Below are 55849 nucleotides of genomic sequence, written 5' to 3' on the forward strand. Positions count from 1 at the left end.
GGGCGGCAGATCACGCCAGGTGAGGTTGGTCCGGACCCGGAAGAAGACCCCGTTGATCACCATCCGGTGATCGGCCCACCGGCCGCCCTGACGAGGGTTGACCGGCAACAGCGGCGACAGCCGTTCCCACCCGGCATCGGTCAGGTCATGACGATTCAGGCGATCTTCCACCGGACTGATCTATACCAAACCACCATCAAAGATCCACGGGACACGCCCTAGAGCCTAGATGCCTGGTAGAGCACGCAACTAGCTTCTAGACAGTCCTCTAGACCTAGAGGACACCCCCTCTAGGTCTAGAGGTTCGAGAAGGCCGTCTCCTCGCTGGGTGTCTAACTGGCCTCGTCGCCAAGAGCGCGATCGACCATGCCGTGCCAGACGTGGTCATGGCCGTCCACGCACTTGGCGTAGATCTTGAGCAGGACTTCCACGCTGTGTCCTGCCCACTCGGCTACTTGGGTCGCTGGGATTCCGGCGTTGAGCCGTAGGGACACACCCGCGTGCCGCAGGTCGTATGGCCGTCGCGCCAGCTCACTTTCGACTTGGGCGGGGGTGAGCGCCAGGTGGCGCGCAGCCTTCCAAGTTCGAGCGTAGGCCCACGCTTGGAGCACACCTCCGTGCTCGGTGCGGAACAGGCGTCCGTCGGGGCCGCGCCGTACCGGGCGATGTGTCGGCGCAGGATCGTCACCAGCTCAGGCGGGGTCCTGGCCCTTCGGGGAAGACCTTTCAGCCTGCGGGCTTCCCGGGCCTGGCCGTTGTCTGTCCGCTCGGTTCCCACGACGGGGCGGGAGTCGCCGAGTATGGGCCGTCCCCATCTCTGCTTGGGGATATTCGGCACGTTGAGCTGAGCAAAGGCTGAGGATCGGTCGAAGGTGAACAGGCGCTTCGCCGAGGCAGGGCACGGCGTGGGCGGCCAGGAGGAAGAAACGGGGGAGGAGAAGGGCGCCAGGATGTCCTGGAGGGACGTGTCCAAGTAGAGGGCGCGGCCTCGCGCGGACGGTCTTTCCGACAGTCGTCACCGCGGACCTCCACCTTGAGGGAAACGCGTCCCCTGGCGTCGTCGTTCGGATATCGGCTCAGGCGTGGAACATTCCGCCCGGCCGCGTGGCCGGGCGGAATGGGTTAGGGAAGGAAGGTCATCGGGGGTTGTCGGTGGCTATTCGGTAGGACTTGCCGCCGAATGTCACGACGAAGTTCGACGGGGTCGCGATCGGCAGGTCGTATCTGAGTTGGACCTCCTTCGACTGCCCCGGGGCGATGCTCTCCCAGGTCGGAACCGTCAGCCGGATCCGATGGAAGTCACCCTTGAGGCCGCCGACGTTCGGTCCCGTGTGTCCGGTCGAGACCACAGAGAGCGTCCAACCCGTCTGCTGGGTCATGGTCGCCGGGGCCGAGGTGCCGTAGTCGAACTCGATGGTGGCACCGCCGGGGATCGTCGTCGTCGAGTTGTTGGTGAACTTGAACTTGGGGGAGATCGGGTAGTTGGCGTCGCCGACCGCGAAGCCGTACAGGTCGGCCTGGACGTTGAGGGTCTCGGTCGGCATGGTCCTGGTGCCGGCCTTCAGGTTCCCGTACGGCGCGGCCGTCTTGAAGGTGTTGTAGATCTTCGTGGTGAGGGTGTCACCGATGAAGTACTCGCCCTTGCCGCTGTCACGCTCCGGGTAGTAGGCGTAGTCGCCCGCCAGCTCCCAGATCATGATGCCGCCCATGCCCTTGTTGGCCACGTAGTCGGCCTTGGCCTGGATGGACTGGTCGTCCTCGGTGGACAGGTAGACCTTCTTGTCGTTGTTCCACAGCCAGGGGGCGACCATGGAGGAGGAGTACTTGCGCACGTAGGTGCCCGAGATGCGGTCGGTCGGGTCGGTGTCGGGCGTGAGGCCGTACTGGGTGATGTAGCTGCCCTGCTTGCCCTCCTGCAGGTTCTTGAAGTGCCAGACCGGGTTGACGCCCGCCGGGACCTCCTTGCCCGCCTTGTCCAGGTCGTGCCAGAGGTTGTCGATGCCGATCGCGCCGTCACCGCACGGCACCGTGGAGCCGATCTTGCCTCCGGTGCCCTCGGGACAGTTCTTCTGGTCGGGCAGGGCGGAGGTGCCCCAGAGGCCGTCGGTTCCTCCGGTGACGCGTTGCCATCCCCGGCTGTAGTAGCCGACGCCCAGGTTGATCCGGCCCGCCTGCATGGCGCCGCGCAGGTGGTGGAAGGCCCAGTCGCCGTTCATGTAACCGATGCCGCTGTAGGTGCCGTAGACGTTCCAGTGCTTCATCTCGGCGTCGGTGCCGTCGTCGTAGAGAGCCTGCAGCGGGCCGACGAAGTGGTTCCACGCCCCGTGCAGGTCGTAGGTCATCATGTTGGCGTAGTCGAGGTAGGGGGTGACCTGGTAGGTCTCGCTGCCGCGCAGGATCCAGCCGGAGGCGGTGGTCGCCGCGGTGAGCAGGTAGTACTTGCCGTCGGCCGCCGCGGCGGCGTCCAGCTTCTGACGCAGGGTCTTCATCAGGTTGACGTAGCCCGCCATGAGCGTCGCCCTGCGCGGGTTGGAGAAGCTGAAGTCGTCGGGGTTACCGGCGTTGGGGGCGGAGGTCGCGTACTCGTAGTCGATGTCGAGACCGTCGAAGCCGTAGTCCTTGAGGAACTTCACGGCGGAGTCGGCGAAGGTGTTGATGCTCGCCTGGGAGCTGGCCATCGTGTAGAAGCCACCGCTGGCCTGCCGTACGCCGTTGTCGTCGATGTAGCCACCGGTCTCGGCCCAGCCACCGACGGACAGGATCGTCTTGACGTTGGGGTGCTGCTTCTTGAACTTGTTGAGCAGGTTGAAGTGGCCCTTGTAGGAGTAGGCCGGGTCCATCTCGGCCCCGGCTATGCCCGGCCACTCCATGCCGATGGAGGGGTTGTTCGCGATGGGCGAGCCCACCGAGACCTTGCCCTGCCCGTCGATGTGCGCGAAGGCGTAGTTGATGTGGGTGATCTTGTCCCAGGGGATGTCCTTGGCGAGGTAGGCGGGGGAGCCGTCCTTGCCGGTACGCCAGCTGGTGAAGTAACCCACCACGCGGCGCGGGTGGTCGGCGCCCATCTTCTCGCGGCCGTTGGTGTCATAGACGGTGCAGTACGGCACGCCGGTCACGCCGGGCGACTGGTAGAGGCCGTCGGGCCTGCAGGCCGACTGGTCGGTGGGCAGCTTGTCGGTGCGGGCGGTGACCGTCGCCGAGAAGCCGGACTGGTTACCGGCCGCGTCCTTGGCGCGGACCTTGAAGGTGTACTCGGTGTCCTCGGTCAGTCCGCTGACGGTCGCGGTCGTGGCGGGCGGGGTCCCGGTGACGACGGTTGCCGAGGCGTTGCCGTTGTAGACCTCGTAGGAGACGACGCCCTTGTTGTCGGTCGAGGCGCCCCAGGTCAGGGTCACGCTGTTGTTGGTCTTGCCGGTCGCCGTCGGCGTGCCGGGGGTCGTCGGCGGCTCGGTGTCCGGCTTGTCGGTGCGGGCGGTGACCGTCGCCGAGAAGTCGGACTGGTTACCGGCGCCGTCCTTGGCGCGGACCTTGAAGGTGTACTCGGTGTCCTGGGTCAGTCCGCTGATCGTGGTGGTCGTCGCGGGCGGCGTCCCCGTCACTGTGGACGCCGACGCGTTGCCGTTGTAGACCTCGTAGGCGGTGACACCCCTGTTGTCGGTCGAGGCGCCCCACTGCAGCGTGACGCTGGTGGTCGTCCTCGCGGTCACGGTCGGCGTTCCGGGGGTGGTCGGCGCCTCGGTGTCGGGGGTCTCGTCCTTGAGGGTGCGTACGGTGGTCGAGGGGGAGGAGGGCGACTCCTGGCCCGCGGTGTCCTTGGCCTTGACGGAGAAGGTGTACTCGGTGTCGGGCGTGAGGCCGTTCACCGTCGCGGAGGTGGTCGTCACCGAGGTGACCTTGGCGGTCCCCTGGTAGACGTCGTAACCCGAGACGCCCTTGTCGTCGGTCGAGGCGGCCCAGGTCAGGGCCACGCTGTTGGTCGTCGGCGTCGCGACGGGCTTGCCCGGCGCGGTCGGCGGGGTGTCCGGCGGCGGTCCGCCCTCGCACGGGTTGCCGTTGATCTTGCAGTTGGCCGGGGGCGTGGTCGGTCCCATGCCGACGAAGCCGAAGCTGTTGCCGCCGGTGCTGCCACCCGCGGGCACGTTGGCGTTGGCGCTGCTCGGCTTCACGGTCACGTGGCTGCCGCTGACGGTCGGCGTGCCGTTCCACCAGTTGCCGATGGACTGGCCGGAGTTGAGGTCGAATTCGAGGGTCCAGGTGGTCGCCGCCGAGTCACCGGCGTTCTTCACCTCGTAGGTGCCCTGCCACCAGGTACCACGGTCGGAGGCGGCGAACTTGGCGGTCAGCGATGCCGCGGCATGCGCGGCGGGCGCACCGACCACGGCCATTCCCACCGTCGCGGCTCCATACAGGACCGCGACGGCGACTGTTCTCCATGAACGGAGACGGGACATCGTGCTTCCTCTCTGGCGAAGCAGCTAAGGAGTGTCCCCCGAGGTCGTTCTCGCGCGCGTGTGACCTTCCCGGCGGGCGGTGTATCCGCTCGTCAGGGAAGCAACAAACAAGAAACCTTCTTATTTAATTCGGGAAGCTACTCGCGCTGACATACACCGTCAACCCTCGGTTTTTCTATATGTCCGGACATATCCATCCGGTGACCGGGGGCGCGAAGCACGACGATCCCGTACGGCAGGCGGCTCAGAGAAGGCCGTGCCTGGGCGGCAGAGTGCCGTTGAGCAGGTGACGGCCGATGTGCTGCACCTTCCACCTGGCCGGGTCGTGCAGGGTGTGGGTCCTGGCGTCCCGCCAGAAACGGTGCAGGTTGAGGCCGTCCAGCGCGGAGCGGGTTCCGGCCAGCTCGAAAAGGGCGCCGCTGATCTCGACGGCGGCGCTCGCGGCGAAGGCCTTGGCCGCGGCCACCGCGATGGACGCCTCTGCGGCGCTCTCGTCAGTGAGACCGGCGGCCGCGGAGTCCACGGTCCTGGCGCCCGTCGTCAGCAGCGCCTCGGAGGCGCGAAGCTGGATGCTCAGCTCACCGAAGCGCTGGATGAGCAGCGGATCCTCGGTCGCGCTCTCGTAACCGCTCTCGAACCAGGGCCTGCTTCTGGTGCGGACGAACTCGGCGGCCTCGGCCAGGGCCGCGGCGGCGATGCCCACGTCGATGGCGGTGTGCAGGAGCTGGGCGACGGCGCCGTGTAACTGCGGCCCCTGGAAGGTCAGGTGGTGCGGCACGATCCTGTCGGCGGGCACACCGACCCGGTCGAGCTTGACGGTCCCGCTGGCCGTGGTGCGCTGGCCCATGCCGTCCCAGTCGTCGACGACGGTCAGGCCGTGCGCGTCACGCGGCACGTAGGCGACGTGGAGTGTGTCGTCCTCGGCGCGGGCGAGCACCGGGATCCAGTGCGCGAACAGCGCGCCGGTCGAGTAGTGCTTGACGCCGCTGAGCAGGAACGAGCCGTCGGGCTCGGGGACGAGCCTGGTGCGGATGTCCTGGACGTGCTTGGTGCCCGCCTCGGACTGGGCGTTGCCGAACCTGCGTCCGGCGAGCACCTCGGCGAAGAAGAACTCCCGCTGCGCGGGGGTGCCCTGACGGCGCAGGACGTTGACGTAGACGAAGTGGCTCTGCGGGATCTGCGCCAGGCTCGGATCGCCGGAGGCCAGCAGCCGGAAGACCTCGGCCAGCGTCTCGTGGCGGACATCGGCGCCACCGTGGTCAGCGGGAACGGTGACGCCGAGCAGCCCGCTCGCCGAGAGCCGCTCCACCTCGGCGTGCGGGAGCTTCCTCGCCGAGTCCCGCTCAGCGGCGCCCGCGCCGAACTCGGCGGCCAGCCTCCGCGCCGTCTCCAGCGCCTCGGCGTCGTCGGCGATCACATGAACGGTCACGGCGAGAGCTCCAGGGGTGTGGGGCCGGGGCGTGACCGGTCGTGGCCGTCCGTGTCGGCCGCGACCGGTCACGCGGTCACCGGAGGGAGGATGGTCAGGAGTACCAGGTCGGCTCGGGGATCTCGCCTGTCAGGACGAACCGCCCGACCTCCCGGCGCTTGTAGGCGACCGGGTCGTGCAGGGTGTGGGTGCGGACGTTGCGCCAGAACCGGTCGAGCCCCTCGGTGCTCGTGGTCGCCCGCGCGCCGGTGACCTCGAAGATCCGGCCGGTGATCTCAAGGGAGACCTCGGTCGCCACGGCCTTGGCGGCGGCGGTCCGCACCTCGAACTCCCCGCGCGTGGCCTCGGTCACCGCGTCCGGGTCGCCGTGTAGCCTCTCGCCCTCCTCGGCGATCCGGTCGGCCAGCGCCTCGGCCGCCCAGAGCTTGGCGGTCAGGTCGCCGTAGGCGTCGATGACGTACGGCTCGTCCACCGCGTTGTCGTATCCGCCGTGCAGCCAGGATCGGGACTTCGTCCTGGTGTAGGCCGCGGCCGTCTCCAAGGCGCCCGCCGCGATGCCGAGGTAGAGGTTGACGAAGACGAGCTGGATCGTCGGGACGTTGAGGGTGTTGTAGACGCGCGGCTGGAACACCTTGTCCACGAACCCGGCCGCCGACGACCAGGGGGTGCGGACGCCGTCGAGGGTGACGCTTCCGCTCTCGGTGAGCCGCTGGCCGATGTTGTCCCAGTCGTCGTGGAAGGTCAGCCCCGCGCTGTTGGAGGGCACGATCGCGAAGATGTGCGTCTGCGTCCCTTCGAGCACCCCTTCGAGCACGGTCACGTCGGAGACCTTGCTGCCCGTCGAGAACGACTTGCGCCCGGTGAAGACCAGCTCTTCACCGTCCTCGGTGACCACGACGTCGTTGTCGCGCGGGTTGACCGCGCCGCCGAAGAACCACCGGTTGCGCGCGGCTTCTGCCTCGACGTGCTCCCACTGCTCCCGGGTGCCGACCAGCCTGGCCGCCCAGTTCCACAGGTAGTGGTAGCCGAGCAGTTGACCGACGGAGCCGTCCGCCTTGGAGATCTCCCGGACGACGCGGTAGGCGGTCGGCCAGCTCTGGCCCCCACCCCCGTGCTCCGCGGGCCCGAGCAGGGTGACGAGCCCGGATTCCTTCAACAACCGGACCTCGGCGTACGGCGTCGCCCCCGCCTTGTCGCGGGCGGCGGCGTCGGTCGACAGCACGGCGGCGACCTCGGCGGCCCGGTCGATCCAGCCCTGCGGGCTGTCGGGGAAGGGCTCGGTCTGCCAGGCGGAAGGAGTGACGGCGGTCATTGACGGACCTCTCGTTCGGCTGACGGTCGGAATTTTTCGAAAGCGGTTCAGGAGCCGAGTACGGCGTGCTCGGGCAGGTGGGACTCCAGCTCGCGCACGAGCGGCAGCACCCGCCTGCCGAAGTACTCGACCTCCTCCTGGTAGTGCAGGAAGCCCAGCAGGAGGAGGTCGACGCCGAGCCGCCGGTAGGCGACGATCCGCTCGGCGACCTGCTCGGGGGTGCCGATCAGGCCGGTGCGGAACCCGTCGTTGTACTGGACGAGGTCCTCGAAGGTCGAGTCCTGCCACATGCCCTTGCCGTCGGCGGTCGAGCGGCCCGCCTGTCTGACGGCGTCGCCGAAGCCGTGCACGGCCTCGACGTCGGCCTTGGCGACGATCTCCCTGAGGGTCTCGCGGGCCTCGGCCTCGGTGTCGCGGGCGACGAGGAAGCCGTTGAGACCGAAGCGGGGCGGACGGCGCCCCACGCTCTCGGCGGAGGCGCGCACGTCGGCGAGCTGTTCGAGGACGCCGTCGAAGTCTCTTCCGTTGCTGAAGTACCAGTCGGAGACCCGGCCTGCCATGGCGCGGGCGGCGGTCGAGTTGCCGCCCTGGAAGATCTCCGGGTGCGGGCGCTCTGCCGAGTTCAGCGGCTTCGGCTTGAGGGAGAAGTCGCGGATCCGGTAGAAGTCCCCGGCGATCTCGGCGTGGTCCTCGGTCCAGATGGCCCGCAGGGCGCGGATGAACTCCTCCGAGCGGCGGTAGCGCTCGTCGTGTTCGAGCCACGGCTCGCCGAGGGCGGTGAACTCGCCCTTGAACCAGCCGCTGACGACGTTCACCGCGAACCGGCCACCCGACAGGTGGTCGGCGGTCGCGCCGAACTTGGCCAGCACCCCCGGGTGCCACAGGCCGGGATGGATCGCGGCGATGACCTTCAGACGTTGCGTGGCCAGCAGCAGGGCCAGGCTGAAGCCGGTCGACTCGTGCTGGTACTCGGCGCCGTAGCTGGCCATGTAGCGGACCTGGCTGAGGGCGTAGTCGAAGCCGTTCTCCTCGGCGAGGACGGCCAGGTCGCGGTTGTACTCGTAACTCCAGTCCGTGCGTTGTTCGATCCGGCTGGTGACCAGGCCGCCGCTGACGTTTGGCACCCAATAGGCGAATCGCACGGGTTCTGGGGAGGGTGGTTCGGACATCGAAAGGCTCCCGGCACGTGGAGGAGGGCACGACGGACGAAGGCGGTTTCTCGCCGGGTGTCCGCCGTTCACGGCAGAGGGGAAAAGGGAACGGAAAAGCACCGTGGCGAATTCACATGCGATGCCGTACCGCCGGAAAGAGAAATTCCCGGTGCGGTGGGGATGAGGGGGCAAAGCCGTGAACGCCAGGCGGAGAAAGAGAGAAATGCCTGGTGGGAAGGGGTGAGAGGGGGAAGAGCTCTCAGGACTGGGGACGACAGATGGCGCTGGAGACGCGGGCGAGATCGACGTGTCGGCGCCGCGTCAGAGCCTGTCGCTTCGTCATGCGAGTAAGAGTATCCGAGTCGTCACCGGCCGTCGAGAAGGTGTTTGTGTTTTCCTTCGCGGTTTTTTTGTTAATTTCGGCGAAACATATGCGGTGGTCCGTCCCCGGGACGGCTCGGCGGAAGAAGTTGGCGCGGCTGTGTTTGGTCGCCCGCGCATCGGGTACCGGGGACGGCTGTGTCTGAAGCGACCGATGTGACAGCCGAAGGAAAGTTTCGTAAACATTCAAGACATGCGCGATTTGTGGTCTAGGCTCCAACGCCTGTGTGGGCAAGGAGACGGGCTTCGAAGCGCTCCCACCGGAGGCAGGGCCGGTGCACGCCCATGTCACAGACCGCGTCGCGGGCCACGGGGCCGCGACGGATGGGAGCGATGTCGAGTTGATGGACCAGCACACGCCGCGCGGCGGCCTGGACGACGGGGAGCACCTCCCCGGTTCGAGGGGGGAACACGTGCTCCAGCTCCTGTTCGCCACCCGTGACAGGGCCAGCAGGTTCTACGAACGCCAGGTCACCGACCGTCTGACGCCGCAGATGCGGGAGTTCGTCGCCCGGCAGGAGATGGTCTTCGTGGGTACGGCTGACGCCTCGGGCAACTGCGACACGACCTTCCGCGCCGGTCCCCCCGGGTTCGTCAGGGTCCTCGACGACACCACGCTCGCCTACCCGGAGTTCCGGGGCAACGGCGTGCTCGCCAGCCTTGGCAACATCATGGAGAATCCGCACCTCAGCCTGCTGTTCGTGGACTTCTTCGAGGACCTCGTGGGGTTGCACGTCAACGGCTCGGCGACCATCGTCACCGCCTACGACGCCGCCCGCCGCCACGGCCTCGCCGACGAGGACATGACGGCCCCCGGACGCCGGGCTGAGCGCTGGGTCAGGATCGAGGTCGAGGAGGCCTACATCCACTGCTCGAAGCACATTCCGCTGCTGACCAGACAGGAGCGCGGCGGCCAGCGCGGACCACGGCGCAGACCCTCGGGGGAGGACCACTTCGGCGTCGGCCGCCTCGGGGAGCGGCCCGCCGAACGGGAGCGGGAAGAGGCGGGGAAGCCGGCCGGGTGACGACATGATGATCGACATCGGGCTGATCCGCCACAGCTGGCTGCTCGTCGCGCCCGCGGCCGAGAAGGTCGCCATGCACTTCTACGGCAGGCTCTTCTCCGAGTATCCGCAGATCCGTGAGCTCTTCCCGCCCGCGATGGACGTGCAGCGCGACCGCCTGCTCCGGGCTCTGACCCAGGTGGTGCTCGGCCTGGAGAACGGCGAGTCGCTCGACGAGTATCTCGGCCAGCTCGCCAGGGACCACCGCAAGTACGGCGTGCGCCCCGAGCACTATCCCGCGGTCGGCCACTGCCTGGTGGCCGCGATGCGGGCCAACGCCGGGGGAGGCTGGCTGCCCGCCTACGACGAGGCGTGGATGAGCGCCTACCGCTACATCTCCGAGGTGATGATCCAGGCCGCCGAGCAGGACGCCGAGCACGCGCCGCCCTCCTGGATCGGCACGGTCGTCTCCCACGAGATGCGCACCCCCGACATCGCCGTGATCCACGTCGAGCCCGACCAGCCCTACCCTTTCAGGGCCGGTCAGTACGCCACCCTGCAGACCGCGCAGTGGCACAAGGTGTGGCGGCCTTACTCGATCGCCAACGCCCCCAGACACGACAACCGCCTGTCCTTCCATGTGCGGGCCGTACCGGGCGGATGGGTCAGCACGGCGCTGGTGCGGCACACCCGGCCCGGGGACATCGTCCTGATCGGCCCGCCGAGGGGGACGTTCTCGCTGGAGAAGGCGCACACCTCGCACCTGGTGTTCCTGGCGGGCGGCACGGGCCTGGCCCCGCTCAAGGCGCTCGTCGAGGAGTCGGCGTGGGCGCCGGACCGCCCCTCCATCGACCTCTTCCACGGCGTACGGCACAGCGAGGAGGCCTACGACGTCTACGACCTGCGGCGGCTGCGGGCCCAGCACAAGCGGCTGCGGATCATCCAGGCCGTCTCCGAGGACCCCGGCCACTGGCCGAGGCACACCGCCGTCGACGCCCTCGAATATCACAGGATCGTCCCCGACGGGGACGTCTACGTGTGCGGCTCGCAGGAGATGGTGCGCAACACGGTCCTGCGCCTGCTGGCCATGGGGGTGCGCAGCGAGCGCGTGCACACCGAGTTCAGCGGGGAGCACCCCAGCTTCGTGCCCTCATGACACGCGGCCCAGGGCGACGAGGGTGGTCTCACGCGGATAGGGCGACAGCCGTACGGCGTGCTCCCGGTCAAGAGCGCCCGAGGCGACCGCGCGGCAGAGGTCGGCGACGGCGGCGATCTCCGCGCGCTGGGTGAGGACGAATCCGCGCCCGACCGGGTCGCCGTGGCCGGGCACGACCTTCGTCGCCGTGGAGGTCCCCGGCAGCGCGAGCAGCCCGTCGAGGGCGTTGGGCCACGCCAGGGGATCGGCGTCCTCGTAGTCGGGCGGCGCGCCGTTCTCCACCAGGTCACCGGCGAAGACCACGTCCGCGTCCGGCACGTGGACCACGAGGTCGTTGCCGGAGTGGCCGGGGCCGAAGTGGGCCAGCACGATCCTCCTGCCCCCGGCGGTGATCTCGGCCCCCGAGGTCACCAGGCGGTCGGGCAGCGCGATCTCGGTGCCCGCGAGGTCGTCGGCGACGTCGTCCTGCCCGCGCTCGCGGTACCACCGCGCCCAGGTCTCCCTGGCCGAGGGGCCGTTGGCCACCAGGTCGGTACGGCAGGCCTCGTGCGCCCAGACGGGACAGTCGAGGAAGGCGCCCGTCCCGAAGCTGTGGTCGAAGTGCGAGTGGGTGATCACCACAGTCCACGGGTCCCGGGTGACACGCCGTATCTCGGCGGCCAGTTCCGCGCCCTGCCGCGCGTCGCCCCGGGTGTCGACAACCAGGCAGCCGCCGTCGCCGAGGACCAGCCCCACGGACAGGTCGAGCTCACTGTGGCGCCGCACCAGCACCCGGTCGGCGACCTCGATCCAACGTCCCTCCACGGAGGGCATTCTCCCGTACGGCCCGCGCGGCCGGGCCGTACGGGAAGGCTCACTTGGCGAGCATGACCCAGATGCCGAGGACGACACCGGCGGCGACGACCAGGAAGCCGGTCACTGCGACGACCCAGCCGAGGGGACGGCCACCGCCACCCTCGGAGGTGGGCCGGGTGGCGGCCAGGCCCGCCAGGGCGACGGAGAAGACCGCGACGAGCCCCGCGCCACCGGCCAGGGCGGCGACCAGGACCCGCCACAGGGCGTCGAGGTCGAGGTAGGCGTTCATCGCACGGTCTCCTTCACCGGGGCCGGGGTCCTGCCGGTCCACTCGGCGTTGACGTTGGCGGCGTTCACCGTGCTGCGGCGGGAGGCGAGATACAGGCCGACCCCCCCGAGCAGCGCGAGCAGGAAGATCACGGTCACCCCGCCCGCGCCGCCGATGAGGTCGGCGCCCTTCCACGCGACGGCGCCCACGATGGCCGCGGCGGGCAGCGTCAGCAGCCACGCGGTGGCCATCTGACCGGCCACGTGCCAGCGCACCTCGGCCAGCCGCTTGCCGAGTCCGGAGCCGATCACCGATCCCGCGCACACGTGCGTCGTGGACAGCGGGAAGCCGAAGTGGGAGGAGGCGAAGATGACCGCGGCCGAGGAGCCCTCCGCGGCGAAGCCCTGCGGTGTCTCGATCTCGGTGAGGCCCTTGCCGAGGGTGCGGATGATCCGCCAGCCGCCGATGTAGGTGCCCAGGGCGATGGCGCTCGCGCTGCAGACGATCACCCACAGCGGCGGTCCCGCGTCCTTGCCGAGGGTGCCGTTGGCGATCAGGGCGAGGGTGATGATGCCCATGGTCTTCTGGGCGTCGTTGGTGCCGTGGGCGAGCGAGACCAGCGACGCCGATCCGATCTGGCCGATCCTGAACCCTCTGGTGCGGATCCCGTCGGGGACCTTCCTGGTGATGACGTAGACCAGGAAGGTCCCTATGGTCGCGACCAGGATGGCGGCCAGCGGCGCCAGGACGGCGGGGATCAGCACCTTGGAGACGATGCCCGCCCCCTTCACGGCCGAGGTGCCCGCGGCGATCAGCGTCGCCCCGACGACCCCGCCGATCAGCGCGTGGGAGGAACTGGAGGGGATACCGAAGTACCAGGTGAGGAGGTTCCAGGCCAGGCCGCCGACGAGCCCGGCGAAGACCACGGTGAGGGTGATGGCTCCCGCCTCGACGATGCCGGTCGCGATGGTCGCCGCCACGGCCAGGGAGAGGAACGCTCCGAGGAAGTTGAGGATCGCCGCGAGCGCGACGGCGATCTTGGGACGCAGCGCGCCGGTGGCGATCGAGGTCGCCATCGCGTTGGCCGTGTCATGGAACCCGTTGGTGAAGTCGAAGGCGAGCGCGGTGGCCACCACGACTCCCAGCAGCACGGTGTTGGAGTCCATAGGAGCTGTATGACCCTATAGTCGCCAATGACCCTTAAAGTCCGGCCTTAATTGGAAAATTCATTCTTTATATGCCTGTTTGGCCATAAGGTGTCGCCTGGGCGGGCCGGGGTCAGGCCAGCACGCGGCCGACCATCCTGGCGTACATCCGCCCCGGACTGGGCACCGACGGCGGGTTGAGGAAGCCGGGCAGCATCGGCAGGTCCACGGCGAAGGGCTGAAGGCGCTCGTAGAGGACCTCCGCCCCCGAGGGCCGCCGCTCCGGGTCCTTCTCCAGCAGGTCCTGGATCAGCCGGTTCAGCTCGGCCGGGACGCCGCCGACGGCGGGCGGACGCTCCTTCACCTGGCGCTCGAACACGGCGTACTCCGTCGGGCCGGTGAACAGTTGCTCGCCCGTCAGCATCTCGTGGATCACGCACCCCAGGGCGTACAGGTCGCTGCGGGGATCGACGACGCCGCTCTGGATCTGCTCGGGGGCCATGTAGGCGGGCGTCCCGACGATCTGCCCGACCCGGGTGAACTGCTGGGTGGTCGAGTCGGACTCACGGAGCATGGCCAGGCCGAAGTCCAGCACCTTGACGCTGCCGTCGGGGCAGAGCATCAGGTTGGTCGGCTTCAGGTCGCGGTGGTAGATGCTCAGCGCGTGGGCCGCGGCCAGCACCGCGCACGCCTGCGCGGCGATGGCGGCGGCCCAGGGGACCGGCAGCGGGCCGTGCTCGCTGAGCAGGTCGGCCACGGTCACGCCCGCGATGAACTGCATCACCTGGAACAGCCGGTGGTCGAAGGTGCCGAAGTCGTACAGGACGGGGGCACCGGGATGCTCAAGCCTGGCCAGGATGCGCGCCTCACGCAGGAAGCGCCGCTTCATCTCCTCGTCAGGACCGGTGACGAGCCGCAGGAACTTGACGGCGACCCTGCGGTCGAGATGTCTGTCGTGTCCCGCGTAGACGGCACCCATGCCGCCCTGGCCGAGCGGGAGGTCGTCGAGCACGTACCGGTCGCCGATGACCATCCGGTCCTCCAAGCCCGCGGAACATCACACTCCTTGGTCGCACGGCCGCAGATGACCGTCGACCAGTCCGTCAAAGCCTAACCGGATCAAGGTTTCCCCCAGCGCCGCCGTCTCGCGCAATCTGTCCTCAAGGGAGAACAGTTCACGGAAGGCCGCGCCGTAGCGGCGTTGCTCGGCCAGGGGAAGCATCGGCACCCTCGCCCGCCGTACGTCGAGACGGCTTGAGCTGGGGTGGATCCGCGCCGCGTCCGCCGAGCGGAGGAAACCGGCGAGGAAGTCGGCGTCGAGCCGCTCGGGATCGACCCGGTAGAGCGTGAGCTGCGGCCCGAGCGCGGCCCCGCTGCGCGTGATCACCCGCACCGCGCCCATGACGGTCGTCACGACGTCGCCCGGCATGACCATGACCGGCGCCGGGTCCGGGGTCGTCCTGCCCGAGGGGGCGGTGCCCAGGACGGTGTCCTCGGCGGTCAGCACCGGCAGCGGGCCCTTCTCGACGGACATCTTCGGCGGGGCCTGCAGGATGGTGATCAGCCCCGCCTTGGCCAGCTCGCCCACGGTCGTCGTCGGCAGGTCCTGCCGCTCGGTGAGCGGTTCGAGGGCGAAGGGCGCCCCGGAGGAGCCGGAGAGCGTCGCCGAGGTGTCCCTGAAGCGGTCGAGCGCCCCGGTGAAGTCACGCAGGAAGTCGGGGCCGCCCTGCTGCGGGCGGACGCGCGCCAGGCTGAGATCGACCTCGTCGTCGAGCAGGTCGATGATCCGCACCGTACGGCTCTCGCCGTTCGCCTCGGCCTCGGGGTCCTCGCCGTAGGCCCGCCAGGCGGGCTCGACGACCGACAGGTTCTCGCTGGCGTCCACGACCAGGAGCTGGGAGGGGGGCCGCTCCCCGTCGGGGCGGCGCAGCAGCCACAGGTCGGGGCCGCCCGCGCCCAGCGTGACCACCGCCCGCAGCGCCCCCGCGCGCAGCAGGTTGCCCCTGATCCGCTTGCCGGGACGACGGCTCGCCGCAGCGGCGGGCATCAGGATCGCCACCAGGCCGCCGGGCCGTACCCGCGCCAGGCAGTGCTGCACCCAGGCCAGCTCGGACTCCCCGCGCGGCGGCAGGCCGTACTCCCAGCGGGGGTCGCCGGTGAGGTCCTCGTAACCCCAGGCGCGCTCGTTGAACGGCGGGTCGCACACCACCGCGTCGGCCAGCTCGTCCGACAGGCCGTCCTCGCGGAGCGAGTCACCCGCGACGACCCGGGCGTCCGCCCCCCGCAGCAGCAGCCTGACCGCGGTGAGCAGCGCGTTCGTCTCGTTGATCTCCTGGCCGAGGGCGCTCCTCGCGTGCAGCAGGAGGGTCCCGACCCCGCAGGCGGGGTCGAGCACGGTGCCACCGTCCTGTACGGCAAGGCGGTGCATGAGGGCGGCGACGTCGTCCCTGGTGACCGAGAGCCTGCGGGAGTGGGCCTCGACGTAGCGCTCGCAGAGGAACTCGAAGGCGGGCAGCGGCCCGTGCTCCGCGGCCAGCTCGGCGACCAGGCGCAGCAGCCCGGGATCGTCCAGGGGTGCGGGGGAGCCGGGCAGGTCGGCGGTCACCTCGGCGAGCCGCGACAGGGAACGTCTGCCCTGCTCGCGCCAGGCCCGGGGCTCGCGGTGCAGGAACAGCAGGAAGGCCCCGACGCTGCCGACCAGGTCACCGAGGCGCAGGTCGTCGGCCGAGGTGCGCAGCCGCTGCCAGACCAGGTCGCCGAGGGAGACCTCGAAACTCTTGCCGTTACGGCGCAACCACGCGGCGATCTCGGGCAGGGAGTAGAGCGGGCTGGAGGTGGTTCCGCCGACCGGCCGGGGGAAGTCGTCGTGGCGGCGGCGCCAGTTGCTGACCGCGGCACGGCCGACGGCGGCGAGCCGGGCGATGTCGCCCGCGTTCACCGTGATGTCCTGGCTCTCCTCCATACTGGGCCAGAGTAGTTCACTGTGCCGCAACGGTCTACAACAGCTTTGCTTGTGAAGTGCTTCAACCAATGCTTTACTGCCTTCATGGCACTGAACGAAGCACCGGCACTGCGCTACGCCGCCCGCTCGGATGTCGGCGTCCGCCGCGAGACGAACGAGGACTCGGGCTACGCGAGCGCGCGCCTGCTGGCCATAGCGGACGGCATGGGCGGACACGCCGGCGGGGAGATCGCCAGCTCCCTCGCCGTCACCGCCCTCGCGGCGCTGGACGACAGTCTCCCGCACGGCGGCGTCGATCTGGTGACCACCATCAAGAACGCCGCGCGGGACGTCAACCACGCGCTGAGGGAGAGGAGCGAGCAAGACCCAACCCTGAAGGGGATGGGAACCACCTTCACCGCCATGCTCTGGGACGGCGCCTCCTTCGCGCTCGCCCACGTCGGAGACTCCCGCGCCTACCTGCTGCGCGGGGGCGCTCTCTACCAGATCACCCACGACCACACCCTGGTCCAGTCACTGGTCGACGACGGCCGGATCACCCCGGAGCAGGCGGCCGAACATCCGCGCCGCTCCATGGTGCTGCGGGTTCTTGAGGGCACCGGGGACGGCGAGCTCGACCTGTCGCTGCGCGAGGCCAAGCTCGGCGACCGCTATCTGCTGTGCTCGGACGGCCTGACCGCCGTGGTCGGTCCGGAGACCCTGTTCAACACGCTGAGCGACATCGACGACCCCGACGAGGTCGCCAGGTGGCTCATCGACCTGGCAAACCGGGGCGGCGGGCCGGACAACATCACCTGCGTCGTGGCCGACTTCGGCGTCCACCCCGTCTCGGCGAACCGGTTCGTCGTCGGTGCCGCCGCCGAGCGGAGACTTTCCCTGTGACCGGTACGGCGGGCGGATCGGAGGCCGACCCGCCGTACCGGCCCGGGATCTACCAGTTTCTGCCGGTGATGCGCTCGTAGGCCTCGATGTAGCGGGCCCTGGTGGTCTCCACGATCTCCTCGGGCACCTCGGGGGCGGGCTCCTTCTTGTCCCAGCCACTGCTCACGGCCCAGTCGCGGACGAACTGCTTGTCGAAGGAGAACTGCGGGCGTCCCGGCTCCCACCGGTCGGCGGGCCAGAAGCGCGAGGAGTCCGAGGTGAGCACCTCGTCGCCGAGCACCAGCGTGCCCTCGGCGTCCCGGCCAAGCTCGATCTTCGTGTCCGCGATGATCACACCGCGCCCGCGTGCCAGCTCCGCGCCGCGCCGGTAGATCTCAAGGGTGATCCCGCGCAGCTCGGCGGCGGTCTCCGCGCCCTCCTTGGCCACCACGTCGTCGAAGGTGATGAACTCGTCGTGCTGCCCGAGCGGCGCCTTCGTGGTCGGCGTGAAGATCGGCTCGGGAAGCTGAGAGCCATCGACCAGGCCGGGCGGCAGCTCGACCCCGGAGACCGCGCCGCTCACCCGGTACTCCTTCAGACCGGAGCCCGTGAGATACCCCCTGGCGATGCACTCGACCTGCACCATCTCCAGCCGCCTGCACCGTACGGCCCGGCCCTCGAACTCGGCGGGCACGTCGGTGGCGGAGATGACGTGGTTGGGCACGACGTCCGCGAGCTGCTCGAACCACCACAGGGAGAGCTGGGTGAGGATCTTCCCCTTGTCGGGGATTGGCGTGGGCAGGATCACGTCGTAGACCGAGATCCGGTCGGAGGCCACCAGGACGATGTCACCCCGGTCCTCGTAGACGTCGCGGACCTTCCCTGAGTGGAGGAGCTTCACTGTTCCCTAATCCCCTGAGATCGCTCGGCGCGGTGGCCACGACGGCACCGTCCGCTGGCTGACACGTGTCCTGGCGTCAACAGCGTAGTGGCGCGGGGATGAGAGCCGGGGCGGTGGGTCCACGCGCCCCGGTCTCGGGGACGAGGGTCAGGCGGGCCTTGTGATCATGATGGCCAGCCCGACGAGGATCACGACCGGGATGAGCCACACGATCGCCTCGATGGCGAATTCCTTGTACACGACGGACATCCCTCCGGGGTGGCGATCGTCACGGGAACGCTGAGCACCGACGATAGCGTCTGCCCAGCGCCGCGACCAGAACCTCAGGAGGGCCCGTCAGGAGGGGATGGCCGAGCCGACGACGACCGGTGTGTCGGTGGGGGCTCCCTCGACGACCTCGGCGACCACGCAGGTGATGTTGTCGGGGCCGCCCGCCTCGCAGGCCAGGTCGATGAGCTGCCGCGTCACCTCGCCCAGGTCGTCCACCTCCGCCAGCACGTGGCGCAGCCGTTCGGCCTCGACGACCCCGGACAGGCCGTCGGAGCACAGCAGGTAGCGGTCGCCGACCTCGGCGTCCCGCAGCGACAGGTCGGGGTCGGTGTTGTCGCCGCCGTCGAGGACCTGCAGCAGGATCGACCGGTGCGGGTGCCTGGCGGCCTCCTCGGCGGTGATCCGGCCGTCGTCGAGCAGCGTCTGCACCAGGGTGTGGTCGTAGGTGATCTGGTAGAGGTCGCCGTTGCGCAGCAGGTAGGCGCGGGAGTCGCCGATGTGGGCAAGCGCCACCCGGGGGCCGTCCCACAGCATCAGCGTCAGCGTCGTGCCCATCCCGGAAAGGGACGGATCCTGCTCGACCAGCTCGCGCAGGCGCTGGTTGGCCTTGCGGATCCCGGCCTCCGCGGCGGCGCCCAGCTCGCTCGGGCACTCGTGGTCCAGGTAGGCGACCGCGGCGATCGCCGCCGAGCTGGCGACCTCCCCGCCCACGTGACCGCCCATCCCGTCGGCGACGGCGAGCAGCCGGGCGCCGGCGTACCCGGCGTCCTCGTTGCCCTGGCGGACACGGCCGACGTCGGAACCGGCTGCGTAGCGGAGCGTGATCATCTGCTCACCACTGGAAGGTCGAGTTGCACGAGCGGGTCGCTTTCGGGCGGTGGAATCGGCACGGTCGAACCGAGATGTTCCACAATCCACTTAACACCATGGTGGCGCAAGCGGCCTGCGGAAGTGTCGTCACATCCTTTGGGGGTCACGGCGGCGCGTAAGCTGTTTCGGCTCCCCGCGCGCGTCGCCGGGAGCCCTATCACCCCGGACGGCGAGGAGCTGAGGAATTGACTTCCTCTCCTCCCTGAAGGGGAGGGGATTCCAGCCCTCACGGGTTGGCCTTCCTGTTTCACCGCCGGTTGCCCGCTCGAAAGGACTCTCGTTGGGGTCTTACACCAGCTCCGCAGGCGTTTCACCTCTCCGCCAGCCCGGCGGCGAGGATGTTCTTCGCGGCGTTGACATCCCGGTCGTGGACCACGCCGCAGGCGCACTCCCATTCCCGAACGGTCAACGGCATCCTGTCTTGCAGGGCCCCGCACGCCGAGCACAGCTTGGAGGAGGGGAACCAGCGGTCCACCACTACCAGCGTGCGCCCGTACCAGGCGGCCTTGTACTCCAGCATGGAGCGCATCTCCCGCCAGGAGGTGTCCGAGACGGCGCGGGCCAGCGAACGGTTTTTGACCATGTTGCGCACGGTCAGGTCCTCCACGGCGATCACTTGGTTCTCGCGAACAAGCCGTGTGGTGACCTTGTGCAGGTGGTCACGTCTGCGGTCGGCGATCCGGGCGTACACCCGGGCGACCCGCAGTCGGGCCTTGGCCCGGTTGTTCGACCCCTTCTCTCTGCGGGCCAGCGCCCTTTGGGCCTTGGCCAGCTTGCGCCGGTCGGCCCGCCCATGCTTCGGATTGACGATCTTCTCGCCGGTCGAGAGCGTCGCCAGCGCGGTGATGCCCGCATCCACACCCACCGACCGCTCGACCGGGGTCAGCGGTGTGGTCGTCTCCTCGACCAGCAGGGACACGAACCACCGGCCCGCCGCGTCTCTGCTCACGGTCACGGTGGACGGCTCCGCCCCTTCCGGGAGGGGTCGCGACCACACGATGTTCAGCGGTGCGTCCATCTTCGCCAGCGTCAACCGGCCGTCCCGGAACCGGAACGCCGAGCGGGTGTATTCGGCCGAGGCGCGGGACCTCTTGCGGGATTTGAACGTCGGGTACCTGGCTCGCTTGGCGAAGAAGTTGGAGAACGCCGTCTGAAGGTGGCGCAGTGCCTGCTGGAGCGGGACGGACGACACCTCGGACAGGAAATCGACGTCGCCCGAGCGTTTCCACGCCGTCAGCGCGGCCGAGGACTCCACATAGGAGACGCGGCGGCCCTCCAGCATGTAGGCGCGGGTGCGTTCCTCCAGGGCTTTGTTGTAGACGAGGCGGACGCAGCCGAACGTCCGGGCAAGCTCGCAGGCCTGCTCGGGGCTCGGATGGAAGCGGTACCTGTAGGACCGCTTCACGATCTGCGCCATACCTCACATCATACCGTACGATCGGCTAAGAATCGCATGTCAGTTCGATATCGCGGCGCCGTACCGCGTTTCCTCCCCGCCCTGAAGGACGGGGTATCCACGCTCAAGGAGCTTCGATGACCGCGGTCACGCAGGAGGCGGGGCGGCGCCGTACGTTCGCGGTGATCAGCCACCCCGACGCGGGAAAGTCCACGATGACGGAGGCGCTCGCGCTGCACGCCTCGGCGATCAGCGAGGCCGGTGCCGTGCACGGCAAGGCGGGCAGGCGCGGAGTCACCTCCGACTGGATGGACATGGAGAAGGCCAGGGGCATCTCCATCACCTCGGCGGCCCTGCGGTTCGAGTACCGCGACCACATGTTCAACCTGGTCGACACCCCGGGCCACGCCGACTTCTCCGAGGACACCTACCGGGTGCTGGCCGCCGTTGACTGCGCCGTCATGCTGCTCGACGCCGCCAAGGGCATGGAGCCGCAGACCCTGAAGCTGTTCGAGGTCTGCCGTCACCGCCGCATCCCGGTCATCACGTTCGTCAACAAGTGGGACCGGCCGGGGCGGGAGGCCCTGGAGCTGCTCGACGAGATCCAGGAGAAGACCGGGCTGCGGCCCACCCCGATCACCTGGCCGATCGGCACCGGGGGCTTCTTCCACGGCGTGATCGACCGCGTCGCCGAGCAGGCCGTCCGCTACACCAGGACCCCCGGCGGCGCCACCAAGGCCATCGAGACCCTGCTGACCCCCGAGACCGCCGCCGCCGAGCTCGGTGAGGACTGGGAGCGGGCCAGGGACGAGGCCGACCTGCTGACGGCGATCGGCTCCGACCACGACCAGAAGGCCTTCGAGGCCCACGAGTCGACCCCGGTGCTGTTCGGCGCCGCGCTGAACAACTTCGGCGTCGGCCGCCTGCTCGACGCCATGGTGGACATCGCCCCGGCCCCGGCGCCCCGCCCGGACGTCAAGGACGACCCGCGCCCGCTCGACAAGCCGTTCTCGGGGCTGGTCTTCAAGGTGCAGGCCAACATGGACCCCTCGCACCGCGACCGGATCGCCTTCGTCCGGGTCTGCTCGGGGCGCTTCGAGCGCGGCATGGTGCTGACCCACGCGGCGACGGGCCGTCCCTTCGCGACGAAGTACGCCCAGTCGGTCTTCGGCCAGGAGCGCGCGACCATCGACGAGGCCTTTCCCGGTGACGTGGTCGGCCTGGTGAACGCCACGGCTCTGCGCCCTGGGGACACGCTCTACGACGGCTCGCCGGTGGAGTTCCCCAAGATCCCGAGCTTCGCGCCGGAGCACTTCTGGACCGCGCGCTGCCGTGACTCCAGCAGGGCCAAGCAGTTCCGCAAGGGCATCGACCAGATGGAGGCCGAGGGCGTCGTCCAGGTCCTGCGCTCCGACATCAGGGGTGACCAGTCCCCGGTGCTCGCGGCGGTCGGGCCGATGCAGTTCGACGTGGTCAAGCACCGCCTGGCCGGGGAGTTCAACACCGAGATCGCCATGGACAGGCTCGACTTCAGCCTGGCCAGGATCACCGACGCCGAGTCCGCGCCCATCCTGGCCCGCCAGCGGGGCGTGGAGGTCTTCACCCGGGCGATCGACGGGGAGCTGCTCGCGCTGTTCACCGACGAGTGGCGGATGCGCGGCGTGCTGCGCGATCACCCGAACCTCGTGCTGAAGGCGCTGCTCGCCGACACCAGGGGCTGAGCAGTCCCAGGAGCCGCCGAAGCGGCCCCCGGTCTCCGATGGTTCACCTCGGGTCCGACGGGGCCGCTGAGGGCCGCTGGGGGCCTTCTGTCGCGATGCTGGGCGGCGTTCCGTATGAAATCAGCGACACTGTCCACACCTAGTGCGATATATCCCCACAAGTCGGCTAAATGGGGCATTCTTATCGCCGGGTCGCCCGCCCAGGACACGCGGACGGCGGCCGTGCGACAGAGGGAAGCAGATGTTTGGGATTGTCCGTCCGTGCCGCCATGGGATGTGCAACGGGCTGTTCAAGGAGTGGATGGCGCACCTGTGCGGGCTCTGCCTGGCGCTGCGTGACGAGCACGGCCATCTCTCCAGGTTGGTCACCAACTACGACGGCCTGCTCGTCTCGGTCCTCACCGAGGCCCAGGCGGTCGACTCCTCCCCGCACCGCAGGGCCGCCGCGTGCGCGCTGCGCGGCTTCAAGGGCGCCGACGTGGTCGAGGCCCAGGAGGGTGTACGGCTCGCCGCCGCGGTCTCGCTGATCCTGGCCGCGGGCAAGATCGGCGACCACGTCGCCGACGGGGACGGCGTCTACGCGCGCAGGTCGGTCGCGGCCGTCGCGGGCCGGGTCGCCACCCGCTGGTCGGCGGCGGGTTCCGGTACGGCCGTCGCGGTCGGCTTCGACCCCGAGGTCCTGGTCAGGGCGGTCGCCGAGCAGACCAGGCTGGAGAGCGTGCCGGGGCTGCGGCTGCTCGAACTGACCGCCCCCACGGAGGAGGCCGTCGCCGCCGCCTTCGGGCACACCGCCGTCCTCGCCGACAAGCCGCACAACCGGGAGGCGCTGCGGGAGGCGGGACGCCACTTCGGCCGCCTGGCCCACCTGCTCGACGCGGTCGAGGACCTGGCGGAGGACCGCGCCCGGGGCGCCTACAACCCGCTGCTCGCCTCGGGGACCGACCTGGCCGAGGCCAGGCGCCACTGTGACGACGCGCTGCTCGGGCTGCGCCTCGCGGTCGCCGAACTCGACCTGGAACGGCGGACCCTGGTCAGGGCGCTGCTGGTGAAGGAGGCGGGCCGTTCGGTCGAGCGGACCTTCGCCCTGGCCGAGACGGGAGCCCGGCCCAAGCACGAGGACCCGAAGACGCCCCACCGTGATCCGCACCGTGATCCGAGGCTCAAGCCGGATCCCGGTGGGCTGCTGTCGATGATGTGCGCCGCGATGGCCTGCTGCACCTGCGGCCTGTACCGGCCCCCGTGGGACGAGGACCGGTACCGGTCGTGCGGCGAGCGGTGCGACCCCAGCGGGTGCGACTGCTGCGGCAACTGCAGCAACTGCGGGAGTTGCTGCGACTGCTGCGGCGGCGACGGGTGCTGCGGGTGTGACGGCTGCGGCTGCGACTGCTGAGCCCTCAGGACTCGCCGGTCAGCCTGGCCGAGCCCAGAGAGGCGTTGGCGATGACCCTGGCCGCGGTCGCGGTGCTGGAGTTCGTGTTCAGCTCGGTCAGGCTGGCCCTGTTGAGCGCGTAGACCACGAACTCGTAGGTGTTGACGGTCCTGGGCGAGCAGGGCCCCTGGTAGCCGTACAGGCTGGCGCTGCCCCGGTAGTAGATCTGCCGGGAGCCTGAGGGTACGGCGGGCCGGTAGGCGTGCTCGACGTTCTGCGGCAGCGAGGTCGCCGCGACCGGGATGTCGTAGATCACCCAGTGGATGAGGTTGTTGTTGTCGAGGTCGCGCATGACGAGGGCGTAGCTGCGCGCCGCGGTGGGCGCCCCGGCCCACGTCAGCGGCGGGGACTCGTTGTGCTGGCGCGGGTCGCTGCCGCCGCTGGTGCACTCGTGGACCTTGGGGATCGTCCCGCCCTCGGTGAAGGCGGCACTCGTCAGGGTGAACGCGGCGCTGACGGCACCGGCTGGAGTGGCCGCGCTCGACGGGGCGGCGGTGGCGACCGAGGAGGTGACGGTCAACGCGGCGAGCAGGGCGTACGAGGCGGCTCGTTTGATGGTCACGGGGGGCTCCTGGAAGGGTTGGTTGTGGTGCTCCCGCCGGTGTCCTCTCGGGCTCTCCGAGGTTTACCGATATTACTGACACAGCTTACAAATAACAGTTTCGCATCGCCATGATCCGCATTATCGGCTTTTTTCGCCTGTCGCCGTATAAATCGGGAAAAGGCTGGTCAGCGCCCATCGAGAGAAACGAAGGGGCCGTGTTTCCGGCACCCCCCGCATCCCCGGGGCCGCCCGTGCACAGCCCCCTAGACCCGCCGCCACTCGTGATGGTCGAGGAAGGAACGGCCCCCTTCGGCGTACTCCACGAAGGCGTCCCGCACCACGCCGATCTCCGGGACATGGGTGCGGACCATCACGTCCCGCACGCTGTCCTTGTACTCAAGCTCGTATCCGGTGATCTCCGGAGAGGCTTGGACGAAGTGCTCCCCGAAGACGACAAGCGCCGTGAACGGGTTCTGCGGCGACATCGTGGCGACCGCGTCCCCGACGAGCCGCAGGTCGGGATCGACGACGATCATGCCGTCCCCGGTGCGCAGCTGCATGCCGGGATAGGCGCCCAGCGGCGTCAGGTTGTGCACCAGGCCCCGCTGGGGGTCGTAGCAGACCAGCCCGTGCTCGCGGGCCAGGGCGAAGACCTCGCCGGAGACCTCGTCGGCGCGGTCGAGGTCCATGGTGACCAGGGCGAACGCAGGGGTGTCTCCCTCGGGAAGAGCGACGGCGAAGGGCAGCGCGGCGGCGAACTCGGCCACGCCGGGCCGGGGCCGTACGGCCTGGACGTCACCCGCGCGCAGGGCCTGGAAGACCTCGGCGGCGCGCTCGGCGGTGATCGGCTCGGGTTCGTGCCAGACGGCCAGTTCGAAACTCATGTCCCCATGGTCTCGCGGAGTTCAGGAGGCCGTGACCTCGGAGGACTCGCTCAGCACCGCGGTGCAGAAGGCGCAGCGCCTGGCGGCGACGGGGATGTCGCTGAGGCACTCGGGGCACTTCTTCTCCGTGGACTCCTTGTTCCTGTCGAAGAAGGAGATGAGCCTGCTCATCGGCAGCACGACCAGCCAGTATACGACCGAGGCGATGATCAGGAAGCTCAGGAGCTGGTTGACGAAGTCGCCGTACATGAACTTGGCGCCGTTGATCGTGAAGACGTAGGCGGAGAAGTCCGGCTCGTTGCCGCCCGTCACCGCCGCGATCAGCGGGGTGATGAGGTCCTTGACCAGGGCCTGCACCAGACCGCTGAACGTCGCGCCGATGACCACCGCCACGGCGAGCTCGACGAGGTTGCCCCTCATCAGGAACTTCTTGAATCCGCTCATCCTGGGCGTCCTTCACTCGTGTGGGGACGCTGAGCCTATCGCGAAGCCCACCTCGGGAGTCCAGAGGTGTCCGGGTGGGCTAGCATCTGCCCAGTTCGTGAGTGAGGTGCCGGATGGACTTTCGTGTGCTGGGGCCGGTCGGCGTCCTCACCGGTGACGGGACGCCGCTGGACATCGGCCCCCACCAGCAGCGGGCGGTCCTGGCGCTGTGCATGCTGGCCGTCCCACGGCCCGTCGGGGTCGCCGCGATGACGGAGGCGCTCTGGGAGGACGAGCCGCCGCCCAGGGCGCTCAACACCCTCCAGGCCTACGTCTCCAAGCTCCGCCGCGTCCTCGAACCCGGCAGGAGCCGCGCCACACCCCCGAAGGTCCTGGTCAGCGGGCCCGGCGGCTACGCCCTCGACATCCCCTCGGGAGACCTCGACCTGAGCAGGGTCCGCGGGCACCTGGCCGAGGGCAGACGTCTCGGTACGGCGGGCGAGCACGAGGCCGCGGCCAAGGAGCTGCGGCTGGCGCTTGCCGAGTGGCGCGGGGAGCCGCTTGCCGACTTCGCCGGGACCGCGTGGGGCGCGCGGGAGGCCGCCCACCTGGGCGAGCTGAGACTGACCCTCCAGGAGGACCTCGCCGAGTGCGAGCTTGCGCTCGGCCTGGGGGCGGAGCTGACGGGCACCCTGACCCGGCTGGTCGCGGCCAACCCGTTCAGGGAGCGCCTGCACGCGCTCGGCGCGCACGCCCTCTACCAGGCGGGACGGCAGGCCGACGCGCTCGCCGTGCTGGCACGGGGGCGCGAGGTGCTGGCCGAGGAGCTTGGCCTCGATCCCGACCCCCGCTCCCGCGAGATGGAACGGCGCATCCTCGCCCAGGACCCCTCCCTCACGCCCCGCGCGAGGACCACGGTCACCACGCAGAGCCCGCTGATCGGCAGGGACGCAGAGACCGAGGTGCTGGACGCGGCGGTCGCGGGCGGGCCGTACCGGGTGGTGCTGCTCGCGGGGGAGCCGGGCATCGGCAAGACGAGCCTGGCCGAGCGGGCGGAGCGGACCGCGCGGGCCGGGGGACAGCGGGTGGTGTGGGGCCGCTGCTGGGACGGCACCGGCGCGCCGCCCTTCTGGCCCTGGACGCAGGCCGCGCAGGAGCTGACCGGTGGGCAGGGCGGGCCGCCGTCGGGAGGCGGCCGTTTCGAGCTGTACGAGGCGTTCGCCAGGCTGTTCAACGCGCACGGCAGGGTGCTGGTCGTCCTCGACGACCTCCAGTGGGCCGACGCCTCCTCGCTTCGGCTGCTGGAGTTCCTCGCCTCGACCCGGCTGTGCCCCGGGCTGACCGTGGTCGCCACCTACCGCGACACCGAGGTACGGCCAGGCGGCGCGCTCGAACACACTCTGGCCGCCCTGGCGCGGCTGCCGTACGTGCGCAGGCTCCCGCTGCGGGGGCTGGGCGAGCGGGAGATCGGCGAGTATTTGGGGCGGGCGGGCGCCGACCCCGGCCTGGCGGCGGAGATGGGCAGGCTGACGGCGGGCAACCCCTTCTTCCTGGGGGAGGTCCTGAGGCTCGGCGAGACCCCGGCGGCGCTCTCCGACGCCGTGCGCGGCCGGATGACGGGCCTGCCCCCGGAGACCGAGGACGTGCTGACCGCCGCCGCGCTGCTCGGCGAGCAGGTGACGGCCGACGTGCTGACCCGGGTGACCGAACTGCCCGCCGAGCGGGTGCTCGACATCGTGGACGCCGCGGTCGGGGCCGGGCTGCTGACCGAGGGGAGGGGCCCCGCCTGCCGGTTCGTCCACGACATCGTCCGTGACGTGCTGCGCGAGGCGCTGCCCCCGCTGCGCCGCAGGCGCCTGCACGCCCGTGTCGCCGAGGTGCTCGAAGCCCGGGGCGGCGCCCGCCTCACCGAGATCGCCCACCACTACCGGCAGAGCCTGCTCACCGCCGCCACGACCGGCAAGGCGATCGGCTACACCCGGCGCGCGGCGGCGCAGGCCACGGCGCAGTTCGCCCACGAGGACGCGGTGGAGAACCTGGAGCAGGCCATCGCGCTGGTCGGCGCTCTGCCCAGGTCCGACGACGCGCTCCGCTGCGACCTGCTGCTCGACCTGGCCGAGGCGCAGGCCGCCGCCGGGATGAGCGTGGCGGCCCACGCCTCCCTTGAGGCCGCCGCGGAGATCGCCGAGGGGCTCGGCGACGACAGCAGGCTGGCCAGGGCCGTGCTGGGCTTCACCGACCCGATCTCCCTGGCCATGTACGAGGAGACGACTGGCATCGACAGGCTCGCCGAGCGGATCGAACGGGTCCTGGCCTCCGGGCTGGCCGCCGACTCGCCCTGGCGGGCCCAGCTTCTCGCCGCCGCCGCGCTGACCGGCGCCACGGCCAGGCCCGTCGAGGAGAGCACGGAGACCGCGCGCCTCGCCGTACGGCTGGCACGCCGTGGTGGTGATGACAGGACGCTCGCCAGGACGCTGATCGTGCAGGAGCTGCTGTCCAGGACCGACCACGACCACGACCGCAGGCAGGCGGTGATCGACGAGATCACTGAGATCGGCCGCCGCACCGGTGACCTGGCGATCGAGTGGGTCGGCAGGGAGACCGCCTACGTCGAGCTGCTCACCCAGGGCAGGACGGAGCGGGCCCCCGAGCTGCTGGCCTGGCTCACCGAGACGGCGGAGCGTCTCAGGCTCCCCTCGATGGTGAGCCTGGCCGCCTGGCAGCGGGCGGTGCACGCCTGGCTGGGCGGGCACACGCGGGAGGCGCTCGCCGCCGCCGAGGAGTCCGCCGCCGCCTACCCCGAGGGAGCGCTGGGCAGGGACGACGCCGGGCTCAGGGTCGGGGTCTTCCGCTTCCTCGCGCTGCGGGCAGAGCTGCGGGCAGGGGGGAGGGCGGCGGCCACGCTCGCGATCGCCGACGAGATGCTCGCCCTGCGCCCTGGGCAGCGGCCCTGGCTGGTCCTGCGCTGCCTGGCCCTGATCGACCTGGGCGAGCTTGAGGAGGCCCGTGCCGTCCTCGCGGGTCTGTCCGGGGACGGTTTCGCGGCGGTCGGCCCCGACCTGGCCTACCGCTACGTCCCCGACGCGCTCAGCGAGATCTGCGCGGCGCTCGGCGAGCGGGCGGCGGGAGGCGTCCTGTACGGCCTGCTCGCCCCCAACGCGGGAAGGCTGCTCGGCTGGTCGGTGACGGACCTGTGCCTGGGGCGGCTCGCCCTGCTGGACGGCGACGCCGTACGCGCCCGTGCCCACCTGGAGGCAGCCCGGGAGCTGATCGCCCGCGCCCGCCTGACCCGCTACGGGTCCGCCCTGCGCGACCTGGAGGCCGGGCTGGGCGCGAATCGCCGGGCGGGGTCCTGTCCTCCTGCCTGAGGGCGAGGAATACTCCCATGTCATACCGGTTTCGCCGCTCCGGGGCACGGCCACGCATGACAGGGGAAACATGGGGCATGTCTTCCCACCGCTGAAGGGCGGTGTGATGATCGAGATCTGGCCTGGTGACCCCTATCCCCTCGGGGCCACCTACGACGGCGCGGGGACCAACTTCGCGCTCTTCACCGAGGCCGCCGAGCGGGTTGAGTTGTGCCTGTTCGACGAGAAGAACCATGAGACGCGGGTCACGTTCACCGAGTGCGAGGGGTACGTCTGGCACGGCTACCTGCCGGGCATCGGACCGGGCCAGCGGTACGGCTACCGCGTGCACGGCCCCTACGACCCCGCGCGGGGGGTGCGCTGCAACCCCGCCAAACTGCTGCTCGACCCCTACGCCAAGGCGGTCGAGGGGGACGTGCGCTGGGACGAGGCGGTGTACGGCTACCGCTTCGGGGACCCGGACACCCGCAACGACGACGACTCGGCGCCGTTCGTCCCCCGGTCCGTCGTGATCAACCCGTTCTTCGGGTGGGGACACGACAGGCCACCGGCGACGCCGTACCACGACACGGTCATCTATGAGGCGCACGTCAAGGGCCTGACCGTGAACCACCCGAAGATCCCCGAGCGGATCCGCGGCACCTACGCGGCGATCGGCCACCCGGAGATCATCGACCACCTGACCTCGCTCGGGGTCACGGCGATCGAGCTGATGCCGGTCCACCAGTTCGTCACCGACCACGTCCTGACCGAACGGGACCTGACGAACTACTGGGGCTACAACAGCATCGGGTTCTTCGCCCCGCACAACGCCTACTCAAGCACCGGGCAGCGCGGCGAGCAGGTGCTGGAGTTCAAGGCCATGGTCAAGGCGCTGCACGAGGCGAACATCGAGGTCATCCTCGACGTGGTCTACAACCACACGGCCGAGGGCAACCACCTGGGGCCGACGCTGAGCATGCGGGGGATCGACAACCCCGGCTACTACCGGCTGGTGGAAGACGACAAGCGCTACTACATGGACACCACGGGGACCGGCAACAGCCTGTTCATGCGCTCCCCGCACGTGCTCCAGATGATCATGGACTCGCTGCGGTACTGGGTCATCGAGATGCACGTGGACGGCTTCAGGTTCGACCTGGCAGCCACGCTGGCCAGGGAGCTGCACGAGGTGGACCGGCTGAGCGCCTTCTTCGACCTGGTCCAGCAGGACCCGGTGCTCTCGCAGGTCAAGCTGATCGCCGAGCCCTGGGACGTCGGCCCAGGCGGCTACCAGGTGGGCAACTTCCCGGCCAGGTGGACCGAGTGGAACGGCATGTACCGCGACACGATCCGCGACCTGTGGCGTGGTGAACCCGCCTCGCTGCCCGAGTTCGCCTCCCGGCTGACCGGGTCGAGCGACCTCTACCAGGACGACAGCCGCAGGCCCGCCGCGTCGATCAACTTCGTCACCTGCCACGACGGCTTCACCCTGCAGGACCTCGTGTCCTACGACCGCAAGCACAACGAGGCCAACGGCGAGGACAACCGGGACGGCACCGACGACAACCGCTCGTGGAACTGCGGCGCCGAGGGACCCGCCTCGCTGGCCGTCGAGTCACTGCGTGAGCAGCAGAAACGCAACTTTCTGACGACGCTGTTCCTGTCCCAGGGCGTGCCGATGATCTCCCACGGCGACGAGCTGGGCCGGACGCAACGGGGTAACAACAACGTCTACTGCCAGGACAACGAGCTGAGCTGGGTCGACTGGTCGGACGTCAGGGAGAACTGGCTGCTGCTTGAGTTCACCCGGCGCCTGGCCAGGCTCCGAGCCGGGCATCCCGTCTTCCGCAGGCGCCGCTTCTTCTACGGCCGCCCGGTGCGCGGCTCCGGCGACGACCTCAGCGACATCGCCTGGTTCACCCCGAAGGGGGAGCGGATGACCGACGCCGACTGGAACGTGGGCTACGCCAAGTCGCTGGCGGTCTTCCTGAACGGCGACGCGATCACCGAGCCGGACCGCAGGGGACGGCGGATCGTGGACGACTCGTTCCTGCTGCTGTTCAACGCCCACCACGACGTCATCGAGTTCACCATCCCCAAGGACCACGGAGACATGTGGGTGACGGAGATCGACACGGCGATGCCCATCATCGTCGACACCAGGCTCTGCAGGGCGGGCGAGGAGGTGCCGGTGACCGGCAGGTCGGTACGGGTGTTGCGGCGTGTCTGACGGACGCGGGGAGAGCCCCGTGCGGGACTTCGGGCCGCCGCTGTCCACCTACCGGATCCAGCTCACCCCCGACTTCGGGTTCGCCGAGGTCGCCGAGCTGGCCCCCTACCTGCGCGACCTGGGCGTGAGCCACGTCTACCTCTCGCCGATCCTGCAGGCGACCTCGCGCTCCCGGCACGGCTACGACGTGACCGACCACTCCAGGGTCAGGGAGGAGTTCGGCGGCCTCGAAGGGCTGCGGGCGCTGTCGGAGCGGCTGACCGCGCACGGCCTGGGCGTCGTGGTGGACATCGTGCCCAACCACATGACGGTCCCGGTCCCCGAGTCGGGCAACCGGCAACTGTGGTCGGTGCTCAGGGACGGTCAGGCCTCGCCGTACGCGCGGTGGTTCGACATCGACTGGGAGGCCGGCGACGGCCGGGTGGACATGCCGGTGCTCGGGGACGAGACCGAGCCGTACGGCGACGGCTGCGTGCTGCGCTACCACGACCACGAGTTCCCGTTGCCCGACACCCACTACCGGCTGGTCGACTGGCGTCGCGGCCCCGGCTACCGGCGCTTCTTCGACGTCTCCTCGCTGATCGGGCTGCGCGTGGAGGATCCCGTGGTCTTCGACGCGACCCACGAGGTGATCGTCGGGCTGGTCCGCGACGGGATCGTCCACGGTCTCCGGGTCGACCACCCGGACGGTCTGGCCGATCCGCGCGGCTACCTGGCCAGGCTCCGCGAGGTCTGCGGGGTGTGGACGGTCGCCGAGAAGATCCTGGTCGGTGAGGAACGGCTGCCCGACGACTGGGACTGCGACGGCACCACCGGTTACGAGGTGCTCAACCGGATCACCGGCCTGTTCGTCGATCCGGCCGGGCGGGAGCCGCTGACCGAGCTGTTCGTCGCCCGCACCGGCATGCCCGCCGACTACGCGACCGTGGTCGGCCAGGCGAAGCGGGAGGTCGTGGACCTGTTCTTCGGCGCCGAGCTGAACCGGCTGCACAAGGCCGTCGGCTCCGACCGTGAGGCGCTGGCCGAACTGCTCGTCGCGATGCCCGTCTACCGGGCCTACGCCGTACCCGGCGAGCCCGTCCCCGAGCGCTCGGCCGCGATCGTCGAGGCGGCGGGGTTGGCCGCCGCGTCCAGGCTCCCCGAGGGCGCGCCGGTCGCCGAGGTGGTCGACAGGGTCCTGTACGGCCCCGCCGACGCCGTTGTCCGCTTCCAGCAGACCTGCGGCCCCGTGATGGCCAAGGGGGTCGAGGACACCGCGCTCTACCGCTGGTATCCCCTGGCCTGTCTGAACGAGGTCGGCGGAGAGCCCGACCGGTTCGGCGGGAACGTCGGTGACTTCCACGCCTTCTGCGGGGAGATGTCCCCGGGGACGATGACGACGCTGTCCACCCACGACACCAAGCGCTCGGAGGACGTGCGGGCGCGGCTGGCCGTACTGTCCGAGATGCCTGAGGAGTGGGCGCGGGCGGTGGGGGAGTGGTCGGCGAAGGTCTCCTTCGACCCCGTGCTCGACTATCTCGCCTGGCAGAACCTGATGGCGGCGTGGCCGATCGAGCCGGGCAGGTTCTTCGAGTATCTGCTCAAGGCGGCCCGCGAGGCCAAGACGGCCATCTCGTGGGCGACCCCCGACCCGGTCTACGAGCGGGGCATCCGCGACTTCGTCATGCGGGCCATCGGGGAGTGCGGCCCCTCGGTCGCCGAGTTCACCGCGATGATCGAGCCGTACGCCAGGTCCAACTCCCTCGGCCAGAAGCTCGTGCAGCTCATGCTGCCCGGGGTGCCCGACCTCTACTGGGGCAACGAGGTCACCGACTTCTCCCTGGTGGACCCGGACAACCGCCGCCCGGTCGACTTCGCCCGCCGCCGCACGCTGCTGGCCGCGGCCAGGGGCCGTGAGAGGCGCGGCGGTTCGTGGGACGAGGACAAGCTGCTGGTCACCACCCAGGCGCTGCGGCTGCGCAAACGTCTTGACCCCGCGCTGCCGTACGTGCCGATCGAGACGGGCGAGCACGCCGTCGCCTTCGCGCGGGGGGACAGGGCCGTGGCGGTCGCGACCCGGCTGCCGGTCGGGCTGGCCGCGCGGGGCGGCTGGGGGAGTGAGACGATCACGCTGCCGCACGGCAGATGGCTCGACCTGCTGTCCGGCGCCCGCCACACCGGGCGCGTCCCGCTGGCCCACCTGCTCTCCGTCCTTCCCGTCGCGCTTCTTGAGAGGGAGTAGCCCGTGTTCGAGGTCTGGGCGCCGCTGGCGTCCTCGGTGGACGTGGAGATCGACGGGAACCGCCATCCGATGACCCGGGGGGAGGGCGGCTGGTGGTCGGCCGAGGTTCCCGGCGCGGGACACGGCACCGACTACCGCTTCAGCCTCGACGGCGGCCCCGGGCTGCCCGACCCGAGGTCACGCAGGCAGCCGGAGGGCATCTTCGGGCCGAGCCGCGTCCACGAGCACGACAGGTTCGAGTGGGGCGACGACCTGTGGCACGGGCGCGCCCTGCCCGGCTCGGTGATCTACGAGCTGCACGTCGGCACCTTCACCCCCGAGGGGACCTTCGACGCGGCCATCGGCAAGCTTCCGCACCTGACCGAGCTGGGCGTCGGCTTCGTGGAGATCATGCCGGTTCCCCCGGTGCCCGGCACGCGCAACTGGGGCTACGACGGCGTCGACCTGTGGGCCGTCACCGAGAACTACGGCGGCCCCGACGGGTTCAAACGCTTCGTGGACGCCTGCCACCGGCACGGCCTCGGGGTGATCCTGGACGTCGTCCACAACCACCTGGGGCCCTCGGGCAACTTCCTGGCGCCCTTCGGCCCCTACTTCAACCCCTCGGCGGCTTCCTTCTGGGGACAGGCCGTCAACCTGGACGGCCCCGGCTCCGACGAGGTGCGCCGCTACTTCGTGGACAACGCCCTGCAGTGGCTGCGCGACTACCACGTGGACGGCCTGCGCCTGGACGCCGTGCACGCCCTGCACGACGCCAGGGCCGTCCACCTGCTTGAGGAGATGGCCGTCGAGGTGGAGGCCCTTTCCGCGGCCCTCGGCAGGCCGCTGACGCTGATCGCCGAGTCCGACCTCAACGACCCCCGGCTGATCACCCCACGCGAGGCCGGGGGGTACGGCCTGGCCGCGGCCTGGAACGACGATGTCCACCACGCCCTGCACGTCGCGGTGACCGGGGAGCGGCACGGTTACTACGAGGACTTCGGCAGGGACGTCACGGGGACGCTGGCCAAGGTGCTGACCTCGGGCTACTACCACGACGGGACCTTCTCCTCCTTCAGAGGCCGCTCCCACGGCCGCCCGGCCCGGCACGTGCCCGCGCACCGCTTCGTCTGCGCGGCACAGAACCACGACCAGATCGGCAACCGCGCGGCGGGCGACCGGATGCCGCCCGAGGCGCTGCGGCTGGCCGCCGGGCTGCTGCTGACCTCGCCGTTCACCCCGATGCTGTTCATGGGCGAGGAGTGGGGGGCGCGCACCCCGTTCCTGTTCTTCACCGACCACGTCGAGCCGCAACTGCGCGAGGGCGAGGGGGAACGGCGGCGCAGGGAGTTCGTCGGCCACGGCTACGACGACTGGGCGGACAAGGCGCCCGACCCCGGCGAGGAGCTGACGTTCCTGCGCTCCAAGCTCGACTGGAGCGAGCTTGACGACGACGCCCACCGGGCCCACCTCGACTGGTACCGGGCGCTGATCGCGCTGCGCCGTACCCACCCCGAGCTGACCGACCCCAGGCTCGACCGCGTCGGCGTCGCGCACGGCGACGACTGGCTTCTCGTACGGCGCGGCGGCCTGCGGATCGCGGCCAACCTCGGCCCCGTCCCGCTCACGGTGCGGACCGGCCCCGGCAACGTCCTGCTCGCCCTCGACCCGGCCACGACCCTGACCGGCTCCGAACTCCTCCTGCCTCCCAGGTCGCTGGCCGTACTCGAAGCCGGGTGAGACGTCAGGCCGGGTCGTCGGGTGTCTCGGCCCGGTCGGGGTGGAAGATCTCCTCGATGGTCAGGCCGAAGACGTCGGCGAGGGTGAACGCCAGGGGAAGGCTGGGGTCGTAGCGCTCGGTCTCGATGGCGTTGATGGCCTGCCGGGAGACCTGGCACCGGTCGGCCAGGTCGGCCTGGCTCCAGCGGCGGGCCGCGCGCAGTTCGCGGAGTCGGTTCTTCACGGCGCCGTCACCGGTTCAGGCGGGTGCGCAGGTCCGCGAGCAGCAGCCAGACCGCCACCCCGCCGAGCAGGATGAGCTGCGCGAGCTGCTGGAGCCGGACGACCCCCGCGGCGTCGAGCAGGGTGGCGATCTGCAGCCCCACGAGGACCGCGGCGAACGCGACGGCCATGCTCTCAAGCTGGATTCTGCGCAGATACTCGTCCGCGCGCCGGAAGGCCCGCAGCAGCACCCAGGCCACCGAGAGGGTGAACACGGTGGTGACCGCGATCCACCAGGTCTTCTGGGCGGTGGTCTGGTCGGGGCTGCTGCCCAGGGCCAGGGCGACCACCCCCAGCGTCGCCACGGGGATGCCGTCGATGAGCACGGCGCGGCGGGCCGCACGTGTCACCTGGTCCTGCTGTGCCTGCTTCGTCATGCGACGAATGTAAGGTCAACCTTCCATATGGTCAAGCGTCATTGACTTGATGGAAGGGAAACCTTATATTCCAGCCATGCTTCTCCTGACCCGCCGAGCGCTGCTCGGCGCCGCCCTCGCCTCCCTCCCCATGGTCACCGGGGCGTTCGCCCAGGTCCGTACACCGGCTCCGTTCCGGCTCACCCTGCCCGCGCCGACCGGTCCGCGTCCCCTGGGCACGGTCTCGTCGCACCTGATCGACCGGACACGCGTCGATCCGTGGAAGGCCTCCCGCCCGGCCCGTGAACTCATGATCCAGATCTGGTATCCAGCACGGGCGACCCACGGCCACCCGCCCGTGCCGTGGATGTCACCCGGTGGCGTCGCCGTCTTCGAGCGGGAACAGCGCATCCCGCCCGGCGTGCTGACGCTGCCGACCACGCACGCCCACCTGGCCGCACCGGTGGACCCAGGGCGACGCGGGAGGCCGGTCGTCCTGTACTCGCCCGGCCTGCGCAGCGACCGCAGCCTCGGCACCGTCCTGATCGAGGAACTGGTCAGCCACGGCTACCTGGTCGTGGCCATCGACCACACCTACGACGCCGACCAGGTCGAGTTTCCCGGTGGCCGGGTGGAGACCTTCGCCATCACCGGTGCCATCGACGACGCCCTGATCGCCAAGGCGCTCGCGGTGCGCACCGCGGACACCCGGTTCGTGCTGGACCGTCTCACCGCGCTCAACGCCGGGCGGGGAGCCCTCGCCGGGGCGTTCGACCTGTCCCGTGCCGGTATGTTCGGCCACTCCCTCGGCGGCGCCACCGCCGCCGCGGCCCTCCGCGCCGACCGGCGCCTACGGGCGGGCGTCAACCTGGACGGCAGCCTTCTGGCGCCTCTCACCGCGGGCACCGACCGCCCCTTCCTGCTCTTCGGCAGCGACCCCGGCCCGGGGCCGGAGGACCCGAGCTGGGACCGGTTCTGGGAGAGTCAGCGCGGCTGGAAACGTGAACTGGCCCTCACCGGCTCCACCCACACCTCCTTCACCGACCTGGAAACCCTGCTGCCCCAGGCCGCGCCCGTCCTCGGCCTGACGCCCGACCAGGTGACCCAGGCGATCGGCCCCCTCGCCCCCCACCGCGCCATCCAGGCCCAACGCGCCTACCTAAGAGCCTTCTTCGACCTCCACCTCCGCCACCGGGACACCCCCCTCCTCCGCAGCCCCTCCTCCCGCTATCCGGAGGTCCGCTTTCTCCGGTGAGGCGGCCCGTCACGAGAGGATCAGGATCATGCGCGTCCGTGAGATGAACCTCTATCGCCGTTACTTCGACCTGGTCGCGAACGGCACCAAGAAGATCGAGGTGCGGGTGCGGTGCCCCAAGCTTCACGACCTCGCCCCCGGCGACCACATCCGGTTCGTGTGCGATCATGACGAAGCCCTCACCAGGGTCAGGCGTGTCACCCACTACGCCTCGTTCGAGGATCTGCTTGATGCCGAAGGCCCCGACCGGGTGAACCCGACAAGCCCCCGAGACCGGCAGCTCACCGACCTCCGCCACATCTACGGCCCGGAGAAAGAGGCCTTCGGCGTGCCGGCCATCGAGATCGAACCCGCCAGGTGATCCAGTTCGGGGCACAATCAGGAGACTTCCACGCGGGCTTGGACCATCTGCTCGGCGGGGTGGCGGTGGTGATCGAACGCGCAACCCGGATCTGAGCGGGGGTCAGGTGTCGGTCTTCAGGAAACCGATGAATGACCGCCACTGGGCGTTGGTGAAGGTCAGGGCCGGGCCGGTGATGTTTTTGCTGTCGCGGATGGCGACCAAGTCGCCGAGGTTGGCGACTTCGACGCAGTTGCCGCCGTCGCCGGTAGAGAGGGTGGATTTACGCCAAACCACGTGTGTCTCCAACAAGTGTCGGTGTGAGTTACACGGTGTCGAACGTGCCGTTCTTCACGCCTTCGATGAAGGAGGTCCATTCGGTGGCGGTGAAGGTCAGGGTTGGGCCGGTGGGGTTTTTGCTGTCGCGGATGGTGGTTAGGGGGCCGAGGTTGGCGACTTCGACGCAGTTGCCGCCGTCGCCGCTGGAGAGGGTGGATTTGCGCCAGGTGTTCATTGGTGTGTCCTCTCCAGCGGGCGACGGGTGTGAATCAGAGGGTGTCGAACGTGCCGTTCTTCACGCCCTTTACGAAAGATTCCCAGCCGGTGGCGGTGAAGGCCAGTGCCGGGCCGGTGACGTTCTTGCTGTCGCGGACGCCGACATGCCCTCCGTTAAGACGGGCTACTTCGACGCACTCGCCGCCGTCGCCGCTGGAAAGGGAGGACTTGCGCCAGGTCGCGGAGGCGAATTCCCTGTTCAGGCCGTCCATCGCCGCATCATCTCCTTGATCGCGTTCAACGACTCGCGCCGCGACAGAGCGTCGGCTCTGATCGCGTCGTGCTTGAATCGTAGACGCTCGACCTCCTTTACTCGATCGGTCACTCTCCCTTCGGTGCCCTGTGATTCCACGTAGACCATGTCCGCGGCCGCACCGGAGAGCTCGGCGACCACGAAACTGCCCGCCAGCCCTACGGTGTTGTAGGCGCTGTGCGGGAGGATCTGGATGGAGATGTGCTTCTCCTTTCCGGCCTCCAGCAGGTGGGCGATCTGGGCCGCCATGATCTCGGGGCTGCCCACGGGGCGGGCCAGCACGGTCTCGTCCAGCACCACCCACAGACGCGGCGGGTCGGGACGGGCGAGGATGTTCTGCCGGTCGAGACGGGCCTTCACCAGCTCCTCCACCCCGTCCTCCGAGACCCCCGGCTCGCCGCTCAGCAGCGCCCGCGCGTAGCCCTCCACCTGGAGCATGCCAGGAACGATCAGCGGCGCCCAGAAACGCAGCGTGTGTGCCTCGCGCTCGACCTCGATCCAGGGCCGGAACCACTCGGGTGACTGGGAGGCCAGGCTGTCGAGCATGTCGTACAGCTCGATGAGCCGCCCTCCGAGGCGCATGGCCGCGTCCACGGACACGGTGAACGCTCTCGTGGGCTTCCTGTGCCCCTGCTCGACCATGCTGATCTGACTCTCCGACCACCCGATTATGTCGGCAAGTCGCAATTGGGTGATTCCTTTGCCCGTGCGAATTCTGCGGAGTTCTTGGGCGAAGTAGGTTCGCGGCGACTTCGAGGAGTCGTATTCCTGGGAGACGTCCATGGGTATTCCTTTACATCCTCGTGGGCCGGGGCACCAGTACTTCACAGAAAGTGTGTGCCGATCGTGCGCCATTACAGGCTGCGCTGTGGCCCCTGTGTCTGGGATCGTCGGTGACGAGCCGAAGCGGCCTTCTGAGCCTGGATGGGGGGATGGTGAACATGAAGGAACACTCACGACCGGACCGGTGCGGAAGAGCGCGCATCGCAGCTCAGCGGGGTCGGGGAGGACTTTTCCCCCGGACGGCTACCGCCAACTTCACAACTTCCTGTGGGGTTGCGGAAGTCGCCCGGCGAGAGGGCGCAACGGACGTTGGTGTGGTGGGGAATATGGGCGTTTCGGCGATAGACGATGCTGCTTATCATTCGAGAAACAACCGACCAAAGTCCTTTTTGCCCACTGTTTCAGGGTTTCCCGCCATTTGCGGCAGGACCGGCCTCAACCAGGCCATCCGGTCGGTACGGCTGGGCCGTACCGACCGCTTCCCTCACAGAACGGGCCTGCCCGGACAGGTCCTTGACCGGACCGAGGAGGTCCAGATCATGCATGACACCCCCGCTTCCGGTGTCCAGATGATCCCGGGCTGGCGGCTGATCATCAGTGACACGGGCCGTTTCTGGGCCGTCCGCAACCGGGCCTTCCCCAGGGGGGCGTTGCGGGCCGGAGCCGAACCGACCGTGGACGCCGACACCTTCGAGGAGCTCCAGGCGGCCGTGGCCAGGCAGGAGCAGATCGTCCACGACGTCGTCACGGAGGTGCCCTCGTGACGGGACGGCATCGTGACGGCCAGCCGTACAGCCTGGTCTATCGACGGCTCTGGGACGGCCCGGCCCGCGCCGAGGCCGAGCGGCTCAACCAGGTATGGGCGAACTGGGCGGTTCTCTACAGCCTGAGCAAGCGATCCTTCTACGCCATGGCCACCTGGGACAGCCCCCAGCCGGTGATCGTCGAGGACGCCACCTCCGAGGGACTGGAGGAGCGGATGCAGGAGGCGGAGACGCTCCGGTTCGTGGCGTCCTCGCCGGTCCGGCGCGGCAGGAGGGGCCGGTCCTTCCCCAAGGGCCCTAGGGAACGGGATGGGAGGGCGGCATGATGCCGTCGGAGGCCGTGCAGCGAGCCCACCCCGGCTGGCTGGTGTTCCACAACGCGCGAACCGGACTGTGGAGCGCCTACCGCCACAGGCCGGACCCCAGGGACGTGTCGCTGGTGCGCGCCGAGTCGGCCGAGGAACTGGACCGCAAGCTGGCGGCCCACGTCTCCCCGAGGGTGCCGCCGAGCATCCGGGCCGTCGCCGCCACCCGTGCCCTCCACGCTCTCCGGGGCCGAAGGTCCCACATGTGCAGGCTGCTGCGCTCCTGATCCGGTACGGCGAGCGGCGGGACCTCATCCCACCCGCCGCGCGCCGTACCCCATGAACGTGCGGTCCAGGCGGGAGGGGTCTGGGCCGCACACCCTCGCAAGGTGGCTCCCGCACCGAGGCGTTCGGTGTGCTGGGGAAGGGGGAGCCGCCTGGCGCACCGGCCCCGTGACACGGGGCCGGTCCTCCTCCAGGGTGCCCGGCCGCATGCTCCCCGGCTCGGGGCCGGGCACCCGCCCTTCACCTCCGGAACTGGGGACGGTCATGACCGACTACGAGCAACGCATGATCAACGTGCTCATCAGCACCCATCCCGGCTGGCGCTACGAACAGCGCGACCTGCCCGGCCTGCCCCGATGGTGGGCCGTCCGCTACGAGCCGCTCCGCCCCGACCAGCGCAGGGCCGGAGCCCGCGACGCGCTGGGCCGTACGACCCTGCACCGGCTGGCCAGGGTGCTGGCCAAGCACGACCAGATCCTGCACATGCTCCGCTACTGAAGGAGAACCCCCTCATGGCCGTAACCCCGGACGGCACCTTCACCACCGGCCCGGAGACCACCGACCGCCTTCTCACCCCCGGCGAGGTCGCCCACATCTTCGGCGTGGACCCCAAAACGGTCAACCGCTGGTCCCTCACCGGGAAGATCCCCTCGCTGAAGACCCCCAGCGGCCAACGCCGCTACCGCCAGAGCGACATCAACGCGATCCTCAACCCCGGCTGACGTCAGGCCGGGACGTGGTTGCGCAGGCGGAGTTCCTGCGGATAGGGGGAAAAGAAGGTCTGGTCCTGGACGTAGGTGGCGCCCTGGCCTCGGGCGTGGTGTCTGAGGAGGGTGGTGGGGACGCTGAGCGCCACCTGGCCCGCCTGGTAGGCGGCGATGACCTCCGCGAGGTCGGCTCGCCTTACGGCGTCGAGGGTGTCGCCCACCATGCCCAGGCAGTGTTGCAGGACGTTGACGTTGCGTCCCACGGCGGCCTTCCTGGCCAGGGCCGTACCGAACACGCGGGTGTAGTCGGCGGCCAGCTCCTCACGGGGCCGCGTGCCCGCGCCCGCGACCACCCGGCCCGCCTCCCGGTAGACGGTGGGGTCGTGGGCCAGCAGTTGCATCTTGTGCCGGGAGTGGAAGGCGACCAGGTCACGGGGGCGCCAGTCGCTCGCGAACAGCGCACGCAGCCTGGCGTGGGCGAAGATCCGCTCGACGAAGGTCTCCCGCAGGAGCGCGTCGTTCAGCCGTCCCTCGTCCTCGACCGGCAGCAGCGGGTGCGCGGCGAGAATCCCGGCCGCGAAGACGCCCATGCCCCTGCGGTCCACGGCGGCCTGGCCCGCGTAGACGGGGATGCCGTGCAGCCCGCAGCTCGGGCTCTTCGCCTTGAACACGTAGCCGTCCACGTCGAGCGCGCGTGCCCGCCGTACGGCAAGATCGGTCATCTTGTCGGTCAGGTCGTCGCCGGTCTTGCGGGTGACCAGGCGCGGGCCTTCGGGGGAGCGTTCGAGGCTGCGTTCCAGACGTAGGGTCTCGCGCGGGGTGCCGAGGCCGATTTCCATCTCCGGGCAGACATGGACCCAGTCCACGTAGGGGTCCAGTTCGCCGCTGAGGAACCTGTCGCGGCTGTGGCCGCCGTTGAAGCGCACCGGCTCGCCCATCAGGCAGCTGGAGACGGCGACCCTCGGCCTGACCTCCGCCTCGGCCTGGCCGTTCATGCCGCCACCGGGGTGAGCAGGGCCGACAGGCGCCGCAGGCCGCGTGCCATACGGGCCTTGACCGTGCCGAGCGGCACGCTCAGCCGTTCGGCGATCTCCCGCTGGGTCAGCTCGCCGTAGTAGGCAAGCTCGATGGCCTGGCGCTGCGGGGCGGGCAGCTCGGCCAGCGCCCGCATCACCTGGTCACGCTCGGCCAGCCCCGCCCCCTGGGTCCTGCCGTCCTGCCCGGGGGGATCGGCGACCGCGTCGAGCGGGACCGTCCGCAGCGTGCGGACCCGCAGGTGGTCGACCGCCCGGTTGTGGGCGATGCCGAGCAGCCAGGCGGGAAGGCTGCGGTCCGGGTCGAAGCGGTGCCGCGAGCGCCAGACCTCGGTGAACACGACCTGCTGGAGATCCTCCACGTCCTGGAAGGCGACGAAGCGGCGCAGGTAGGAGCGCACGAGTGAGCCGTGCGTGTGGAAGCACTCGGCCAGGGCGGCGTCGTCACCCTCGGCGAGCCGGACGTTCAGGGTGTCTGTCATGGTGCTCCCCTTGCCGAAAAAAGCTACTCAAAACTTATTCATACCTCTCCGGCGTGAACGAAGGCAAGTTGTTCACGCAGGTCAGCGCAGGGCGGCGTGGACGCGGTCGAGAGCCTCGGCGAAGGAGGAGACCCGCGAGACCGGGGGCGGCAGGCCCTCCCACCAGCCCTCACCGCCCACGATGAGGCGGCTCGGCGGGCGCAGCGGGGGCAGCGAGGCGAGCGGCGCGGGGTCGCCGGTCTCGGGGATCTGGGACCAGACGAAGACGACAGAAGGGCCGAGACGGCGCATCGCGTCACCGAGCGCCGAGTACGGCGTCCGCGCCCCTAGCACGCGCGTCTGGACGTTGTCCAGGGCCAGCGCGGCGGCCAGCGCGTGGACCGGCATGCTGTGCTGCTCGTTCTCGGCGCAGGCCAGCAGCACGGGACGGTCGTTGACCGGCCGGGAGGCGGGGCGGCCGACCCGGATCAGCGCGCCGAGCAGCCGCTCGGAGAACAGGTGCTCGACCTCGATGCCCGCGCCGGTCTCCGCCTGCCGCCTGCAGATGGCCTCGAAGACCGGCAGCACCAGGGTGTGCCAGGTCCACTCGACGCCGTGCCTGGTCAGCGCCGCCTCGATCCAGTCGGAGACGCCCTGGCTGTCCAGCGCGGTGGCGGCCCGCGCGAGCATGGCCACGGTGGGAATCGCGGCCTCGTCCGTTTTGTCGGTTTTGCCGGGGACGGGGGGTGGCGCGGGTGCCCGGTGAGGAAGGCGCAGGACCTGCCTGGCGGCGTCGGCGGCGGGGACCCCCTGCCTGAGCAGCCGGTTCATCTCCTCAAGACGCCGCAGGTCGGTGGAGTCGTAGCGCCGGTGCCCACCGGGACTGCGGCGGCTCGGGCCGAGGCCGTAGCGCAGGTTCCAGGTGCGCAGGGTCGGGGCGGGCACGCCGAGCCTGCGGGCGACGGCCCCGATGCCGTAGCCCGGCTCCTGGCCCGTCTCCTCGGCGGTCGCCTGTCCCTGCTCGTCCGTCACCGTCTCACCCCATCCGCGGGCCCTTCCCGCGCCGGTCCCCAGCCTGCCAGTTTCGTCCCCTTGTCGGTCCCTTCGGAGGCCCGGTCCCGGCCGGATGCAACCGTGGGGAGCGTGGGCACGAAGATCCCCGTGTGATGGAGACCGTCGTCGTCCTTTTCACCCGTGACCTGCGGGTTCGTGACCACCCGGCGCTGGCCGGGGCCTGTGCCGGAGCGCGCCGGGTCGTGCCGCTGTTCGTGCTCGACCCCGCCATCCGCCCGTACGGCAGGGCCGCCTTCCTGGCCGAGAGTTTGGCCGACCTGCGCCGGTCCCTGCGTGAGCGGGGTGGTGACCTGGTGGTCCGCGAGGGCGACACGGTCACCGAGACGATGCGTCTCGTCCGTCAGGTCGGGGCCCAGGCCGTACACGTCAGCGAGGACGTCAGCGCCTTCGCGCAGCGCAGGCAGCGGCGGCTGGCCGAGGAGTGCGAGCGGGAGCGGACGGCCTTCCTGACCTTCCCCGGCGTCACGGTCGTGCCTCCCGGCCTCCTGCGGCCCTCCGGTGGCGGTGACCACTACCGGGTCTTCACGCCCTACTGGCGGGTCTGGGCGGAACGGGAGCGCAGGCGGCTGCTGGACGCCCCCGGGAAGATCGTCCTGCCCGAGGGGCTCGACGCCGGGTCCCTGCCCGCCAGCCAAAAAGGGCTTCTGCCAGGGGGTGAACGGGCCGGGCGGGAGCGGATGACGGCCTGGCTGAGGCGGTACGGCGACGACTACGCCGAGGGGCGCGACGACCTCGCGGGTGACCGTACCTCGCGGCTCGGGCCCTATCTGCGCTTCGGCTGCCTGTCGCCGCTTGAGCTGGAGTCCCTGGCCCACAACGAGGAGTTCGTCAGGCAACTGTGCTGGCGCGACTTCTTCCACCAGGTCACGCTGGCCTTCCCCGGCATCACCCGGGACGACTACCGGCCACGCGGGCAGCGCTGGCGTGACGACGAGCAGGCCGTACGGGCGTGGAAGGAGGGCAGGACCGGGGTGCCGATCGTGGACGCGGGCATGCGGCAACTGCTCGCCGAGGGCTGGATGCACAACCGCGCCCGGCTGCTCACCGCGTCGTTCCTGGTCAGGAGGCTGGGCGTGGACTGGCGGGTGGGGGCGGAGCACTTCTTCTCGCTGCTGCTCGACGGAGACGTGGCCGACAACTACGGCAACTGGCAGTGGGTGGCGGGGACGGGCAACGACACCAGGCCGAACCGGGTGGTCAACCCGCTCGCGCAGGCGAAACGGTTCGACCCTCGGGGGGAGTACGTCCGCCGGTACGTGCCCGAATTGCGGGCCGTACAAAATGGAAGAATTCATCGGCCCTGGCGGTTGTCCGGCGTCGATGGCTACTCGGCGCCGCTCGTGCCCGTGGAGTGAGGTCGCGGGCCGTGTTTCGGCCCTGACCGCAAGTGTTGATATGTCGGGTGCGGAACGATTCGCGCACGCCATACGTCGCACAGATGTGATGATCTTCGACGGCATCGACGACGACCTGCGCGCGGCCCGCGAGCGGGTGCGTCGTCTTGAGCGGCTGACGACCCAGCGGCAGGGACTGGCCCTGCAACTCGACGAGGTCGGGCAGCTGCTCGTGGAACTTGAGGAACGGCTCGCCGAGGAGGAGAAGGACGTCTCCCGGCTGGAGTCTGGGGGCTTCACAGCGTTCCTGGCCGGTCTCGCCGGTTCGAAGGAGGAGCGGCTCGCCAAGGAGCGAGCCGAGGCCCAGGCCGTACGGCAGCGCCTCGACGGGCAGCGCAGCCGCCTGGGGTGGCTGGAGACGGACATGGCGGCCGTGGAGAGCGGCCTGGCCGAGGTCGGCACGGCGCGTGAGGAGTACGCCGCGCTGCTGGAACGCAAGGAGCGCATGCTGGTCGAGTCGGGGGACCCGAGGGGCAGGGAGCTCACCGACATCGCCAAACGGCTCGCCGACACCGCCGCCGACCTGCGCGAGCACGAGGAGGCCCATCAGGCGGGGACCGAGGCAGCCCAGGCCGTCGGCCAGGTCCTGCACAGCCTCGGCAGTGCCCGGGGCGCCTCCCGCTGGGACATGCTGAGCGGCGGCGGGGGCTTCGCCGACATGGTCGAGCACGGTCACCTGCGCAACGCCGACGAGGCGGCCTGGCACGCGCAGCGGTCGCTCGACGTCCTCTCCAGGGAGCTGGCCGACATCGGGGTGCGGGTCAACCCCCAGATGCCGGAGGTGGACACCCGGTGGTTCGCCGACATGTTCTTCGACAACATCGTGGTCGACGCGATCAAGCACCAGCGGATCGCCCGCACGGGCGAGGCGGTCACCGAGATCGCCCAGTGGGTGCGGGACACGGTCACGAGCCTGGCCGCCCGGCACGCCGAGCTTGGGCGTCAGCGCGACCAGCTCGTCGCCCGCAGGGAGGAACTCCTCGCGAGCTGACGAAGAAGTGGGGGTTTCGGCTGGACCGAATGGCCGGTGCAGAAGGTCTGCCGGACATGCTGACGTAACAAGCCAACGGTGAAAAGCTCTGGACTGAAGGCAAGGCATCGCATCGTCTCGGTGGAGGGCAACATGTCGAACCCCCGCGTGGTCCCGTTTCTTCGGTACCAGGATGCCCCGGGCGCCATCGAGTGGCTGGGCAAGGTCTTCGGTTTCCGGCCGTCGGTCACGGTGCCCGGCTCCCACGGAGGCATCGGGTACGCCCAGCTCACGCTGGGGGACGCGGTGATCGTGCTCGCCTCGGAGCGTCCCGGCGAGCCGTACCTGCGCAGTGCCCTCGACCTGCCCGCCGTCAGCCAGGGGGTCTTCGTGGTGGTCGAGGATCTTGAGGCCCACTACGAGCAGGCCGTAACCCGGGGCGCCGAAATAGTTGTCGAGCCCGAGACCACCCCCGAGGGCACCAGGGTCTACATGGCCTTCGATCTTGAGGGCCAGCTCTGGGCCTTCGGGGACGGCTTCGAGGTCGACGACTGACCTCAGTGCTTGTGGTCGTGGTCGTGGTGGTCGTGATCGTGGTCGTCTTCTTCGTCCGAGGGGCCGTCCGAGGGCTCGACCCCCAGGACGGCCTCGCGCGGCTCGACCTGCTGCACGTGCTCGATCAGGCCCAGAACGTGGTCCGGCTCGATGAGCCACTGCAGGGCCGTGGCCCCCGTCTCGTCGGCGGAGACCATCTCCGCCTGTTCCCTGCGCTCGTCGTCGTCCAGGTCGGCGTCAGGGTGGTTGATCTCCTTCAGCGCGGCTTCCCGGAGCCCGGCGAGGTCCTGCACCTCAACGGTCAGCTCGATCGTCAGACGCAGATAGCGTTCGGTGCCCGATTCATCACTCATGGTGGAATCCTAGTGCCCCGACGAGGGACGATCAGACTACGGCAGCTTCCATTCGACCGGTGCGGCGCCCTGCTGCTGCAGCAGATCGTTGGCGCGGCTGAAGGGCCGGGAGCCGAAGAAACCGCTGCGGGCAGAAAGGGGGCTCGGGTGCGCCGACTCGATGGCCGGGGTGCCGCCGAGCATCGGGCGCAGCGAGCGGGCGTCGCGGCCCCACAGGATCGAGACCATCGGCTGCTCGCGGGCGACGAGGGCCTTGATGGCCTGCTCGGTGACCTCTTCCCAGCCCTTGCCACGGTGTGAGGCGGGCTTGCCCGGCATGACGGTGAGCACCCTGTTGAGCAGCAGGACACCCTGCTCGGTCCAGGGGGTCAGGTCACCGTTGCTGGGCATCGGCAGGCCGAGGTCCTCGGTGAGCTCCTTGTAGATGTTGCGGAGGCTGCCCGGGATCGGGCGCACGTCGGCGGCGACCGAGAAGCTCAGGCCGATGGGGTGCCCCGGGGTCGGGTAGGGGTCCTGGCCGACGATCAGCACCTTCACCTGATCGAACGGCTGCTGGAAGGCGCGGAGCACGTTGGCTCCCGCGGGGAGGTACTGCCTGCCTTCCGCGACCTCCTGGCGGAGGAAGTCACCCAGCTCGGCGATCTTGTCAGCGACGGGTTCCAGGGCCTGCGCCCACCCGGCTTCCACGACTTCGTTCAAAGGACGTGCGGCCATGGCGAAAACCCTACCGACTTTTGAGACCCGGTACGGCTCGCGTGACGAATCGCCCGAGCCGTACCGGATCTGCCCCTGTGTTATTTCACGGAGCCCGCCATCATGCCCTGCACGAAATACCGCTGGAACGCGAAGAACAGGATTAACGGGATTATTAGCGACAAAAACGCGCCGGGGGCGAGGATGTCGATGTTGGTGCCGAACTGCCGCATCTGGGACTGGAGGGCCTTGGTCATCGGCTGGTTGTCGGTGTCGGCGAAGACCAGGGCCACGAGCAGGTCGTTCCACACCCAGAGGAACTGGAAGATCCCGAGCGAGGCCACCGCGGGCTTGGCCAGCGGGAACACCACCGTCGAGAAGATCTTCCACTCGCCCGCCCCGTCCATCCGCGCCGCCTCAAGCAACGAGCGCGGGATGCCCGCGAAGAAGTTGCGCAGCAGGAAGATGGCGAACGGCAGGCCGAAGGCCGTGTGGAAGAGCACGACCCCGGCGATGGAACCGAAGATCCCGAGCGTGCCGTACAGCTTGGCGATCGGGATCAGCGCGATCTGGACCGGCACCACCAGCAGGCCGACCACCACCAGGAACAGGGTGTCCCTGCCGGGGAACTCCATCCAGGCGAAGGCGTAGGCCGCCATGGCCGCGATGCCGATCACCAGGACGGTCGTCGGGACCGTGATGAAGACGGTGTTCCAGAACGAGGAGGTGAAGCCGGTGGCCAGCAGGTCCGCGTAGTTCCCGAGGGTCAGCTCCGCGGGCCTGGTCAGGGCCGTCCACCAGCCGGTGGAGTTGTTGGCGGTCTCGTTCCTGATCGAGACCACGAACAGGCCGAGCGTGGGAACCAGCCAGAACAGGCCGATCACCACCATCACGGCCTGGAGCAGGCCACCGCCGACCCGGTCGGCGACCCGCCCGAGGGGGCCGCGGCGTGGCGCGCCCAGCGCGGGGGTCGTCACTGGTTGTCCCTCCTGAACCGCCGGATGTTGATGATCATGAACGGCAGGACCAGGACCAGCAGGAAGATGGCCAGCGCGCTGCCCAGCCCCTGGTTGCCGCCGCCGCCGAACGAGACGCGCCACATCTCCAGCGCGATCACGTTCGCCTGCGGCTGCACGGAGCCCGGGGCGATCACGAAGACCAGGTCGAAGACCTTGAGCGTGTTGATGATCATGGTGACGAAGACGACGAGCAGCACCGGGGAGAGCAGCGGGACGGTGATCCTGCGGAACACCTGCCACTCGGTCGCCCCGTCGATGCGGGCGGCTTCGAGCGCGTCACGCGGGATGGCGGAGAGCCCGGCCGCGATCAGCACCATGGCGAACCCGGCCCACACCCAGATGAACGCCCCGATGATGGCCGGGGTGATCAGGGCGGGCCCGAGCCAGGGGATGCCGTTGAAGGGCTCCTGGAAGTTCGACTGCGGCAGCCGCAGAAGATAGTCGCCCTGGGGCAGGCCCGCGAAACGGAAGGTCCCGTCGGCCTCCGTGGTCGTGGTCGCCGAGACGGAGCCGTCGCGCACCGCCTCGACCGTCACCCCCTCCAGCGCCTTCTCCGTGCCGTCCACCTGGTTGAGCGTGCCGCCGCCACCCTGGGTGAAGTCGACCCACACGGTGCCGGTCAGCTCGCCGGGCACCGGCTGCGCCGCCTTGGCGACCGAGGCGGAGGCGAGCGTCGCGGGCTTGACGCCCACCAGCGGCACCTGTACGGCCTGGCCCGGCTTGACGGCCTGCCTGGTGACGACCGCGCCCTCCTTGAGGGCCACCGGCGCCGCGTCGTTCTCCCTCGGCCTGGCGTCGGGATAGCCGTGGGACGGCCCGAACAGGCCCTGGACCGAGGTGATCACGGCGTTGGCCACGCCCCGGTCGGGGTCCTGCTCGTAGACGAGCCTGAAGATGACGCCGGAGGCCATCAGGGAGACGGCCATCGGCATGAAGACGACCAGCTTGAACGCGGTCGCCCAGCGGATCCGCTCGGTCAGCACCGCGAAGATCAGGCCGATCACGGTGACCGTCGCCGGGGCGAAGACGACCCAGATCAGGTTGTTCCTGATCGTGGTCAGCGTCGAGGAGTCGCTGAAGATCGTGGCGTAGTTCTCGGCGCCGACGAAGGTGTCGCCGGTGGCGTCGAAGAGGCTACGGAAGATCGAGTAGACGATCGGGTAGATCACCAGCGCGCCGAGGACGATCGCGGCGGGCAGCATGAACACCAGCGCCAGCGTCGGGGAGGGGCCAAGCCTTCCTCTACGTGCCGAGGGGGGAGCGGGAGCCGCAGACCCCCGGGCCGCGGCTCCCGCCGTCGTGGCCTCCGCCGTCGCCGCCCCGGCCGTCTCCGGCTCGGTGGCGGGCGGCGGGGGCTCGTCCGTTGGGCCCTGTGAGCTCACAGGGCCGGGCCCGGGGGAGGACCCGCGGGCGGCGTCTCCGCCCTCCCGCGCGTCCTGCGGGCCGTCCAACCGGTTGGTCACGGCCGGTCCCTACTTCCAGGCCTTCTTGGCCTCGTCCTCAAGCTTGTTCTGGATCGACTTGATGTCGGAGGGGTTGCGGACGAGGTCCTGCAGGAGCTTCCACTCGCCCTTGCCCTCGGTGCCGCCGAACGCGCTCGGCGCGAGGTCGGACATGTCGTAGCGGACCGCATCACCGGCGGAGATGATCGTCTGCGCGAGCTTCTTGGTCAGCTCGGCCGGGTAGTTGTCCGGCGAGACGTTGCGGTTGGGCGACAGGTAGCCGGGCAGCTTGGCCCAGATCTCGCCACCCTCCTTCGAGGCGAGGAACTCGAGCAGGGCCATGGCCCCCTTGGAGTCCTTCAGCGCCACGGCGATGTCGCCGCCGAGCACGACCGGCTCGGTGTCACCGGCCTTGGGGAAGGGGAAGTACTTGGCCTCCTCGCCCAGCTTGGCCCCCGACTGCTCGGCGGAGGTGGCCACGAAGTCGGCCTCGATGACCATGGCCGCCTTGTCCTGGCCGTACACCTGGGTGGCGCAGGTCGGGAAGTCGGTCTGCAGGGCGCCGGAGGGGCCGCCAAGCAGGAACTCCTTCTTGCCGACGATCTGGGTGATCTTCTCAAGCGCGGTGGTCACGGACGCGTCGGTCCACGGGATCTCGTGCTTGGAGAGCTTGGTGTAGTTCTCCGGGCCCGCGGTCGAGAGGTAGACGTTCTCGAACAGGTCGGTCAGCGTCCAGCCGGAGGCGCCGCACAGGGCGAACGGGGCGGTGCCGGAGTCGGCGACGGTCTGGGCGGTCTTGATGAGGTCGTCCCAGGTGGCCGGGGGCTGCGCGCCCGCGTCCTGGAAGGCCTGGTCGCGGTACCAGACGAGCGACTTGTGCGCCGCCTTGACCAGCACGCCGTAGGCCTGGCCGTCGGCCGAGCCGAGCTCCTTCCAGTACGGGGTGTAGTTGTCGTCGATCTGCTTCTGCACCTCGGCGCTGAGCGGCTTGAGGGCCTTCTCCTTGGCGTACTGCTGGACCAGGCCGGGCTGGGGCAGGATCGCGATGTCGGGCGGGCTGCCGCCCTGGATGCGCGGGCCGAGGTAGGCGCCGGTGTCCTCACCGGTCGAGGCGTAGGTGACCTTGGCGCCGGTCTTGGCCTCGAACGCCTTGAGCACCTGCTGGAAGTTCTCCTGCTCCTGGCCCGTCCACTTGGCGGCGACCTCGACGGTCACGCCCTCCAGCGTCTTGGCTCCGGCGGCGGAGGCCGGGGCGCTGTCGCCCGGTCCGGGCGTCGAGGTCGAGGCCGTGTCCTGGCCGCCACACGCGGCGAGCGCGAGCGCCAGGCCCGTCAACGTCACCGTGGCGATGGTTTTGCGCATTCTGGCGAACCTCCTGTGCTGGCGAATCGGGGGGTGGGGGACTCTCGTCCCCCGGTTCTTCTGTGCTGATGTACGGCGGGCGCCCGGCGGTGGGGATGACCACCGGCGTCCGGTGAGGACCGGGAAGGGGAGAAGCGGGGATGACGGCTCGCGGAACGGGGGGATCGCCCCCGTCATCGAGCCCGGACGATCTCGTTGAGCTGGCCCTTCATCGAGGTGACGACGTCGTCGCTGTTCTCGTCGAAGGGCGGGGTGAGCGCGTTGGAGACCGCGCTGGCGATCACCAGGCTCAGCTGGTTGTAGTTGGCGCTCGCAGGCCGGGGCCTGGCGGACAGCAGGCTGTCCTTGAGCACGGGGAGATAGGGAAAGCGCTTGATCAGGGCGGGGTCGTCGTACAGCTCGGCCCACACGGGCGGGAAGGACCCGTCGGCGAGCACCCGGCGTTCGTTCTCCAGGCCGGTGAAGTAGCGGATGAACTCCAGAGCGGACTTCTGACGCTTGGAGTAGGCGCTGATGGCGAGGTTGATCCCGCCGAGCGAGCTGGAGCCCGGCCCGTCGAGGCCGGGCAGCCGGGTCACGCCGAACTTGCGGCCGATCGGCGAGGTCGTCGCCGGGCCGTAGGCGTGGGGCCAGTTACGAGCGAAGGCCAGCCGCCCCTCCTGGAAGGCCAGCCGCGACTCCTCCTCCTTGTAGGAGAGGGACTCGCGGGGTATCCAGCCCTCACGAAGACCGTTGACCAGGAAGTCGAGCCCGGTCGTGGCCTTGGCGGTGTCCATGGTGACCTGGGTGCCGTCGCGGTTGAGGATCTGCCCACCCGCCGACTGCACGGCCTCGGCGAAGTTGACGGTCAGTCCCTCGTAGGCGAGGAACTGCCCGGCGTAGCCGCCGATGCCGTACCTGTCGTGCAGCACGCGGGCCTGCTTGCGCAGCTCCGCCCAGGTCGTGGGCGGGTTGAAGCCCTCCTTGGCCAGCAGGTCCTTGCGGTAGTAGAGCAGCCCGGCGTTGCTGGTGTACGGCACGGCCCAGAGCTTGCCCCGGTAGACGGCGGTGTCCGTGACAGATGGCAGGAACCTGTCCAGCGGGAAGGTGCCGCGTTCGAGCGGCACGATCCAGCCGGCGTCCGCGAACTCCGCCGTCCAGACCACGTCCAGACCGAGCACGTCGTAGCGGTCGCTCTTGGCCTGCAGGTTGGCGACCATCTGCGCGCGTTGCTCGTCGGCGGCCTCGGGCAGCTCCAGAAGGGTCGCCTTCTCCGCCGGGTGGGTCTGGTTCCACCGGTCGATCAGCGGTTGCAGATAACCGGTGGTGTCACGGCCCGTGACGAAGGTGAACGGGCCGCTGCCGCCGGAGTGGTCGGCGTTCTGCGCGACCGCTCCCGAACACCCCGTCACCAGGACGACGACGAGAGTGACGAGGAGGAGGTGGCGCACGATTGCCTCCGTGTTTCCTGGCGGCTACATACATGTTAGGTAGATGCATGCATGTTATGCACAGCGTTAATGTGGACGTCAACGGATAGTCCCGTAACGCTCAGGTAACGAGCATGTCGAGGAGGTGGGGGGTGAGACAGTCGCTGCTGGCGCTCCTCGCGAAGGAACCTGCCCACGGATACGAGCTGAAACAGGCGCTTGAACAGATCTTTGGCCGTGCGTACCCGCCACCGAACATCGGGCAGATCTACGTCACGCTCGGTCGCCTTGAGAAGGACGGCCTGGTCCGCGCCGTGGACGTCGAGCAGTCGAACAGGCCGAACAAGAAGGTGTACTATCTGACCGCCGCAGGCCGGGACGCCCTGGACATTTGGGTCGACGAGCCATCCGAGGGCCCCAGGGTCCGCGACGAGTTCTTCATGAAGCTCGTGCTGGCCCCCATGACCGGCATCGCCGACCGGATGGCGCTGATCAACCGCCAGCGGCGCCACTATCTCGGGCTCATGCGCGACCTCAACGAGCTCGCCGACCGGACCGACCGGGAGGACTATGTCGCGCTCCTGCTGATCGAGGGGGCCATGCTGCACCTGCAGGCCGACCTCGACTGGCTCGAACGATGTCAGGAGGACCTTCCGTGAGCGAACCCCCGGTCGTCCGTACCGTCAACCTGGTCAAGATCTACCAGAACGGCGGCGTTCCGGTGCCCGCGGTCCGGGGGGTCGACCTGGTGGTCGAGCCGGGACAGTTCGTCGCGATCACCGGCCCGTCGGGCTCCGGCAAGTCCACCCTGGTCCACATGCTCGGCGGCCTCGACCCCCGTACGAGCGGCGAGATCTGGCTGGACGGCAAGCGGGCCGACACCATGAGCGAGAGCGCGTGGGCGCTGCTCAGACGCAGGAAGATCGGCTTCGTCTTCCAGTTCTTCAACCTGGTCGCCAACATGACCGTGGCCGACAACGTCGAGCTGCCCGCGCTGCTCGCCGGGGCCTCGGCCCGCGACGCCAGGGAGCGCAGGGAGCACCTGCTCGGCGCGCTTGGCCTGACCGGCCGCGCCGACGCCTCACCCGCCCAGCTCGCCGGTGGTGAGCAGCAGCGGGTCGCGCTGGCCCGCGCGCTGTCCAACAAGCCGAGCCTGCTGCTTGCCGACGAGCCGACCGGCAACCTCGACAGCCGCAACACCCGTGACGTCCTGCGCCTGCTCGGCGAGGTCCACCGCGACGGGCAGACCATCGTCCTGGTCACCCACGACGCCAGGGTCGCCAGCATGGCCGACCGGGTCGTCACCCTGCTCGACGGCGAGATCGTGGACGACGGCGCCCTCGGAACCGCCCGCCGCCGCCCGAGGGGCACCGCGGGCGACGTCGTCGAGCTGCGGGGATAGCCCGCGTTGTTCCAGAACACACCCCCGGGCGGAGCGGCCACGTGAGCACTCTGCGGGCCTCGGCCAGATGGGTCAGGGCCGACCTGAGGGCACGGCGGGGACAGGCGCTGCTGACCGTGCTCGCCGTCGCCGGGATCGTCACCGCCCTGATCACCGCGGCGACCCTGCTCGAAGACGGGACCAACCCGTGGCGGGGCCTGTTCACCGAGTCCAGGGGCGCCCACGTGTGGATCCACACCAGGGACGCCCCCCAGGTGGCAGCGCTGGCCCGGCTGCGGGGCGTGGCCCGGGTCGCCGGGCCGTACCGGGCGGCGCCGGTGATGCTCACCAGGGACGGCAGGCGCACGCCGGTCACGCTGCGCGGGATGGAAGCCAGACCGCCCGACGTGGCCGTGCCGCTGGTCCGCGCGGGGCGCTGGCTGCGCCAGGGGGACGGCGACGGGGTGGTCATCGAACGCTCCTTCGCCGAGGCCCTGGGGCTGCGGGTCGGCTCCTCCTTCACCGTGACCGCGCTCAACGGCGCGCTGCACCCGCTGACCGTGGTCGGTCTCGCCGACACGGCAGACCAGGGCTTCTATCCGGAGACGACACCCGGCCTCGCCTGGACCCTCACCTCGACTCTCGTCAGGATCGAGCCCGCGCCGGGCCGCAGCGAGATGGTCACCGGGCTCAGGCTCACCGACGGCGAGGACACCCTGCCGGTCGTGCACAGCGCGGTCACCCTGCTGGGCGGGCAGATCCAGCGCATGTCCACCTGGCGTGAGGTGCGCGCCTCCATGGAGCTGGACAACCGGCTGCTCGGCCTGCTGCTCGCGCTGTTCGGCGGCGTCGGCATGGTCGCCGCGGCGCTGGCCATCGCGAACGCCGCGGGCGGCCGGGTGCTCGGCCAGGTCCGTGACCTCGCGACCCTCAAGTCCCTCGGCTACACCAGGGGCCAGATCTTCTGCCTGCTCATGGCGGAGCACGGCGCCCTCGGCATGATCGGCATCGCCGCCGGGGTCGTCTGCGGGCAGCTCGCCTCCTCCTTCGCGCTGCGGGGCGTGCCGATCCTGCCGCTCTCCCCGGTCCCGCTGATGGCCATCACCGCGGGCACCGCCGTGGTCGTCCTCGTCGCAGTAGCCCTGCCCGCCTGGCGTGGCGGGCGCACCGCGCCCATCCCCGCCGCCCCCGCCGCGCCGCTGCGGGGCCACCTGTCACACCTGGCCAGGCTCGCCCTTCTCGTACGGCTGCCCGCCGCCCTGGTCCTCGGCACCCGGGACGCCTTCACCAGGCGCGTTCCCGCGTTCCTGAGCATCTTCGGCGTCGCGCTCCCGATGATGATGATCGTGGTCGGGCTCGGCTGCTGGGCCACCCTCGACGACTTCCTGCGCCACCCGGAGCGGGTCGGCCAGGCCGCGGCCCTCACCGTCCGCTCCGACCGGCTGCCCGCGGAGGACGTCGCCCGAGTGTCCAGGGCCGACCCCGGCGTCGCGGCCGTCTACCCGGGCAGCGAGGTCTCCGCCCTCGAACCCGAGCAGACCAGGAGCGTGCTCGTGCGGGCCATCGGCACCTCCACCGACCCCTACCCCTTCTCGGTGGCCGAGGGACGGATGTTCGCCGCCAGGGGAGAGGCCGTGGCCGGGCAGGGACTGCTCGACCTGATGGGGGTGCGCATCGGCGACCGGGTCAGGATGACCGTCGGCGGCACACCGCTGATCGTGCACATCGTCGGCCGGGTGATCGAGCCGGAACAGGACGGCGAGGTGCTCTCCCTCGGACTGGACAGCCTGGCCGCCAAGGACGCCGTGCCGCCGCAGTTCCACAGCCTGGTGCTGAAGGACGGGGCCGACCCCGCGACGGTCAGGGCTCGCCTGCTCGCGGCCTCGGGCGAGGCCCTGGAAGTGCGCCGGGTGGTCAACCCCGCCGATCGGCTCTCGGTCATCCGCGGGATCATCGTGGCGCTGA

Annotated in this window: 52 protein-coding genes and 2 pseudogenes (2 of these 54 running past the window's edge); 22 read left to right on the forward strand and 32 right to left on the reverse strand. The window is 69.9% G+C overall.

The window, feature by feature from the left end:
- From FHS44_RS42695 to FHS44_RS42700, 6 genes and pseudogenes are all read right to left on the reverse strand, one after another.
- Positions 1-159: pseudogene (locus tag FHS44_RS42695) on the reverse strand (IS5 family transposase) (it extends 757 nt beyond the left edge of the window).
- A 977-nt stretch (positions 160-1136) separates the two neighbouring features.
- Positions 1137-4385 (reverse strand): chitinase C-terminal domain-containing protein, encoded by a 3249-nt coding sequence (locus FHS44_RS07475; protein WP_246435339.1) that lies wholly within the window; start codon positions 4383-4385, stop codon positions 1137-1139.
- 310 nt (positions 4386-4695) lie between these two features.
- On the reverse strand, positions 4696-5880 hold the full coding sequence (locus FHS44_RS07480; RefSeq protein ID WP_184713103.1) for an SfnB family sulfur acquisition oxidoreductase: 1185 nt from the start codon (positions 5878-5880) through the stop codon (positions 4696-4698).
- A gap of 94 nt (positions 5881-5974) precedes the next feature.
- Positions 5975-7192: an acyl-CoA dehydrogenase family protein gene (locus FHS44_RS07485; protein ID WP_184713104.1), complete on the reverse strand. Its 1218-nt coding sequence runs from the start codon at positions 7190-7192 to the stop codon at positions 5975-5977.
- A 47-nt stretch (positions 7193-7239) separates the two neighbouring features.
- Complete coding sequence (gene sfnG / locus FHS44_RS07490; RefSeq protein WP_312863555.1) at positions 7240-8334, reverse strand: dimethylsulfone monooxygenase SfnG; 1095 nt, start codon at positions 8332-8334, stop codon at positions 7240-7242.
- 268 nt (positions 8335-8602) lie between these two features.
- Entirely contained in the window at positions 8603-8686 is an 84-nt protein-coding gene (locus tag FHS44_RS42700; protein ID WP_352001415.1) for a putative leader peptide, read from the reverse strand.
- Between the two features lie 382 nt (positions 8687-9068).
- Between FHS44_RS42700 and FHS44_RS07495 the strand changes: the two genes are divergently transcribed.
- Entirely contained in the window at positions 9069-9749 is a 681-nt protein-coding gene (locus FHS44_RS07495) for a pyridoxamine 5'-phosphate oxidase family protein (RefSeq protein ID WP_184713106.1), read from the forward strand.
- Between the two features lie 4 nt (positions 9750-9753).
- On the forward strand, positions 9754-10884 hold the full coding sequence (locus FHS44_RS07500) for a globin domain-containing protein (protein WP_184713107.1): 1131 nt from the start codon (positions 9754-9756) through the stop codon (positions 10882-10884).
- Here FHS44_RS07500 and FHS44_RS07505 read toward each other — a convergent pair.
- From FHS44_RS07505 to FHS44_RS07525, 5 genes are all read right to left on the reverse strand, one after another.
- Positions 10879-11697, reverse strand: a complete 819-nt coding sequence (locus tag FHS44_RS07505; protein ID WP_184713108.1) for an MBL fold metallo-hydrolase — start codon at positions 11695-11697, stop codon at positions 10879-10881. The genes FHS44_RS07500 and FHS44_RS07505 overlap by 6 nt on opposite strands.
- 40 nt (positions 11698-11737) lie before the next feature.
- Positions 11738-11968: a hypothetical protein gene (locus FHS44_RS07510; RefSeq protein WP_221460370.1), complete on the reverse strand. Its 231-nt coding sequence runs from the start codon at positions 11966-11968 to the stop codon at positions 11738-11740.
- The gene (locus tag FHS44_RS07515; protein WP_184713109.1) at positions 11965-13113 is read right to left on the reverse strand and encodes an inorganic phosphate transporter; all 1149 of its coding nucleotides are present in this window, start codon (positions 13111-13113) and stop codon (positions 11965-11967) included. The genes FHS44_RS07510 and FHS44_RS07515 overlap by 4 nt, the downstream gene beginning before the upstream one ends.
- A gap of 112 nt (positions 13114-13225) precedes the next feature.
- Complete coding sequence (locus tag FHS44_RS07520; RefSeq protein WP_184713110.1) at positions 13226-14125, reverse strand: serine/threonine-protein kinase; 900 nt, start codon at positions 14123-14125, stop codon at positions 13226-13228.
- A 24-nt stretch (positions 14126-14149) separates the two neighbouring features.
- The gene (locus FHS44_RS07525) at positions 14150-16054 is read right to left on the reverse strand and encodes an N-6 DNA methylase (RefSeq protein ID WP_184713111.1); all 1905 of its coding nucleotides are present in this window, start codon (positions 16052-16054) and stop codon (positions 14150-14152) included.
- Positions 16055-16138: 84 nt separating this feature from the next.
- On the opposite strand from FHS44_RS07525, the gene FHS44_RS07530 reads away from it, so the two are divergent.
- A complete protein-coding gene (locus FHS44_RS07530) occupies positions 16139-16936 on the forward strand; it encodes a PP2C family protein-serine/threonine phosphatase (RefSeq protein WP_184713112.1) in 798 nt (265 codons plus the stop codon).
- Between the two features lie 49 nt (positions 16937-16985).
- Here FHS44_RS07530 and FHS44_RS07535 read toward each other — a convergent pair whose 3' ends face one another.
- The 3 genes and pseudogenes from FHS44_RS07535 to FHS44_RS07545 form a co-directional block, all read right to left on the reverse strand.
- Positions 16986-17816 (reverse strand): phosphoribosylaminoimidazolesuccinocarboxamide synthase, encoded by an 831-nt coding sequence (locus tag FHS44_RS07535; RefSeq protein ID WP_184713113.1) that lies wholly within the window; start codon positions 17814-17816, stop codon positions 16986-16988.
- 336 nt (positions 17817-18152) lie between these two features.
- Positions 18153-18914, reverse strand: coding sequence for a PP2C family protein-serine/threonine phosphatase (locus FHS44_RS07540; protein WP_184713114.1), 762 nt, complete (start codon positions 18912-18914; stop codon positions 18153-18155).
- 254 nt (positions 18915-19168) lie between these two features.
- Positions 19169-20373, reverse strand: a pseudogene (locus FHS44_RS07545) (RNA-guided endonuclease InsQ/TnpB family protein); the annotation flags it as partial.
- Between the two features lie 116 nt (positions 20374-20489).
- On the opposite strand from FHS44_RS07545, the gene FHS44_RS07550 reads away from it, so the two are divergent.
- Together FHS44_RS07550 and FHS44_RS07555 are read left to right on the forward strand one after the other, a co-directional pair.
- Positions 20490-22073, forward strand: coding sequence for a peptide chain release factor 3 (locus tag FHS44_RS07550; protein WP_184713116.1), 1584 nt, complete (start codon positions 20490-20492; stop codon positions 22071-22073).
- A gap of 241 nt (positions 22074-22314) precedes the next feature.
- Positions 22315-23463 (forward strand): DUF5685 family protein, encoded by a 1149-nt coding sequence (locus FHS44_RS07555; RefSeq protein ID WP_184713117.1) that lies wholly within the window; start codon positions 22315-22317, stop codon positions 23461-23463.
- Positions 23464-23467: 4 nt separating this feature from the next.
- Here FHS44_RS07555 and FHS44_RS07560 read toward each other — a convergent pair whose 3' ends face one another.
- From FHS44_RS07560 to mscL, 3 genes are all read right to left on the reverse strand, one after another.
- On the reverse strand, positions 23468-24064 hold the full coding sequence (locus FHS44_RS07560; RefSeq protein ID WP_221460371.1) for a YbhB/YbcL family Raf kinase inhibitor-like protein: 597 nt from the start codon (positions 24062-24064) through the stop codon (positions 23468-23470).
- A gap of 245 nt (positions 24065-24309) precedes the next feature.
- A complete protein-coding gene (locus FHS44_RS07565) occupies positions 24310-24930 on the reverse strand; it encodes a hypothetical protein (protein ID WP_184713118.1) in 621 nt (206 codons plus the stop codon).
- A 21-nt stretch (positions 24931-24951) separates the two neighbouring features.
- Complete coding sequence (mscL, locus tag FHS44_RS07570; protein ID WP_184713119.1) at positions 24952-25374, reverse strand: large conductance mechanosensitive channel protein MscL; 423 nt, start codon at positions 25372-25374, stop codon at positions 24952-24954.
- Between the two features lie 113 nt (positions 25375-25487).
- Here mscL and FHS44_RS07575 point away from each other — a divergent pair, with 113 nt between their 5' ends.
- The 4 genes from FHS44_RS07575 (at position 25488) to treZ (ending at position 34873) form a co-directional block, all read left to right on the forward strand.
- The gene (locus tag FHS44_RS07575; protein ID WP_184713120.1) at positions 25488-28721 is read left to right on the forward strand and encodes an ATP-binding protein; all 3234 of its coding nucleotides are present in this window, start codon (positions 25488-25490) and stop codon (positions 28719-28721) included.
- A 106-nt stretch (positions 28722-28827) separates the two neighbouring features.
- Complete coding sequence (gene glgX / locus FHS44_RS07580; RefSeq protein ID WP_184713121.1) at positions 28828-30933, forward strand: glycogen debranching protein GlgX; 2106 nt, start codon at positions 28828-28830, stop codon at positions 30931-30933.
- Positions 30926-33154, forward strand: coding sequence for a malto-oligosyltrehalose synthase (gene treY, locus FHS44_RS07585; protein ID WP_312863556.1), 2229 nt, complete (start codon positions 30926-30928; stop codon positions 33152-33154). Before glgX ends, treY begins: the two co-directional genes overlap by 8 nt.
- Positions 33155-33157: 3 nt before the next feature.
- Complete coding sequence (gene treZ, locus FHS44_RS07590) at positions 33158-34873, forward strand: malto-oligosyltrehalose trehalohydrolase (protein ID WP_184713122.1); 1716 nt, start codon at positions 33158-33160, stop codon at positions 34871-34873.
- A 4-nt stretch (positions 34874-34877) separates the two neighbouring features.
- On the opposite strand, the gene FHS44_RS07595 is transcribed toward treZ, so the two are convergent.
- Positions 34878-35096 (reverse strand): helix-turn-helix transcriptional regulator, encoded by a 219-nt coding sequence (locus FHS44_RS07595; protein ID WP_184713123.1) that lies wholly within the window; start codon positions 35094-35096, stop codon positions 34878-34880.
- A 7-nt stretch (positions 35097-35103) separates the two neighbouring features.
- Positions 35104-35511, reverse strand: a complete 408-nt coding sequence (locus FHS44_RS07600; protein ID WP_184713124.1) for a hypothetical protein — start codon at positions 35509-35511, stop codon at positions 35104-35106.
- A 76-nt stretch (positions 35512-35587) separates the two neighbouring features.
- Between FHS44_RS07600 and FHS44_RS41670 the strand changes: the two genes are divergently transcribed.
- Positions 35588-36745: an alpha/beta hydrolase family protein gene (locus FHS44_RS41670; protein WP_221460372.1), complete on the forward strand. Its 1158-nt coding sequence runs from the start codon at positions 35588-35590 to the stop codon at positions 36743-36745.
- Between the two features lie 28 nt (positions 36746-36773).
- Complete coding sequence (locus FHS44_RS07610) at positions 36774-37106, forward strand: ASCH domain-containing protein (protein WP_184713125.1); 333 nt, start codon at positions 36774-36776, stop codon at positions 37104-37106.
- A 102-nt stretch (positions 37107-37208) separates the two neighbouring features.
- On the opposite strand, the gene FHS44_RS07615 is transcribed toward FHS44_RS07610, so the two are convergent.
- The 4 genes from FHS44_RS07615 to FHS44_RS07630 are packed head-to-tail and all read right to left on the reverse strand — an operon-like array spanning position 37209 to position 38748.
- Complete coding sequence (locus FHS44_RS07615) at positions 37209-37382, reverse strand: DUF397 domain-containing protein (RefSeq protein ID WP_312863557.1); 174 nt, start codon at positions 37380-37382, stop codon at positions 37209-37211.
- A gap of 28 nt (positions 37383-37410) precedes the next feature.
- On the reverse strand, positions 37411-37599 hold the full coding sequence (locus FHS44_RS07620) for a DUF397 domain-containing protein (RefSeq protein WP_184713127.1): 189 nt from the start codon (positions 37597-37599) through the stop codon (positions 37411-37413).
- Positions 37600-37633: 34 nt separating this feature from the next.
- Entirely contained in the window at positions 37634-37852 is a 219-nt protein-coding gene (locus tag FHS44_RS07625) for a DUF397 domain-containing protein (RefSeq protein WP_184713128.1), read from the reverse strand.
- Positions 37840-38748 (reverse strand): helix-turn-helix domain-containing protein, encoded by a 909-nt coding sequence (locus tag FHS44_RS07630; protein WP_312863558.1) that lies wholly within the window; start codon positions 38746-38748, stop codon positions 37840-37842. The genes FHS44_RS07625 and FHS44_RS07630 overlap by 13 nt, the downstream gene beginning before the upstream one ends.
- Before the next feature lie 467 nt (positions 38749-39215).
- Between FHS44_RS07630 and FHS44_RS07635 the strand changes: the two genes are divergently transcribed.
- From FHS44_RS07635 to FHS44_RS07655, 5 genes are all read left to right on the forward strand, one after another.
- Positions 39216-39440, forward strand: coding sequence for a hypothetical protein (locus FHS44_RS07635; RefSeq protein WP_246435112.1), 225 nt, complete (start codon positions 39216-39218; stop codon positions 39438-39440).
- Complete coding sequence (locus FHS44_RS07640) at positions 39437-39766, forward strand: hypothetical protein (RefSeq protein ID WP_184713130.1); 330 nt, start codon at positions 39437-39439, stop codon at positions 39764-39766. The genes FHS44_RS07635 and FHS44_RS07640 overlap by 4 nt, the downstream gene beginning before the upstream one ends.
- Positions 39763-40032, forward strand: coding sequence for a hypothetical protein (locus FHS44_RS07645; protein ID WP_184713131.1), 270 nt, complete (start codon positions 39763-39765; stop codon positions 40030-40032). The genes FHS44_RS07640 and FHS44_RS07645 overlap by 4 nt, the downstream gene beginning before the upstream one ends.
- 262 nt (positions 40033-40294) lie before the next feature.
- Positions 40295-40528 carry a hypothetical protein gene (locus FHS44_RS07650; RefSeq protein ID WP_184713132.1) on the forward strand — a complete coding sequence of 78 codons (234 nt, stop codon included), beginning with the start codon at positions 40295-40297 and terminating at the stop codon, positions 40526-40528.
- Between the two features lie 14 nt (positions 40529-40542).
- Positions 40543-40752, forward strand: coding sequence for a helix-turn-helix domain-containing protein (locus FHS44_RS07655; protein WP_184713133.1), 210 nt, complete (start codon positions 40543-40545; stop codon positions 40750-40752).
- Positions 40753-40754: 2 nt separating this feature from the next.
- Here the strand turns inward: FHS44_RS07655 and FHS44_RS07660 are convergent, their stop codons facing one another.
- From FHS44_RS07660 to FHS44_RS07670, 3 genes are all read right to left on the reverse strand, one after another.
- Positions 40755-41732 carry a YbgA family protein gene (locus FHS44_RS07660; protein ID WP_184713134.1) on the reverse strand — a complete coding sequence of 326 codons (978 nt, stop codon included), beginning with the start codon at positions 41730-41732 and terminating at the stop codon, positions 40755-40757.
- Positions 41729-42253, reverse strand: coding sequence for an RNA polymerase sigma factor (locus FHS44_RS07665; RefSeq protein WP_184713135.1), 525 nt, complete (start codon positions 42251-42253; stop codon positions 41729-41731). The genes FHS44_RS07660 and FHS44_RS07665 overlap by 4 nt, the downstream gene beginning before the upstream one ends.
- Before the next feature lie 81 nt (positions 42254-42334).
- Positions 42335-43264, reverse strand: coding sequence for a MerR family transcriptional regulator (locus FHS44_RS07670; RefSeq protein ID WP_184713136.1), 930 nt, complete (start codon positions 43262-43264; stop codon positions 42335-42337).
- A gap of 134 nt (positions 43265-43398) precedes the next feature.
- Here FHS44_RS07670 and FHS44_RS07675 point away from each other — a divergent pair, with 134 nt between their 5' ends.
- From FHS44_RS07675 to FHS44_RS07685, 3 genes are all read left to right on the forward strand, one after another.
- Positions 43399-44661: a cryptochrome/photolyase family protein gene (locus FHS44_RS07675; RefSeq protein WP_184713483.1), complete on the forward strand. Its 1263-nt coding sequence runs from the start codon at positions 43399-43401 to the stop codon at positions 44659-44661.
- Between the two features lie 85 nt (positions 44662-44746).
- The gene (locus FHS44_RS07680) at positions 44747-45691 is read left to right on the forward strand and encodes a hypothetical protein (protein WP_184713137.1); all 945 of its coding nucleotides are present in this window, start codon (positions 44747-44749) and stop codon (positions 45689-45691) included.
- 132 nt (positions 45692-45823) lie between these two features.
- Positions 45824-46225: a VOC family protein gene (locus tag FHS44_RS07685; RefSeq protein ID WP_184713138.1), complete on the forward strand. Its 402-nt coding sequence runs from the start codon at positions 45824-45826 to the stop codon at positions 46223-46225.
- Between the two features lie 2 nt (positions 46226-46227).
- Here FHS44_RS07685 and FHS44_RS07690 read toward each other — a convergent pair whose 3' ends face one another.
- The 6 genes from FHS44_RS07690 to FHS44_RS07715 form a co-directional block, all read right to left on the reverse strand.
- Complete coding sequence (locus FHS44_RS07690; protein WP_184713139.1) at positions 46228-46578, reverse strand: hypothetical protein; 351 nt, start codon at positions 46576-46578, stop codon at positions 46228-46230.
- 36 nt (positions 46579-46614) lie between these two features.
- Positions 46615-47292, reverse strand: a complete 678-nt coding sequence (locus FHS44_RS07695; RefSeq protein WP_184713140.1) for a uracil-DNA glycosylase — start codon at positions 47290-47292, stop codon at positions 46615-46617.
- Positions 47293-47372: 80 nt separating this feature from the next.
- Entirely contained in the window at positions 47373-48248 is an 876-nt protein-coding gene (locus FHS44_RS07700; protein ID WP_184713141.1) for a carbohydrate ABC transporter permease, read from the reverse strand.
- Positions 48245-49753, reverse strand: a complete 1509-nt coding sequence (locus FHS44_RS07705) for an ABC transporter permease (protein WP_184713142.1) — start codon at positions 49751-49753, stop codon at positions 48245-48247. Before FHS44_RS07705 ends, FHS44_RS07700 begins: the two co-directional genes overlap by 4 nt.
- A 9-nt stretch (positions 49754-49762) precedes the next feature.
- Entirely contained in the window at positions 49763-51094 is a 1332-nt protein-coding gene (locus FHS44_RS07710) for an ABC transporter substrate-binding protein (protein WP_184713143.1), read from the reverse strand.
- A gap of 173 nt (positions 51095-51267) precedes the next feature.
- Positions 51268-52524: an ABC transporter substrate-binding protein gene (locus FHS44_RS07715; protein ID WP_184713144.1), complete on the reverse strand. Its 1257-nt coding sequence runs from the start codon at positions 52522-52524 to the stop codon at positions 51268-51270.
- A gap of 131 nt (positions 52525-52655) precedes the next feature.
- Between FHS44_RS07715 and FHS44_RS07720 the strand changes: the two genes are divergently transcribed.
- The 3 genes in view from FHS44_RS07720 to FHS44_RS07730 are tightly spaced (at most 41 nt apart) and all read left to right on the forward strand, a layout consistent with a single transcriptional unit that may run on beyond the window.
- A complete protein-coding gene (locus tag FHS44_RS07720) occupies positions 52656-53162 on the forward strand; it encodes a PadR family transcriptional regulator (protein ID WP_184713145.1) in 507 nt (168 codons plus the stop codon).
- Positions 53141-53905: an ABC transporter ATP-binding protein gene (locus FHS44_RS07725; RefSeq protein WP_184713146.1), complete on the forward strand. Its 765-nt coding sequence runs from the start codon at positions 53141-53143 to the stop codon at positions 53903-53905. Before FHS44_RS07720 ends, FHS44_RS07725 begins: the two co-directional genes overlap by 22 nt.
- 41 nt (positions 53906-53946) lie before the next feature.
- Positions 53947-55849: the 5' portion of an FtsX-like permease family protein gene (locus tag FHS44_RS07730; protein WP_184713147.1), read on the forward strand. It continues 377 nt past the right edge of the window; only the first 1903 of its 2280 coding nucleotides appear in the window; it begins with the start codon at positions 53947-53949; its stop codon lies beyond the right edge, outside the window.

This window comes from Streptosporangium saharense (assembly GCF_014203715.1).
Classification (GTDB): Bacteria; Actinomycetota; Actinomycetes; order Streptosporangiales; family Streptosporangiaceae; genus Streptosporangium; species Streptosporangium saharense.

What these genes read in the sequence shown, in the direction of transcription:
- FHS44_RS07495 (WP_184713106.1), top strand. Translation starts at nt 9,069, where the DNA reads ATGGACCAGCACACGCCGCGCGGCGGCCTGGACGACGGGGAGCACCTC.
- FHS44_RS07655 (WP_184713133.1), top strand. Translation starts at nt 40,543, where the DNA reads ATGGCCGTAACCCCGGACGGCACCTTCACCACCGGCCCGGAGACCACC.
- FHS44_RS07540 (WP_184713114.1), bottom strand. Translation starts at nt 18,914, where the DNA reads ATGATCACGCTCCGCTACGCAGCCGGTTCCGACGTCGGCCGTGTCCGC.
- FHS44_RS07575 (WP_184713120.1), top strand. Translation starts at nt 25,488, where the DNA reads ATGGACTTTCGTGTGCTGGGGCCGGTCGGCGTCCTCACCGGTGACGGG.
- FHS44_RS42700 (WP_352001415.1), bottom strand. Translation starts at nt 8,686, where the DNA reads ATGACGAAGCGACAGGCTCTGACGCGGCGCCGACACGTCGATCTCGCC.
- FHS44_RS07675 (WP_184713483.1), top strand. Translation starts at nt 43,399, where the DNA reads ATGGAGACCGTCGTCGTCCTTTTCACCCGTGACCTGCGGGTTCGTGAC.
- FHS44_RS07725 (WP_184713146.1), top strand. Translation starts at nt 53,141, where the DNA reads ATGTCAGGAGGACCTTCCGTGAGCGAACCCCCGGTCGTCCGTACCGTC.
- FHS44_RS07635 (WP_246435112.1), top strand. Translation starts at nt 39,216, where the DNA reads ATGCATGACACCCCCGCTTCCGGTGTCCAGATGATCCCGGGCTGGCGG.
- FHS44_RS07665 (WP_184713135.1), bottom strand. Translation starts at nt 42,253, where the DNA reads ATGACAGACACCCTGAACGTCCGGCTCGCCGAGGGTGACGACGCCGCC.
- mscL (WP_184713119.1), bottom strand. Translation starts at nt 25,374, where the DNA reads ATGAGCGGATTCAAGAAGTTCCTGATGAGGGGCAACCTCGTCGAGCTC.
- FHS44_RS07565 (WP_184713118.1), bottom strand. Translation starts at nt 24,930, where the DNA reads ATGAGTTTCGAACTGGCCGTCTGGCACGAACCCGAGCCGATCACCGCC.
- FHS44_RS07525 (WP_184713111.1), bottom strand. Translation starts at nt 16,054, where the DNA reads ATGGAGGAGAGCCAGGACATCACGGTGAACGCGGGCGACATCGCCCGG.
- FHS44_RS07530 (WP_184713112.1), top strand. Translation starts at nt 16,139, where the DNA reads ATGGCACTGAACGAAGCACCGGCACTGCGCTACGCCGCCCGCTCGGAT.
- FHS44_RS07625 (WP_184713128.1), bottom strand. Translation starts at nt 37,852, where the DNA reads ATGGACGGCCTGAACAGGGAATTCGCCTCCGCGACCTGGCGCAAGTCC.
- glgX (WP_184713121.1), top strand. Translation starts at nt 28,828, where the DNA reads ATGATCGAGATCTGGCCTGGTGACCCCTATCCCCTCGGGGCCACCTAC.
- FHS44_RS07630 (WP_312863558.1), bottom strand. Translation starts at nt 38,748, where the DNA reads ATGGCGCACGATCGGCACACACTTTCTGTGAAGTACTGGTGCCCCGGC.
- FHS44_RS07485 (WP_184713104.1), bottom strand. Translation starts at nt 7,192, where the DNA reads ATGACCGCCGTCACTCCTTCCGCCTGGCAGACCGAGCCCTTCCCCGAC.
- FHS44_RS07505 (WP_184713108.1), bottom strand. Translation starts at nt 11,697, where the DNA reads ATGCCCTCCGTGGAGGGACGTTGGATCGAGGTCGCCGACCGGGTGCTG.
- FHS44_RS07660 (WP_184713134.1), bottom strand. Translation starts at nt 41,732, where the DNA reads ATGAACGGCCAGGCCGAGGCGGAGGTCAGGCCGAGGGTCGCCGTCTCC.
- FHS44_RS07475 (WP_246435339.1), bottom strand. Translation starts at nt 4,385, where the DNA reads ATGGCCGTGGTCGGTGCGCCCGCCGCGCATGCCGCGGCATCGCTGACC.
- FHS44_RS07500 (WP_184713107.1), top strand. Translation starts at nt 9,754, where the DNA reads ATGATGATCGACATCGGGCTGATCCGCCACAGCTGGCTGCTCGTCGCG.
- FHS44_RS07645 (WP_184713131.1), top strand. Translation starts at nt 39,763, where the DNA reads ATGATGCCGTCGGAGGCCGTGCAGCGAGCCCACCCCGGCTGGCTGGTG.
- FHS44_RS07620 (WP_184713127.1), bottom strand. Translation starts at nt 37,599, where the DNA reads ATGAACACCTGGCGCAAATCCACCCTCTCCAGCGGCGACGGCGGCAAC.
- FHS44_RS07555 (WP_184713117.1), top strand. Translation starts at nt 22,315, where the DNA reads ATGTTTGGGATTGTCCGTCCGTGCCGCCATGGGATGTGCAACGGGCTG.
- FHS44_RS07515 (WP_184713109.1), bottom strand. Translation starts at nt 13,113, where the DNA reads ATGGACTCCAACACCGTGCTGCTGGGAGTCGTGGTGGCCACCGCGCTC.
- FHS44_RS07685 (WP_184713138.1), top strand. Translation starts at nt 45,824, where the DNA reads ATGTCGAACCCCCGCGTGGTCCCGTTTCTTCGGTACCAGGATGCCCCG.
- FHS44_RS07710 (WP_184713143.1), bottom strand. Translation starts at nt 51,094, where the DNA reads ATGCGCAAAACCATCGCCACGGTGACGTTGACGGGCCTGGCGCTCGCG.
- FHS44_RS07550 (WP_184713116.1), top strand. Translation starts at nt 20,490, where the DNA reads ATGACCGCGGTCACGCAGGAGGCGGGGCGGCGCCGTACGTTCGCGGTG.
- FHS44_RS07520 (WP_184713110.1), bottom strand. Translation starts at nt 14,125, where the DNA reads ATGGTCATCGGCGACCGGTACGTGCTCGACGACCTCCCGCTCGGCCAG.
- FHS44_RS07650 (WP_184713132.1), top strand. Translation starts at nt 40,295, where the DNA reads ATGACCGACTACGAGCAACGCATGATCAACGTGCTCATCAGCACCCAT.
- FHS44_RS07600 (WP_184713124.1), bottom strand. Translation starts at nt 35,511, where the DNA reads ATGACGAAGCAGGCACAGCAGGACCAGGTGACACGTGCGGCCCGCCGC.
- FHS44_RS07695 (WP_184713140.1), bottom strand. Translation starts at nt 47,292, where the DNA reads ATGGCCGCACGTCCTTTGAACGAAGTCGTGGAAGCCGGGTGGGCGCAG.
- FHS44_RS07510 (WP_221460370.1), bottom strand. Translation starts at nt 11,968, where the DNA reads ATGAACGCCTACCTCGACCTCGACGCCCTGTGGCGGGTCCTGGTCGCC.
- FHS44_RS41670 (WP_221460372.1), top strand. Translation starts at nt 35,588, where the DNA reads ATGCTTCTCCTGACCCGCCGAGCGCTGCTCGGCGCCGCCCTCGCCTCC.
- FHS44_RS07690 (WP_184713139.1), bottom strand. Translation starts at nt 46,578, where the DNA reads ATGAGTGATGAATCGGGCACCGAACGCTATCTGCGTCTGACGATCGAG.
- FHS44_RS07610 (WP_184713125.1), top strand. Translation starts at nt 36,774, where the DNA reads ATGCGCGTCCGTGAGATGAACCTCTATCGCCGTTACTTCGACCTGGTC.